This window comes from Methylobacterium nonmethylotrophicum (assembly GCF_004745635.1).
GTDB classification, from domain to species: Bacteria; Pseudomonadota; Alphaproteobacteria; order Rhizobiales; family Beijerinckiaceae; genus Methylobacterium; species Methylobacterium nonmethylotrophicum.
The window spans coordinates 114538-166990 of the sequence record NZ_SRLB01000012.1 but is presented as its reverse complement, the minus strand read 5'-3'; the positions used below and the strand labels follow the sequence as shown (position 1 = coordinate 166990).

60 protein-coding genes (2 of these 60 running past the window's edge) are annotated in these 52453 nt (G+C 72.3%); 32 read left to right on the top strand and 28 right to left on the bottom strand.

Annotated features, from left to right (window positions below; all coding sequences use genetic code 11):
- Window positions 1-674, top strand: the 3' portion of a protein-coding gene (locus tag EU555_RS17810) for a LysR family transcriptional regulator (RefSeq protein WP_135416395.1). Its footprint begins 229 nt before the window's first position; 674 of the gene's 903 nt are visible here — the last part of the coding sequence; its start codon lies beyond the left edge, outside the window; its stop codon occupies window positions 672-674.
- 25 nt (window positions 675-699) lie between these two features.
- Here EU555_RS17810 and EU555_RS17805 read toward each other — a convergent pair whose 3' ends face one another.
- On the bottom strand, window positions 700-1836 hold the full coding sequence (locus tag EU555_RS17805; RefSeq protein WP_135416393.1) for a carboxylate-amine ligase: 1137 nt from the start codon (window positions 1834-1836) through the stop codon (window positions 700-702).
- 60 nt (window positions 1837-1896) lie between these two features.
- Window positions 1897-2325 carry an RNA polymerase sigma factor region1.1 domain-containing protein gene (locus EU555_RS17800; RefSeq protein ID WP_135416391.1) on the bottom strand — a complete coding sequence of 143 codons (429 nt, stop codon included), beginning with the start codon at window positions 2323-2325 and terminating at the stop codon, window positions 1897-1899.
- Window positions 2326-2456: 131 nt separating this feature from the next.
- Here EU555_RS17800 and EU555_RS17795 point away from each other — a divergent pair, with 131 nt between their 5' ends.
- Entirely contained in the window at window positions 2457-3860 is a 1404-nt protein-coding gene (locus EU555_RS17795) for a cytochrome P450 (RefSeq protein ID WP_135416389.1), read from the top strand.
- Here EU555_RS17795 and EU555_RS17790 read toward each other — a convergent pair.
- The 4 genes from EU555_RS17790 to EU555_RS17775 form a co-directional block, all read right to left on the bottom strand.
- Window positions 3847-4284, bottom strand: a complete 438-nt coding sequence (locus tag EU555_RS17790) for a carboxymuconolactone decarboxylase family protein (protein ID WP_135416387.1) — start codon at window positions 4282-4284, stop codon at window positions 3847-3849. The genes EU555_RS17795 and EU555_RS17790 overlap by 14 nt on opposite strands.
- Complete coding sequence (locus EU555_RS17785; RefSeq protein WP_135416385.1) at window positions 4220-4666, bottom strand: MerR family transcriptional regulator; 447 nt, start codon at window positions 4664-4666, stop codon at window positions 4220-4222. The genes EU555_RS17790 and EU555_RS17785 overlap by 65 nt, the downstream gene beginning before the upstream one ends.
- Before the next feature lie 655 nt (window positions 4667-5321).
- Complete coding sequence (locus tag EU555_RS17780; protein WP_135416383.1) at window positions 5322-5693, bottom strand: TfoX/Sxy family protein; 372 nt, start codon at window positions 5691-5693, stop codon at window positions 5322-5324.
- Between the two features lie 66 nt (window positions 5694-5759).
- Complete coding sequence (locus tag EU555_RS17775) at window positions 5760-6233, bottom strand: GNAT family N-acetyltransferase (RefSeq protein ID WP_135416381.1); 474 nt, start codon at window positions 6231-6233, stop codon at window positions 5760-5762.
- A gap of 147 nt (window positions 6234-6380) precedes the next feature.
- On the opposite strand from EU555_RS17775, the gene EU555_RS17770 reads away from it, so the two are divergent.
- The 4 genes from EU555_RS17770 to EU555_RS17755 all read left to right on the top strand — a co-directional run bounded on the left by EU555_RS17770 (window position 6381) and on the right by EU555_RS17755 (window position 10397).
- On the top strand, window positions 6381-7316 hold the full coding sequence (locus EU555_RS17770; RefSeq protein ID WP_167858585.1) for a carbohydrate ABC transporter permease: 936 nt from the start codon (window positions 6381-6383) through the stop codon (window positions 7314-7316).
- Complete coding sequence (locus EU555_RS17765; protein WP_135416379.1) at window positions 7313-8167, top strand: carbohydrate ABC transporter permease; 855 nt, start codon at window positions 7313-7315, stop codon at window positions 8165-8167. The genes EU555_RS17770 and EU555_RS17765 overlap by 4 nt, the downstream gene beginning before the upstream one ends.
- An 11-nt stretch (window positions 8168-8178) precedes the next feature.
- A complete protein-coding gene (locus tag EU555_RS17760) occupies window positions 8179-9504 on the top strand; it encodes an ABC transporter substrate-binding protein (RefSeq protein WP_135416377.1) in 1326 nt (441 codons plus the stop codon).
- Window positions 9505-9569: 65 nt separating this feature from the next.
- Window positions 9570-10397 (top strand): phosphodiesterase, encoded by an 828-nt coding sequence (locus EU555_RS17755; RefSeq protein WP_135416375.1) that lies wholly within the window; start codon window positions 9570-9572, stop codon window positions 10395-10397.
- Window positions 10398-10581: 184 nt separating this feature from the next.
- On the opposite strand, the gene EU555_RS17750 is transcribed toward EU555_RS17755, so the two are convergent.
- Together EU555_RS17750 and EU555_RS17745 are read right to left on the bottom strand one after the other, a co-directional pair.
- A complete protein-coding gene (locus tag EU555_RS17750) occupies window positions 10582-11247 on the bottom strand; it encodes a 3-oxoacid CoA-transferase subunit B (protein WP_135416373.1) in 666 nt (221 codons plus the stop codon).
- A 21-nt stretch (window positions 11248-11268) separates the two neighbouring features.
- Complete coding sequence (locus EU555_RS17745) at window positions 11269-12024, bottom strand: CoA transferase subunit A (RefSeq protein ID WP_135416371.1); 756 nt, start codon at window positions 12022-12024, stop codon at window positions 11269-11271.
- 291 nt (window positions 12025-12315) lie between these two features.
- On the opposite strand from EU555_RS17745, the gene EU555_RS17740 reads away from it, so the two are divergent.
- A complete protein-coding gene (locus tag EU555_RS17740) occupies window positions 12316-14139 on the top strand; it encodes an AsmA family protein (protein ID WP_135416369.1) in 1824 nt (607 codons plus the stop codon).
- 146 nt (window positions 14140-14285) lie between these two features.
- On the top strand, window positions 14286-14822 hold the full coding sequence (locus EU555_RS17735) for a hypothetical protein (RefSeq protein ID WP_135416367.1): 537 nt from the start codon (window positions 14286-14288) through the stop codon (window positions 14820-14822).
- On the opposite strand, the gene EU555_RS17730 is transcribed toward EU555_RS17735, so the two are convergent.
- Window positions 14803-15522: an NAD-dependent deacylase gene (locus EU555_RS17730; RefSeq protein WP_135416365.1), complete on the bottom strand. Its 720-nt coding sequence runs from the start codon at window positions 15520-15522 to the stop codon at window positions 14803-14805. The genes EU555_RS17735 and EU555_RS17730 overlap by 20 nt on opposite strands.
- Window positions 15523-15760: 238 nt before the next feature.
- On the opposite strand from EU555_RS17730, the gene EU555_RS17725 reads away from it, so the two are divergent.
- The gene (locus tag EU555_RS17725) at window positions 15761-16540 is read left to right on the top strand and encodes a hypothetical protein (RefSeq protein WP_135416363.1); all 780 of its coding nucleotides are present in this window, start codon (window positions 15761-15763) and stop codon (window positions 16538-16540) included.
- A gap of 98 nt (window positions 16541-16638) precedes the next feature.
- Window positions 16639-17265 carry an HAD hydrolase-like protein gene (locus tag EU555_RS17720; RefSeq protein WP_245524356.1) on the top strand — a complete coding sequence of 209 codons (627 nt, stop codon included), beginning with the start codon at window positions 16639-16641 and terminating at the stop codon, window positions 17263-17265.
- A 6-nt stretch (window positions 17266-17271) separates the two neighbouring features.
- Here the strand turns inward: EU555_RS17720 and EU555_RS17715 are convergent, their stop codons facing one another.
- A complete protein-coding gene (locus EU555_RS17715; protein ID WP_135416361.1) occupies window positions 17272-17955 on the bottom strand; it encodes a gamma-glutamylcyclotransferase in 684 nt (227 codons plus the stop codon).
- 132 nt (window positions 17956-18087) lie between these two features.
- Here EU555_RS17715 and EU555_RS17710 point away from each other — a divergent pair, with 132 nt between their 5' ends.
- Both EU555_RS17710 and EU555_RS17705 read left to right on the top strand, forming a co-directional pair.
- A complete protein-coding gene (locus tag EU555_RS17710; RefSeq protein ID WP_135416359.1) occupies window positions 18088-18402 on the top strand; it encodes a hypothetical protein in 315 nt (104 codons plus the stop codon).
- An 80-nt stretch (window positions 18403-18482) separates the two neighbouring features.
- Window positions 18483-18767, top strand: coding sequence for a hypothetical protein (locus EU555_RS17705; protein WP_135416357.1), 285 nt, complete (start codon window positions 18483-18485; stop codon window positions 18765-18767).
- Window positions 18768-18859: 92 nt separating this feature from the next.
- On the opposite strand, the gene EU555_RS17700 is transcribed toward EU555_RS17705, so the two are convergent.
- Complete coding sequence (locus EU555_RS17700; protein WP_135416355.1) at window positions 18860-19585, bottom strand: alpha/beta fold hydrolase; 726 nt, start codon at window positions 19583-19585, stop codon at window positions 18860-18862.
- A gap of 126 nt (window positions 19586-19711) precedes the next feature.
- Window positions 19712-20188: a hypothetical protein gene (locus EU555_RS17695; RefSeq protein ID WP_205820944.1), complete on the bottom strand. Its 477-nt coding sequence runs from the start codon at window positions 20186-20188 to the stop codon at window positions 19712-19714.
- Between the two features lie 305 nt (window positions 20189-20493).
- Here EU555_RS17695 and EU555_RS17690 point away from each other — a divergent pair, with 305 nt between their 5' ends.
- Entirely contained in the window at window positions 20494-21840 is a 1347-nt protein-coding gene (locus EU555_RS17690) for a GDSL-type esterase/lipase family protein (protein ID WP_135416353.1), read from the top strand.
- Window positions 21841-21871: 31 nt separating this feature from the next.
- Here the strand turns inward: EU555_RS17690 and EU555_RS17685 are convergent, their stop codons facing one another.
- The 7 genes from EU555_RS17685 to EU555_RS17655 form a co-directional block, all read right to left on the bottom strand.
- Complete coding sequence (locus EU555_RS17685) at window positions 21872-22312, bottom strand: type II toxin-antitoxin system HicB family antitoxin (RefSeq protein WP_135416351.1); 441 nt, start codon at window positions 22310-22312, stop codon at window positions 21872-21874.
- Window positions 22313-22343: 31 nt separating this feature from the next.
- Window positions 22344-22553 (bottom strand): type II toxin-antitoxin system HicA family toxin, encoded by a 210-nt coding sequence (locus EU555_RS17680; RefSeq protein WP_135416349.1) that lies wholly within the window; start codon window positions 22551-22553, stop codon window positions 22344-22346.
- Between the two features lie 124 nt (window positions 22554-22677).
- Window positions 22678-23133 carry a type II toxin-antitoxin system RatA family toxin gene (locus EU555_RS17675; protein ID WP_048450163.1) on the bottom strand — a complete coding sequence of 152 codons (456 nt, stop codon included), beginning with the start codon at window positions 23131-23133 and terminating at the stop codon, window positions 22678-22680.
- Window positions 23134-23137: 4 nt separating this feature from the next.
- Window positions 23138-24100 (bottom strand): lipoyl synthase, encoded by a 963-nt coding sequence (gene lipA, locus EU555_RS17670; RefSeq protein ID WP_135416347.1) that lies wholly within the window; start codon window positions 24098-24100, stop codon window positions 23138-23140.
- 177 nt (window positions 24101-24277) lie between these two features.
- Complete coding sequence (locus EU555_RS17665) at window positions 24278-24565, bottom strand: GlsB/YeaQ/YmgE family stress response membrane protein (RefSeq protein WP_135416346.1); 288 nt, start codon at window positions 24563-24565, stop codon at window positions 24278-24280.
- A gap of 130 nt (window positions 24566-24695) precedes the next feature.
- Window positions 24696-25736 carry a sensor histidine kinase gene (locus EU555_RS17660; protein WP_135416344.1) on the bottom strand — a complete coding sequence of 347 codons (1041 nt, stop codon included), beginning with the start codon at window positions 25734-25736 and terminating at the stop codon, window positions 24696-24698.
- Window positions 25733-27274 (bottom strand): ATPase domain-containing protein, encoded by a 1542-nt coding sequence (locus EU555_RS17655; protein ID WP_167858584.1) that lies wholly within the window; start codon window positions 27272-27274, stop codon window positions 25733-25735. The genes EU555_RS17660 and EU555_RS17655 overlap by 4 nt, the downstream gene beginning before the upstream one ends.
- Window positions 27275-27669: 395 nt before the next feature.
- Between EU555_RS17655 and EU555_RS17650 the strand changes: the two genes are divergently transcribed.
- The gene (locus tag EU555_RS17650) at window positions 27670-27876 is read left to right on the top strand and encodes a hypothetical protein (RefSeq protein ID WP_135416342.1); all 207 of its coding nucleotides are present in this window, start codon (window positions 27670-27672) and stop codon (window positions 27874-27876) included.
- A 7-nt stretch (window positions 27877-27883) separates the two neighbouring features.
- Here the strand turns inward: EU555_RS17650 and EU555_RS17645 are convergent, their stop codons facing one another.
- Window positions 27884-28351: a DMT family transporter gene (locus EU555_RS17645; RefSeq protein WP_167858583.1), complete on the bottom strand. Its 468-nt coding sequence runs from the start codon at window positions 28349-28351 to the stop codon at window positions 27884-27886.
- 301 nt (window positions 28352-28652) lie between these two features.
- On the opposite strand from EU555_RS17645, the gene kdsA reads away from it, so the two are divergent.
- The 3 genes from kdsA (at window position 28653) to EU555_RS17630 (ending at window position 31282) form a co-directional block, all read left to right on the top strand.
- Window positions 28653-29558, top strand: coding sequence for a 3-deoxy-8-phosphooctulonate synthase (gene kdsA, locus EU555_RS17640; protein WP_135416338.1), 906 nt, complete (start codon window positions 28653-28655; stop codon window positions 29556-29558).
- A 13-nt stretch (window positions 29559-29571) separates the two neighbouring features.
- Window positions 29572-30747: an MFS transporter gene (locus tag EU555_RS17635; RefSeq protein WP_135416336.1), complete on the top strand. Its 1176-nt coding sequence runs from the start codon at window positions 29572-29574 to the stop codon at window positions 30745-30747.
- Window positions 30748-30946: 199 nt separating this feature from the next.
- Window positions 30947-31282 carry a hypothetical protein gene (locus EU555_RS17630; RefSeq protein ID WP_135416334.1) on the top strand — a complete coding sequence of 112 codons (336 nt, stop codon included), beginning with the start codon at window positions 30947-30949 and terminating at the stop codon, window positions 31280-31282.
- Window positions 31283-31358: 76 nt separating this feature from the next.
- Here EU555_RS17630 and queF read toward each other — a convergent pair whose 3' ends face one another.
- A complete protein-coding gene (gene queF, locus EU555_RS17625) occupies window positions 31359-31823 on the bottom strand; it encodes a preQ(1) synthase (protein WP_135416332.1) in 465 nt (154 codons plus the stop codon).
- A 153-nt stretch (window positions 31824-31976) separates the two neighbouring features.
- Here queF and eno point away from each other — a divergent pair, with 153 nt between their 5' ends.
- The 11 genes from eno (at window position 31977) to lpdA (ending at window position 42271) form a co-directional block, all read left to right on the top strand.
- Window positions 31977-33257 (top strand): phosphopyruvate hydratase, encoded by a 1281-nt coding sequence (gene eno / locus EU555_RS17620; protein WP_135416330.1) that lies wholly within the window; start codon window positions 31977-31979, stop codon window positions 33255-33257.
- Window positions 33258-33503: 246 nt separating this feature from the next.
- Entirely contained in the window at window positions 33504-34628 is a 1125-nt protein-coding gene (locus EU555_RS17615) for a metallophosphoesterase (RefSeq protein WP_135416562.1), read from the top strand.
- 80 nt (window positions 34629-34708) lie between these two features.
- Window positions 34709-35020 (top strand): FtsB family cell division protein, encoded by a 312-nt coding sequence (locus EU555_RS17610; protein WP_135416328.1) that lies wholly within the window; start codon window positions 34709-34711, stop codon window positions 35018-35020.
- Window positions 35021-35141: 121 nt separating this feature from the next.
- On the top strand, window positions 35142-36197 hold the full coding sequence (gene pdhA, locus EU555_RS17605) for a pyruvate dehydrogenase (acetyl-transferring) E1 component subunit alpha (protein WP_135416326.1): 1056 nt from the start codon (window positions 35142-35144) through the stop codon (window positions 36195-36197).
- The gene (locus EU555_RS17600) at window positions 36194-36433 is read left to right on the top strand and encodes a hypothetical protein (protein ID WP_135416325.1); all 240 of its coding nucleotides are present in this window, start codon (window positions 36194-36196) and stop codon (window positions 36431-36433) included. The genes pdhA and EU555_RS17600 overlap by 4 nt, the downstream gene beginning before the upstream one ends.
- A 9-nt stretch (window positions 36434-36442) precedes the next feature.
- Window positions 36443-37897: a pyruvate dehydrogenase complex E1 component subunit beta gene (locus EU555_RS17595; protein WP_135416324.1), complete on the top strand. Its 1455-nt coding sequence runs from the start codon at window positions 36443-36445 to the stop codon at window positions 37895-37897.
- Between the two features lie 20 nt (window positions 37898-37917).
- Window positions 37918-38202 (top strand): DUF5076 domain-containing protein, encoded by a 285-nt coding sequence (locus tag EU555_RS17590; protein ID WP_135416323.1) that lies wholly within the window; start codon window positions 37918-37920, stop codon window positions 38200-38202.
- A gap of 8 nt (window positions 38203-38210) precedes the next feature.
- Entirely contained in the window at window positions 38211-38819 is a 609-nt protein-coding gene (locus EU555_RS17585) for a Uma2 family endonuclease (RefSeq protein ID WP_135416322.1), read from the top strand.
- Between the two features lie 4 nt (window positions 38820-38823).
- Complete coding sequence (locus tag EU555_RS17580) at window positions 38824-40275, top strand: pyruvate dehydrogenase complex dihydrolipoamide acetyltransferase (protein WP_135416321.1); 1452 nt, start codon at window positions 38824-38826, stop codon at window positions 40273-40275.
- A gap of 160 nt (window positions 40276-40435) precedes the next feature.
- Window positions 40436-40831 (top strand): endonuclease domain-containing protein, encoded by a 396-nt coding sequence (locus EU555_RS17570; RefSeq protein WP_135416320.1) that lies wholly within the window; start codon window positions 40436-40438, stop codon window positions 40829-40831.
- Window positions 40832-42271 (top strand): dihydrolipoyl dehydrogenase, encoded by a 1440-nt coding sequence (gene lpdA, locus EU555_RS17565; RefSeq protein ID WP_135416319.1) that lies wholly within the window; start codon window positions 40832-40834, stop codon window positions 42269-42271.
- 372 nt (window positions 42272-42643) lie between these two features.
- On the opposite strand, the gene EU555_RS17560 is transcribed toward lpdA, so the two are convergent.
- From EU555_RS17560 to EU555_RS17540, 5 genes are all read right to left on the bottom strand, one after another.
- Entirely contained in the window at window positions 42644-43210 is a 567-nt protein-coding gene (locus tag EU555_RS17560; protein WP_135416318.1) for a c-type cytochrome, read from the bottom strand.
- Between the two features lie 57 nt (window positions 43211-43267).
- The gene (locus tag EU555_RS17555; RefSeq protein WP_245524345.1) at window positions 43268-44557 is read right to left on the bottom strand and encodes a PQQ-dependent sugar dehydrogenase; all 1290 of its coding nucleotides are present in this window, start codon (window positions 44555-44557) and stop codon (window positions 43268-43270) included.
- A gap of 244 nt (window positions 44558-44801) precedes the next feature.
- Window positions 44802-46190: an MFS transporter gene (locus tag EU555_RS17550; protein ID WP_135416317.1), complete on the bottom strand. Its 1389-nt coding sequence runs from the start codon at window positions 46188-46190 to the stop codon at window positions 44802-44804.
- A gap of 86 nt (window positions 46191-46276) precedes the next feature.
- Window positions 46277-47797 carry an aldehyde dehydrogenase gene (locus tag EU555_RS17545; protein WP_167858582.1) on the bottom strand — a complete coding sequence of 507 codons (1521 nt, stop codon included), beginning with the start codon at window positions 47795-47797 and terminating at the stop codon, window positions 46277-46279.
- A gap of 20 nt (window positions 47798-47817) precedes the next feature.
- On the bottom strand, window positions 47818-48450 hold the full coding sequence (locus tag EU555_RS17540) for a GntR family transcriptional regulator (protein WP_135416313.1): 633 nt from the start codon (window positions 48448-48450) through the stop codon (window positions 47818-47820).
- Window positions 48451-48555: 105 nt separating this feature from the next.
- Here EU555_RS17540 and EU555_RS17535 point away from each other — a divergent pair, with 105 nt between their 5' ends.
- Window positions 48556-49359 carry an alpha/beta fold hydrolase gene (locus EU555_RS17535; protein WP_135416312.1) on the top strand — a complete coding sequence of 268 codons (804 nt, stop codon included), beginning with the start codon at window positions 48556-48558 and terminating at the stop codon, window positions 49357-49359.
- 177 nt (window positions 49360-49536) lie between these two features.
- The gene (locus tag EU555_RS17530; RefSeq protein ID WP_135416310.1) at window positions 49537-49908 is read left to right on the top strand and encodes a VHL beta domain-containing protein; all 372 of its coding nucleotides are present in this window, start codon (window positions 49537-49539) and stop codon (window positions 49906-49908) included.
- A gap of 316 nt (window positions 49909-50224) precedes the next feature.
- Here EU555_RS17530 and EU555_RS17525 read toward each other — a convergent pair whose 3' ends face one another.
- Together EU555_RS17525 and EU555_RS17520 are read right to left on the bottom strand one after the other, a co-directional pair.
- Window positions 50225-50623: a hypothetical protein gene (locus EU555_RS17525; RefSeq protein WP_135416308.1), complete on the bottom strand. Its 399-nt coding sequence runs from the start codon at window positions 50621-50623 to the stop codon at window positions 50225-50227.
- Between the two features lie 260 nt (window positions 50624-50883).
- Window positions 50884-51318 carry a PE family protein gene (locus EU555_RS17520; RefSeq protein WP_135416306.1) on the bottom strand — a complete coding sequence of 145 codons (435 nt, stop codon included), beginning with the start codon at window positions 51316-51318 and terminating at the stop codon, window positions 50884-50886.
- A 250-nt stretch (window positions 51319-51568) separates the two neighbouring features.
- On the opposite strand from EU555_RS17520, the gene EU555_RS17515 reads away from it, so the two are divergent.
- Together EU555_RS17515 and EU555_RS17510 are read left to right on the top strand one after the other, a co-directional pair.
- Window positions 51569-52255, top strand: a complete 687-nt coding sequence (locus tag EU555_RS17515; protein ID WP_135416304.1) for a Crp/Fnr family transcriptional regulator — start codon at window positions 51569-51571, stop codon at window positions 52253-52255.
- Window positions 52252-52453: the 5' end (the start) of a FecR domain-containing protein gene (locus EU555_RS17510; RefSeq protein WP_135416302.1), read on the top strand. It continues 332 nt past the right edge of the window; 202 of the gene's 534 nt are visible here — the first part of the coding sequence; it begins with the start codon at window positions 52252-52254; its stop codon lies off the right edge, out of view. The genes EU555_RS17515 and EU555_RS17510 overlap by 4 nt, the downstream gene beginning before the upstream one ends.

The following is a 52453-nucleotide window of genomic DNA, read 5'->3' as shown; positions in this document are numbered from 1 at the left end:
TCGCGGCGGCCCTCGACGTGGTCAACGGCTTTCGCGACCGGCCGGCCGGGACGCTTCGCCTCAACGTGCCGGTGAGCGCGGTCCGCCTCGTGCTGCCGGGAATCGTCCCGCCCTTCCTCGCCGCCTATCCGGACATCCACCTCGACGTCGTCGCCGAGGACGGGTTCGTCGACGTGCTGGCGGCGGGCTGCGACGCCGGCATCCGCTACGAGGAGCGGCTGGAGCCCGACATGATCGCGGTGCCGATCGGCCCGCGCGCGCAGCGTTACGCCACCGCCGCGGCGCCGGCCTATCTCGACCGGCGCGGGCGCCCGCGTCACCCGCGCGACCTCCTGGACCATGCCTGCCTGCGCGGCCGCTTCGCCAGCGGCGCGATGACCGAGTGGGCGTTCGAGCGCGACGGCGAGACGGTGCGGGTCGAGCCGAATGGCCCGCTCACCGTGCGGGTCGGCACCGCGACGGATCTCGCCGTCGAGGCGGCGCTCGCCGGGGTCGGCATCGTCAGCCTGTTCGAGGACTGGCTGCGGCCGCATCTCGACAGCGGGGCGCTGGAGCCCGTCCTCGAGCCGTGGTGGCCGCGGTTCTCGGGGCCGTTCCTGTACTATCCGGGCCGGCGCTACCTGCCGGCGCCGCTGCGCGCCTTCGTGGATTTCATCGGGGCGAGGCGGGAGTGAGACGACGACCCCCGACCACCCTGCCCTACGCCGCCCGCCCCTCGGTCTCCCGCGCCAGGGCGTCCACCACCGCGGCGATGCCGGCCTGGTCGGCCGCCTCGTCCTCGCCCGCCTCGCCCCGGGCCGCGGCGTAAGCCGCGCGCTGGCGGTCGGCGCTGGTGCCCTCCCGGGCGATGCGGCGGGCCGCGTCGAGGGCGCCCGCGCAGCCCAGGTCCGCCGCGTCCTCGGCCACCAGCGCCAGCAGCCCCTCCAGGGCCTCGCCGAACGGCACCGCGCGGCCGGCCTGCGGGTCGATCGGGGCGGCGCGCACGCCGTCGCGCTGGGCCCGCCACAGGTTCTCGCGCAGCACCGCCCGGGCGACCCCGTCGAGGCCGGCATTCAGGTCCGGCCGGCGCTCGGCGGCGCGCACGAGGCTGCGGTAGAGGCCGGCGATCGCCACCGCGTCGTCGACCCGGGTGCAGCTGTCGGCGATGCGCAGCTCCAGGGTCGGGTAGCGGATCGAGGGGCGCAGGTGCCACCACAGGAAGCTCGCATCGGCGATCGCCCCGGCGGCCGTCATCACCGCGACGTAGCGCTCGAACTCCGCGGTCGAGGAGAACAGGTCGGGCAGGCCGGTGCGCGGCATCTCGCCGAACACGCTGAGGCGATAGCCGCACAGGCCGGTGTCGCGCCCCTGCCAGAACGGCGAGGAGACCGAGAGGGCGAGCAGCACCGGCAGGAACGGCAGCAGCCGGTTCATCAGGTCGACCCGGTCCTCGGGCCGCGCCACCTCGACATGGACGTGCATGCCGCTGACCAGGGTGCGCTGCCCGACCATCCGCACCGCGTCGAGGATGCCGTGGTAGCGCGCCCCGTCGGTCGGGGCTTGCGCGTCCCAGGCCGCGCCCGGATGGGTGCCGGCGCCGAAGACCAGGATCCCGTGCGCCCGCCCGATCTCGGCGAGCCCCCGGCGCAAGGCCCCGAGACCCGCCCTCGCCTCCTCGGGCGTCGTCGCCGGCGGCGTCGCGATCTCGATCTGGCTCTGCAGGAGTTCGCGCTCGGCCGCCGGCAGCAGGGCCTTGGCGGCGGCGTGGAAGCCCTGCACGCCGCGACGCGGCGTCCCGCGGGTCGCGGCATCCGCCAGGAAGAACTCCTCCTCGATGCCGAAGCGGTAGGCGGTCATGGCTGCAGGATTCTCCGGGAGCGCGAGGATATAGGAGCCGGCCGCCGGCCGGCCACGCGGTCAGCCCCGCGCCGCCCAGAGCGAGAGGGCGAGGAGCGCGAGGGCGAGCGCGGCGAGGCCGGCCCACACCACCGCCCGGTGCGCGCCGCCCCGGGGGGCCGGGGGCGCGGCGGGACGGGGGCCCGGGGCCGGGGCCGCCGCGACGGCCGGCGGTGATTCCGGTGCGGGCGCGGCCGGCGCGGAGGCCGGCGGCTCCGGCAGCCGGATCGCGCCGGCGGGGGGCAGCGGGCGGCCGGGCCGCAGCAGGGCCTCGTCGGGATCGACCGGGATCCCGGCCTCCTCCAGCTCGATCAGCACCATCGCGATGTCCTCGGCGCTCATCCGGTCGACCGGGAGCGCCCGGCGCAGGTCGTCCGGGGTCAGCCCGCCCTGGCTGCGCCCGAGGGCGACCAGGCGGTCGAGGGTGGTGCGGTCGAAGGCGGCCTGCATCGCACGGCTCCGTCGTGAAGTCCGTGCCAACGCACGAGGGACCGCCCGCGTTTCCGGTCACGCTCGCGCCCAGATGGGGGCGGACAAGGGACGGGCTCCCGGTCTCCGTCGGGACCGAACCCAGGCGAGCCATGAACGCGCATCCGTCCCATTTCCGTCCGGCCCCCGAGGGGCCGCGGCCGGTCCTCGCCCGGATCACCCCGCCGGCGCAGCCGCTCGGGCCGTGGCGCTTCCTGCGCACCGTGGTGCGCAACCCGCTCGAGGCCTGGCCGGAGACGATCTACCGCGAGCCGCTCTACACCTCCGAGTTCCTCGGCACGTCCAGCCTGTTCGTGATGGCGCCGAACCTGATCCGCCAGGTGATGGTCGACGAGGCCGACGCGTTCGAGAAGTCGGAGGTGCTGCGCCGCTCCCTCTCTCCGGCGCTGGGCGACGCGATCCTGACCGCCGACGGGGCGCGCTGGCGCTGGCAGCGCCGGGCGGCGGCGCCGATTTTCCGGGCCGAGCGCATCCGCAGCTACGTGCCGGCGATGATCGCCGCCGCCGAGCGCACCCGCGACGCCCTCGTGGCCGAGGCGGGCCACGGGGCCGAGATCGACGTCGCCCAGACGATGATGCGCACCACCTTCGAGATCATCGCCGAGACGATGCTCTCGGGGTCCGGCACCATCGACGCCGCCCGGGTCGAGCGCGGCATCACCGACTACCTCGAATCGACCAGCTGGGTCTTCGCGCTGACGCTGCTGCGGGCCCCGGCCTGGGTGCCCTATCCGGGCCGGTCCAAAGCCGAGCGGGCCAAGATGTACCTGCGCGACGAGCTCCTGCGCCTCGCCGCGGAAGGCCGCCGCACCGGCACCGAGGGGCGCAACGACCTCCTGAGCCTGCTGCTCGCCGCCCGCGACCCGGAGACGGGCCAGGCGATGGACGACCGCGACGTCGCCGACAACCTGCTCACCTTCGTGACCGCCGGGCACGAGACCACGGCGCTCGCCCTCACCTGGGCGTTCTACCTGCTCTCGCACCACCCGGAGAGCGAGGCGCGGGTCGCCGCCGAGGTCGAGGCGGTGACGGCGGGCGGTCCCCTGCTGCCCGAGCACGTCGACGCCCTGCCCTACACCCGCCAGGTCGTCCTCGAGGCGATGCGGCTCTATCCCCCGGCACCGGTGGTGGTGCGGGCGGCGATCCGCGACGTCGACCTCGACGGCATCGCGGTGCGTGCCGGCACGCCGGTCACCATCCCGATCTACGCCGTGCACCGCCACGCCGCCCTGTGGGACGAGCCGGAGCGCTTCGACCCCGACCGCTTCGCCCCCGAGGCCGCCAAGGCCCGCGACCGCTACGCCTACCTGCCCTTCGCGGCCGGCCCGCGCATCTGCATCGGCATGGGCTTCGCGCTCTCCGAGGCGGTGGCGATCCTGGCGGTGCTGGTGCGCTCCTTGCGATTCTCGCTGCGCCCCGGCTACCTGCCGGTGCTCAAGCAGCGCATCACCCTGCGCCCCGCCGACGGGATGCCGATGCGGGTCAGCTTGCGCTGAGGGAGCCCTCCGCGCTCCCGCCCTGCGGCGGGAACCGGCGCGCGAAGACCTCCTTGGCCGCGAACAGGCCGTTGAGGGCGGCCGGAAACCCGGCATAGACCGCCATCTGCATGATGGTCTCGGTGATCTCCTGACGGGTGAGGCCGACATTCAGGCCGGCCTCGATATGGACCCGCAGCTGCGGCGCGGCATTGCCCATCGCGGTCAGCGCCGCGATGGTGGCGATCTCGCGGGCGCGCAGGTCCAGGCCGGGCCGGGAATAGATGTCGCCGAAGGGGAACTCGAACAGGTAGGTGGCGAAGTCCGGCGCGATGTCGGCGAGCGCCGCCACCACGGCGTGCCCGGCCTCGCCGTCGATCTCAGCGAGCGCGCGCCTGCCGCGCGCGAGCCGGCTCTCTCCCTCGCCCGGAATGTGCTGCGTCATCGATCCTCTCCTGACAGGTCTGTTGGCTGGTCTCTTGAGGTGCCGCGTAGCCGGCGATCTTCGCGTCGAGGGCGAGGAGGCTGGCCTGCAGCTCCGTGACCTGGGCCCGGACGCGGTCGCGATGCGCCTTCAGCAGGGCGCGCCGCTCGGCCTCCGTGCCGCTGCCGCGCTCCCGCAGGGCCGCGTAGCGAAGCATGTCCCGGATCGGCATGCCGGTCGTCTTGAGCCGCCTCAGGAACGCGATCCAGGACAGGATGGACGCGTCGTAGTCGCGCTGGCTCGACAGGTCCCTGCTGGCATAGGGCAGCAATCCGATCTTCTCGTAGTAGCGGATGGTGTGGACCGACAGTCCGGATTGCCGTGCGAGCTCGCCGATCTTCATGAGGCGACCGCCCCCCGTCCTGGATGATCGCGACGCTACAGGTTCGAGCGCACTCGAAGTCAAGGCCGAAAGCGGGCGAGGCGGCGCAGGGTGCCGGTGCAGGTCGCGAGGCGCCGGGGTGCGGTCCCGCTGCGGGGGCAGGCCGATCTCGCGGGCAGAACTTGCAAGCCGAATTCGCGCACCCGCTCCCACCTCTCAGGGTCATCCCGGGGCCGCGCAGCGGAGCCCGGGGTGCCAGAGGCACGCCCAGAACCGCAGTTCGCTCAGGACGAAGCGGACGATATTCCGCTTTGATCTGCATCACCTGTAGTTCTGGATTCCGGGCTCCGCTTTCGCGGCCCCGGAATGACGATGGAGTGTATCAGAGCCTGTTTGACTGCCGAGAACGATATCGCATGAGCCTGATCTATCCCATCCGAGACCTCATCCTGAGGTGCTGGCGATCGAAGATCGCACGTGAAAGAAGCCTCGAAGGTGGGCTCCAGATACCACAGTGACTGCTGGAGGTCTCCTTCGAGATCAGTCGATATTCAATCGTGCGCGATCTCCGATCGCCGACACCTCAGGATGAGGTTGAGGGTGGGATAATTTTGCAAGGCACGTCAAACAGGCTCTCCGACCCGCCGATCGAATCGCGGGGCCTTTGCGAGCAGCGTCACACCACCCTCGCCTTCCGCCGCCCCGCCGGCTTCACCCGGTCGGCGCCTTCCGCCGCCGCGCAGGCGCGGCGCGCCCATAGCAGAAACTCCTCCGGATCGTCGTTGAGCCGCTCCGGCGCCCGCCAGTAGCTGGCGATGGTCGTCGTCCGGCCGTCCCTGGTCGCGTAGGAGAACGGGGCGCCGCCCTCGGCCGCGAAGGCGGCGGTCTCGTCGGGGGCGGCCTTGAAGTAGAGGACGTCACGCGCGACGAGCCCGAACATCAGGCCATCGCGAAACAGCCCGAGCCCGCCGAACATCCGCCGGAGCGCGACGCCGCCGAGAGGGGCCAGCATCTCCTCCAGGAAGGCGCGGTCTCCGTGCCCGGTCATGGCCCGTCTCCCGTGCCCGTGCGCCAGCCGAGGGATCCGCGGGCACGGCCGGGCGCCCTCACGACGTCAGCCCTGGTCCGATCGCAGGTCCAGGTGCAGGAACTGGCTGAACGCATTCTCCCTGTAATCCGAGAAGGCCTCGCCGTCGGCGAATCCACGCCTGCGGTAGAGAGTCAGGGCCGGCTCGAAGGCCGGGCCGCGTCCCGTCTCGAGGCTCAGCCGCCGCAGGCCGCGCCGCCTCGCCTCGGTGACGACCCTCTCCAGCAGCAGCGCGGCCACGCCGCGGCGCAGGTAGTCGGGGTGGGTCCGCATCGACTTCACCTCGCCGGTTCCGTCGCCCAGGACCTTCAGAGCGCCGATCCCGGCGATGTCGGCCCCGTCCCAGGCCGACCAGACCGTGACCGCCGGGTCCTTCAGCCCCGACAGGTCGAGGGCGAACACGCTGCCGGGCGGGGAGTTGGCGTGCATGCCGGCGAGGTGGAGGGCGAGCAGCTGCCGGGTCGGCTCGCTCGAGAGATCATCCGCGCGAACCTCGAACATGCCCACCTCCGCTGGTCCCGGCGCAGCTTACCCGACACGGTTCGCGGAGGTCCACCGCCGCGCGTCGCGCGGACCGGGCGCGGATTTCATCCACCTGTCACGAAATCGCCCGATGACGCGCAGGTCCCGACACGTCCGGCTGACCCTTTGACCCACGCCCTCCCCACGACGCAAGCCGCCCTCGCGGCCGAGCCTCCCGCCGCGCAGGTGCGCCGGCGGCCCGGCGCCCGCCTCCTGCTGCCGCTCGCGCTGCTTTGCCCCTCCCTCGTCTTCCTCGCCCTGTTCACCTACTGGCCGGTGGTGGAGGTGCTGTGGGACGCCACCCATCAGGTCACGCGCCGGGGCACCCGCTTCGTCGGGCTCGACAACTTCGCAAGCCTCTTCGCCGATCCGACCTTCCGGCGCGCGCTCCTCAACAACGCCCTCTACGCGATCGGGACGGTGGGGCCGAGCCTGGTCCTGGCGCTCGCCTTCGCGCTGGCGCTCAACGGCGCCGGCCGGGTGCGGGCGCTGCTACGGGCGGTGTTCTTCCTGCCGGTGATGATCCCGCTCGTCGCGGCCGCCGCCCTGTTCCTGTTCCTGTTCCTGCCGGGGATCGGCCTCATCGACCACCACCTCGCCCGGCTCGGGCTCTCCGGCGCCAACTGGCTCGGCGATCCCGATCTCGCGCTCGCCGCCATCACGGTGCTGACGGTCTGGAAGAATGCCGGCTACTACATGCTGTTCATCCTGGCCGGGCTCCAGGCGATCCCCGACGAGGCCCGGGAGGCCGCGCTCCTCGACGGCGCCGGCCCGTGGCAGCGCCTGCGCTACGTGACGCTGCCGGCATTGCGCCCGACCTTCGCCTTCGTCGGGGTGATCGCGCTTCTCAACGCGGTGACGCAGGTCGACCACGTCTTCGTGCTGACCAAGGGCGGGCCCTCGGACGCGACGAAGCTCCTGCTATTCTACATCTACGAGCAGGCCGCCGAGCGCTACGATGCCGGCCGGGCGGCCGCCGCGACCGTGGTGACGCTCGGCCTGCTGGCCGCCCTCACCGCGCTCTCGCTCGGCCGCAGCCAGGGCCCGGAGGCGGCCCGATGAGCGCGCCGACGAGCCCCCTTGCCGGTCCCGTCACCCGGGAGGTCACGCCCCGCCTCGCCCGTCTGCTCGTCGCCGGCCTGGCGCTGGTCTGGGCGGTGCCGTTCTGGTGGATGCTGGTGGCGGCGTTCCGGCCGGCGGGCTCCGGCGCGGATGCCTCGCTGCTGCCCTCGCTGGCGCCCAGCCTCGCCAACTTCGCAGAGGCCTGGGCCTCGGCCGACTTCCCGCTCTACTTCGTCAATTCGCTCGTGATCTGCGCCGGCATCCTGGCGGTGCAGCTCGTCACCGCCTCGCTCGCCGGCTACGTCTTCGCCCGGCTGGAGTTTCCCGGCCGCGGGTTCCTGTTCGGCCTGTTCCTGGTCCAGCTGATGCTGGTGCCGGTGGTGCTGCTGGTGCCGAACCTGAAGACGATCGCGGCCCTCGGGCTCTACGACACCCTGCCGGGCGTGATGGCGCCCTATTGCGCTACCGCCTTCGGCACCTTCCTGATGCGCCAGAGCTTTCGCGAGGTGCCGCGCGAGCTCGAGGACGCCGCCTTGATCGACGGCGCCGGCTGGTGGGCGCGCATCCGCCTCATCTACCTGCCGCTGACGAAGCCCGCGCTGGTCGCCTTCTCGATCGTCTCGGTCACCAGCCACTGGAACGAGTTCCTGTGGCCGCTGATGGTCATCAACTCCCCCGACAGGCGGCCCCTGACCCTGGGTCTCGCGAGCTTCACGCTCAGCGCCGAGGGCATGCAGGCCTGGGGTCTGATCGCGGCCGGCACCTTCCTGGTCAGCCTGCCGCTGCTCGCCGCCTTCCTGATCTTCCAGCGCCGGTTCGTGAACAGCTTCCTCGCCTCCGGCATCAAGTAGAGGACGACCACATGATCTCCTGGTGGAAGGGCGCCGCCCTCGCGCTCGCAGCCGTGGCGGGCCTCGCGGCGCCTCCGGCATCCGCGACCGACATCGAGCTGTTCTTCCCCGTGCCGGTGGACGGGGCGCTCGCCCGCAACATGGCCGGGCTGATCAAGGAGTTCAACGACTCCCACCCGGACATCAAGACGACCCCGGTCTTCACCGGCTCCTACGACGACACGCTGCTCAAGACCCGCGCGGCGATCAAGGCCGGCAAGCCGCCGGCCGCGGTCATCATGTCGGCGAACTTCCTCACGGACCTCGCCATCGAGCGCGAGATCACCCCGATGGACGACCTGATCGCCAAGGAGGGCAAGAGCCAGGACGCCTTCATGGGCCGGTTCTTCCCGGCGCTCCTCCCCAACGCCGTGATCGATCGCAAGGTCTACGGCGTGCCGTTCCACAACTCGACGCCGCTGCTCTACATCAACGCCGACCACTTCAAGGAAGCGGGCCTCGATCCCGACAAGCCGCCGCGGAGCTGGGCCGAGCTCCATGACGCCGCCCGCAAGCTGACCAGGCGCGAGGGCGACCGCACCACCCGCTGGGGCCTGATGATGCCCTCGAACTACGATTACGGCGGCTGGATCCTCGAAGCCCTGACGATGTCGAATGGCGGGCGCTACTACAACGAGGAGTATGGCGGCGAGGTCTATTACGACACCCCGACCATGCTCGGCGCCCTCACCTTCTGGTCCGACCTCGTCCACAAGGCCAAGGTGCACCCGGCCGGCGAGCAGAAGGGCCCGGCGGTGACCGGCGCCTTCCTGGCCGGCCAGGCCTCGATGATGATCATCTCGACGGGCTCGCTCACCTTCATCCGCGACACCGCCAAGTTCCCGTTCCGGGTCGCCTTCGTGCCGATGAACGTGCGCCAGGCGGTGCCGATCGGCGGCGCCTCGCTGGTGCAGCCGGCCGGCCTCTCGGAGGAGAAGCGCGCCGCCGGCTGGACCCTGATCCAGTGGCTGACCTCGCCCGAGACGTCGGGCTGGTGGAGCCGCGCCACGGGCTATTTCGCCCCCAACAAGGCGGCCTACGACCTGCCCGAGATGAAGGCCTTCCTGGAGAAGAACCCGGACGCGAAGATCGCGGTCGACCAGCTCGCCAACGCCAAGCCGTGGTTCGCCACCTACCGCACCGTGCCGGTGCGCAAGGCGATCGAGGACGAGCTGCAGGCCGTGCTCGCCGGCAAGCGCCAGCCCAAGGAGGCGCTCGCCGCCGCCCAGAAGGCCGCCGACGCCCTGATGCGCCCCTACGTCGAGGACACCGCCCTGCGCCTGCCCGGCGCGGAATAAGGCTCCCTCAGACCGATGTGCCCGCCGCTCCGGCGGCGGGTGCTTCCCACCATCGGATCCCCGCCATGCTCATCGCCCAGATCACCGACCTGCACGTGCGCCCCCGCGGGCTGCCGGCCTACCGGGTCTCCGAGACCAACAGGATGGTCGCCCGCGCGGTGGCCCACCTCCTCGCCCTCGATCCCCGGCCCGACCTCGTGCTGATCTCCGGCGACCTCACCGATTGCGGCCTCGCGGAAGAATACGAGGAGCTGCGCGGGCTCGTCGCCCGCCTGCCGATGCCGGTCTACGTCGTGCCCGGCAACCACGACCGCCGCGAGACGTTGCGCGAGGTGCTGCCGGCGGCCTGGATGCCCGGCGCGACCGGGAATTTCGTCCAGTACACGGTCGAGGATCATCCCGTCCGCCTGATCGCCCTCGACACGCTCGTGGCGGGCGCAAGCCACGGCGCCCTGTGCACGGAGCGCCTCGGCTTCCTGGAGCGGGCGCTCGCCACGGGCGACGGCCGTCCGACCCTGGTGTTCCTGCACCACCCGCCCTTCGCGTGCGGCCTCATCCACATGGACGAGATCCGGCTCCTCGACGGCGAGGCGGCGTTCCGGCGGCTGATCGCGGGCCAGACCTGCATCGAGCGGATCCTGTGCGGCCATCACCACCGGCCGATCGTGACCCGCTATGCCGGCACGATCGCGCAGATCGCCCCGAGCGTGACCCACCAGGTGGCGTTCGATCTGACGCCGGAGCACGAGGGCGCCCTGGTCTTCGAGCCGCCGGCCTACCTGCTGCACCGCTTCACGCCGGAGACGGGAATCGTGAGCCACATGGTCTATGTCGAGACGTTCGACGGGCCGTACCCGTTCGTGCTGGATGCGGCGTATCCGGGGCAGCACTGATATCGATAAAAAAATCTAGGAATATTGCGCGGGATCCCCTCTCCAGGCGATCCCGGGCTTGCCCGGCATCGCTGCAAGGTGTGGGAGAGGGGTAGGGGCGATCGAAGATCCCCTAACCCCTCTCCCACACGGGAGAGGGGCAGCGTGCCTTATCTTGAGAATTCAGCTCCAGGACACTCCATCCTCAGCTGTTCTTCAGCGCCACCCGATACTGCGCCTGGGTCTTGGCCCGCACCTCGTCCTCGGTGACGCCGTCGGCGAGCTCGACCAGGCTCATGCCGCCGTCGCCCTTCTTGTCGATGGTGAAGACGCCGAGATCGGTGATCACCATGTCGACCACGTGGGTGCCGGTGAGCGGCAGGTCGCAGGCCTCGAGGAGCTTCGGCGATTCCGAGCCGTCCTTGGCCTTGGCGACGTGCTCCATCACCACGACGACCTTCTTGACGCCGGCGACGAGGTCCATCGCGCCGCCCATCCCCTTCACCATCTTGCCGGGGATCATCCAGTTGGCGAGATCACCGTTCTGGGCCACCTGCATGGCGCCGAGGATGGAGAGGTCGATGTGGCCGCCGCGGATCATCCCGAAGGAATCCGCCGACGAGAAGTAGCTCGTGGTCGGCAATTCGGTGATGGTCTGCTTGCCGGCGTTGATCAGGTCGGGATCCTCCTCGCCCTCGTACGGGAACGGGCCCATGCCCAGCATCCCGTTCTCGGACTGGAGCTGCACCGACATGCCGTCGGGGATGTAGTTCGACACCAGCGTCGGGATGCCGATGCCGAGATTGACGTAGAAGCCGTCCTCGAGCTCGCGGGCGGCGCGGGCCGCCATCTGGTCGCGGGTCCAGGCCATGGTCGTCTCCTCTCTCGCTCGTCAGATGGCGCCGCCGCCCGTCGGGGCGGGCGCGGGCTCGGCGTTCGGGGCGGCTTCCGCCCGCTTGCGGGTGGTGCGCTGCTCGATGCGCTTCTGGGCGTTCGGCACGTGGATCATCCGCTTCACGAACACGCCGGGCGTGATGATGTGGTCCGGGTCGATCTCGCCGGGGCGCACCAGGTGCTCGACCTGCGCGATGGTCATGCGCGAGGCCGAGGCCATCATCGGGTTGAAGTTGCGGGCGGTCTTCCGGTAGACGAGGTTGCCCTCGCTGTCGCCCTTCCAGGCGTGGACCAGCGAGACGTCGGCGAACAGGCCGCGCTCCATCACGTAGGTCTCGCCGTCGAACTCCCGGGTCTCCTTGCCCTCGGCGATCAGGGTGCCGACGCCGGTCTTGGTGAAGAAGGCCGGGACGCCGGCGCCGCCGGCGCGGATGCGCTCGGCCAGCGTGCCCTGCGGGTTGAACTCGATCTCGAGCTCGCCCGCGAGGTACTGCTTGGCGAAGGTCTTGTTCTCGCCGACATAGGACGAGATCATCTTCTTGATCTGGCGCGTCTCGAGCAGCACGCCGAGGCCGACGCCGTCGATGCCGGCATTGTTCGAGATGACCGTGAGGTCCTTGGCGCCGCTCTCGCGCACCGCGTCGATGAGGACGTCGGGAATGCCGCACAGGCCGAAGCCGCCGGCCATGATCGTCATGCCGTCCCGCAGGACGCCCGCCAGGGCGGCCGTGGCGTCGGGGTATACCTTCTTCATCCCTCGTTTCCCCAAATTCCGGTGCCGCCGGGGCTCGTCGCCCTCGTGTCCCGCACGGATGCGGCGCCTCGCCGCCCTGTTTAGCATCGTTGCGGCGCGGCACCACCGGCCCTGGCGGGGAAAATGTCCCGCTGCGGGATGAGCGGCAAAGCCTGCCGGGGAGACAAGGCGGGCGCGAGGGACTATAGGGGAATCTGGGGATGGCGTATGCCTCCGGCGGGCCCGACGAGGCCGGCCGGGCGGCGGCCCGGGGGGGCACCTCGTCTCGTCCATGCCGGCAGCCGGAGAGCGATGTCGCGCCGAACCATCCTGGCCTTGAGCGGCGGTGCGGCCACGGCCCTCGCCCTCACGGCCGCCTCCCTGCCCTGGACGATCGCCGCCCCGCAGGCCGCTTCCTTCGCCGGGCGGGACCTGGCGCGGCGCTACGGCCTCGGCCTCGCGGTCGCGGGGCCCGCCACCCTGACCCTGCTGCCGGCCCCCTCCTTGCGCTTCTCCGGGGTGCGGCTGCACCGTGGCGGCCACGACCTCGTGGCGAGCGAGGGCCTGCAGGTGCAGCTCGGCCTCGCCGGGCTCCTCGCCGGGCGGGCGGAGGTCACCGGCCTCGTCCTCGAGCGGGCCAGGATCACCCTGCCGGAGGGGGGAGAGGCGGACTGGGCCGAGCCGGCGGCGCGGCTGGCCGCCCGCGTCGCCGCCGGACGGGGCCGGCACCTGCGCCGCCTCGTCCTCGTCGACGCGACGCTCACCGCGCGGGATCCCCGCACCGGCCTCCTCGAGCGGGCCACCGGCGTGAACCTGGTGGCGAGCTGGCCGCGCCCGAGCGCCGGCCTCGACCTCTCCGCCGCCTTCACCTGGCGCGGCGTGCCGGCGGCGCTGACGCTGACGGGCCTGCGCCCGCGCGAGCTCGCGGCCGGCGCCGCGACCCCGCTCGCCGCCGCCCTCACCTGGAAGGCCGGCACCGCCGAGGGCAGCGCCGAGATCGACGGCAGCCTGGTCTGGCCCGGCGAGGCCGACGGCCAGACGAACAGCCGATCGGGCGAGCCGGCCGGGGGCCCGCGCCTGTCCGGCCAGGGCCGCTTCGCCACCCCGGCCCTGCCCGGCACCCTGGCCTGGCTCGGGATCGCGCCCGGCCCCGCGACGCCGGCCGGCCCGGTGAGCTTCGAGGGCCGGCTGGTCGCCCGCCCCGGCGCCGTGGAATGGCCCGAGATCCGGGTGCAGGTCGGGGACAACCGGCTCGAGGGCGCCGCCGCCGCGTCGCTCGTGCGGGGGCGGCTCGCCGTCTCCGGGACGCTCGCGGCCGAGCGGCTCGACCTCTCGGGCCTGGTGCCCGGGGCGGAGCCCGGCGGCGGCTGGAGCCGGGCGCCGCTCACCCTCGACGGGCTCACCCGCGGCGACCTCGACCTGCGCCTCTCCGCGGCCTCCGCCCGCCTCGGCCCGGTGGAGGCGCAGGACGTCGCCGCCGGCCTGCTCGTCCGCGAGGGCACCCTGGAGGCGACGCTGGGGCGCGCCACCGTGCAGGGCGGCACCGTCAAGGGGCGGGCGGCCCTCGCGGCTCTGCCGGCCGGCCTCGACGCGAGGCTCCAGGGCAGCGCCGACCGGGTCGATCTCGGCGGCCTGTTCGCCGATCTCGGCTGGCCGCGCTGGATCCTCGGCCGGGCGCAAGGGACGGTCGCCCTCGACAGCGCCGGCTCCAGCCTCGCCGACCTCATGGGCCGCCTCGCCGGGCGGGCCGCCGCCACGGTCGAGGGCGGGGAGATCCTGGGCCTGAGCCTCATCGACCTCGCGCAACGGCCCGAGACCGCCGCCACTGCCCTGCGCCGGGGCGGGCGCACCCATTTCGAGCGCGCCCGGGTCAGCCTCACGGTGAGCGACGGCGTCGCCGAGATCGGCCAGGGCCAGGTCCGCGGCGCCTCCCTGAGCGCGAGCCTCGGCGGCCGGGTCTTCCTGGCCGAGCGGCGCCTCGGCGCCGAGGCCCGGATCGAGCCCCTGTCCGAGGGGCGGGCCGGCGGCGGCTTCGCCATCGAGGGGCCGTGGCTGCGCCCGGTCATCCGGCCTCTCGCGGTCCGCGCGATCACGTCCCCGGCCCTGCCGGCCGCGGCCAGCGCCTACGCGCCCTGACGCCAGCTTGACGCCAGGCCCGGACCTGCCCCGCGCCCCCGTCGTCGGTGCCGCGGCGGTGAGGCACGGACGGCCGCGCGATGGGCTTCGGGACGCTGCGCTCTATGATCGGGACGGTCCGTACGCCCCGACGTCGAGGAGCCGCGATGGAACACCCGATGCGACCGCGCCGCCGCGCCGGCCTGTGGGCCGGGGCAGTCGGCGGCCTTGCCGCCCTGCCCTGCGCCGCTGCACCGGCCCAGATTCCCCCGCCTCAGATCCCCCCGCCCCCGACCCAAAGCCCGCTGCCGCCGGTGCCCACGCCCCCGGCTCAGCCGGAGGCACCGCCGGGCGGGTTCCCGACCCTCAACACGACACCCTACTTCCGGATCGTGCCGATGAACGAGGCCCGGACCATCGGGTTCTTCACCAGCCTGTTTCCGGACTGCGCGTCGCAGGGGCCGGTGGTGGCCCGCCTCCTCGACGCCCCGAAGCACGGCAGCGTGCGCTTCGCGGCCGAGGCCTCCTTCCCCCGCTACGCCCCCGGCTCGCCGCTGGCGTCGTGCAACGCCCGCAAGGTCGAGGGCCTGAAGATGACCTTCGAGGCCGCCGAGGGCTACGAGGGGCTCGACGCCTACCGGGTCCTGGTCATCTATCCCGACGGCTCGGCCACCCAGCTCGACGTCAAGGTCTCGATCCGCTGAATCCCCCCAGGAGGCCCGCCACGAAGTCCGGCACCGCCCGGGTGGCCGGTCCGTAGGTGGCGGCGTCGAACAGGCCGGCGGTGTCGGAGGGCGCGAGGTTGATCTCGTGGGTCGGGATCCCGGCGCCCCGCGCCCGCGCCACGAAGCCCGCCGCCGGGTAGACCGAGCCGGAGGTGCCGATCGCCACGAACAGGTCCGACGCGTCGAGGACCGCCGCGATCGCCTCGAGGTGGAACGGCATCTCGCCGAACCAGACCACGTCCGGGCGCATCCCGCCCCTTCGCGCGCAGGCGGGGCAGGCCGTGTCGACCGAGAGGTCCTCGGCCCAGGCGCGGGACTCGCCGCAGGCGGTGCAGCGCGCCCGCATCAGCTCGCCGTGCATGTGGGTGACCGCCCGCGCGCCGGCGCGCTCGTGCAGGTCGTCGACGTTCTGGGTGCAGAGGAAGAGCCGGTCGCCGCGGGCGGCAAGCCCCGCCTCCAGGCGCGCGAGGGCCGCGTGGGCGGCGTTGGGGGAGGCCTCCCGCACGCCCTGCCGGCGCAGGTTGTAGAAGGCGTGGACCTCCTCGGGCTCGCGGGCGAAGGCCTCCGGGGTGGCGAGCCGCGTCGGGTCGAACCGGTGCCACAGGCCGCCCGGATCCCGGAAGGTGCCGAGCCCGCTCTCGGCCGAGATCCCGGCCCCGGTGAGCACGAAGACGGTCACGCGCGCGCCTCCCGCCGGGCTCGCGACGCGAGCGACGACTGCGACACGATTGGGTCAAAGCTCGCACCCGCATTGTTCTGCCGGGCGCGAGACCATCCGAATGCCGTCACTGTGACCTCCGTTGAGACTTTATCAATTCTTGGCATGGACAATCCCGTCCACGCATCCTAAGTGAGGATCGTGCCCGCGCGCCTGGCCGCGGGCGGCTGATTCCGAACAGATCGCTTCAGGACAATCAATGACGCGCCACCGCGCGAGACCGTCTTTCACGGTCGAGATCAAGCGCAGCCGCACCTCCCCCCTGACCGCCCCGGCCGACAGCGAGCGGCCCCAGAGCGAGCGCCTCACGACCGCGCCCTCGGGGAACGCACCGTCGGCCAAGGCCGCACTCGTCAAGCCCTCCGCGGCGAAGCTGCTGGCGAACAAGCCCGCGCCGGCGGGCAGGCCGGCGGCGATGGACGAGCCCGAGCGCCGGCCCTCCGGCCGCGACCTCTGGGCCGGCACGGGCCTCCTGGAGGAGGCCGCCGCCGCCACCCAGTCCGGCCGCTTCGATCCGCCCGAAGCGTCGGTCTTCGCCAAACCCGCCGCGGCCGATCCTGCCGCCGCGAAGGCGCAGGCCGCCCCCGCCAAGCGCGTGCTGCCGAGCCTGATCGCCCCGCCCGAGCCCGAGCCGGAGCCTGCACCGGCCCCCGAGCCCGAACCCAAGCTGCCCCGCGTGCGGCGCTACCGCGCCGCCGAGCCGGCACCCCGGCGCGCCGGGCCGCGCCCCGCCTTCGTGTGGCCCGAGGACTGGCCCGACGAGGATCCGATCCAGGCCCCCGCCCCGATCGCCCTGCCGGCCGCGCACAAGATCAAGGCCCCCACAATCCAGGTCCCCAAGATCCAGGCGCCACGGGTCGAGGCCGCGCAGGCCCCTGACGCCGGCGAGATCCGCGCGCGGGCCAAGCGCCGCACCGCGGACGAGGACCTGCGCGTCGGCCAGCGCTGGAAGCGCCGACTGCCCCGCGTGTGCTGGTAGGAGGCCCGGCCGGCCTGCAGGCGGGCCAAGTCAACCCGCTCGGCAGCCCGCTCGTCAGCTCGCTCACGGGCCAGGATGGCCCGCCCTACCGGCTCGTCATCCTCGACTTCGACGGCACCCTCGCCGACACCTTCCCGTGGTTCGCCCGCGTGCTGCCCGGCGTCGCCGACCGCTACGGCTTCCGCCGGCCGGCCGCGCACGAGGTCGAGGGCCTGCGGGCGCTGGACGCCCGGGCGGTGCTGCGGCGCCTGGACGTGCCGGGCTGGAAGCTGCCGCTGATCGCCCGCCACATGCGCGTCTTGGCCGCCCGCGACGCCGGGGACCTTGGCCTCTTCCCGGGCATCCCCGCCCTGCTCGCCCGCCTGCGGGTCGGCGGGGTCGCGCTCGCCCTCGTCAGCTCGAACCGCGAGGACGTGGTGCGCCGGGTGCTCGGGCCGGAGAGCGCCGGCCTGATCGACCGCTACGCCTGCGGCGCGGCGGTGTTCGGGAAGGCGCGGCGGTTCCGTGCGGTGGCGCGGGGAAGCGGCCTGCCGCCCGCGCGGGTGCTGTGCCTCGGCGACGAGTTGCGCGACCACGACGCCGCGACGAGGGCCGGCCTCGCCTTCGGGGCGGTCACCTGGGGCTATACCCGGGCCGAGGCCCTGGCGGCCGCGGGTCCGGCCCACCTGTTTCCCACCCCCGAGGCGGTGGCCGCCGCGCTCCTGCCCGCCGCCCGGGCGGCGTGATCCCGGTCACCCGCATTCCGCCAGGCGCTCGGCCACCCGCGCCTGCATCGCCCAGAGGTGACGGTCGCGGATGCCCATCGCCTCGCAGGCCGCCACCGTGTTGAGGAGGTACTCGGCGCTCGGGCCGATGGGGCCGCAGGCCGCCGCGATCCGCTCGGCGATCTCGGCATCCGTGAGCCGGCCGGCGTAGCGCGGGCCGGCCCGGTCGGCCACGAAGGCGAGGGCCGGCACCGGGCCCTCCGCCGTCTCGGCGGTGAGCCAGCGCGCCGCGTAGCCGCGCCCGCGCATCTCCCGCCGCCAGACCGGGCGCAGGGCCGCCCGCAGGTCGTCGCCGGCGAGCCGGTAGGCGAGGCCGCGGCACTGCCCGCCCCGGTCGAGGGCCAGCATCACGCCGGGACAGTCCGGCGTGCCGCGAAACCCCTGCTGCCACAGGCAGAAGCGGCGGTGCCAGCCCCGCACCCGGGCCTCGCGCCGCTCCCCGAACGGGAATTCCGGCCGCCACATCAGGGCGCCGTACGCGAACAGCCACAGGGCGTCCGGGTCGCCGGGCTTCTCCGCCAAGGCCGCGTCGAGGCGCGCGTCGGCCTCCGCCTCGCCCATCAGCGGCATGGCGCGGCCGTCGTCGGTGACCGGGCGCGGATGGGCCCGGGCGATCAGCGCGGCGTTGAGGGCGAGGGAGCGTTTGGGCATCGCAACCGTTAGTCCCTTGGATGCGGCAGCGTGGCGGTAAGCCTTTCGGCTTTCCTCCCAAGCGTGGCCGGTCCATGGTAGTGCCGCGCTTGACCGCGCGGGTCCAGGTTGTCCGGGAATGGAGGGCGCGTCATGGCCATCACGGGTCGCTTCAATTTCCGCAAGACCCTGACCGGTAAGCTCGTCCTCCAGGTCGAGACCCAGCGTCGGTCCTGGTGGCCCTTCGCCCGCGCGGCCTCCCCGGGCCATGTCTGGCGCGACGCCACGCCCAAGGACCTGACCGCGGTGGAGCTGCAGCCGCTCCTCAACCTGCGCCGCAATCCCGGCTACATGCCGCGCAACCCGGTGATCTTCATGATGGGCCAGACCCCGAAGGGCGAGGCGCCCAAAGCCGAGGTCGTGACCCTCGCGGCCCACCGCGCCGCCGGCCAGCAGCAGGCCGGCTGATCCGGGCTACGGCACCGCTCGGCCCCGGCCGCGTTGGTCCTGTTCCAGGGGCATGGCCCCGCCGAACGGGAGAGCGCAGCATGGGCATGACCTCCGTGAACCAGGCCGTGATCGACGCCCTGTCGGAGCAGATCGTCACGGCCTATTGCGACGCCGCTGGTCCCGCCGAGGGCGCGGCGCGCTCGCGGCTGAGGGACGAGATCCGGCACGCCATCGAGGAGCCGGTCGGCAGCCGCACCCTGGCCGAGGACGGGCCGGAGCGGGTCAACGCCGTCCTGGCCGACTGGGAGGCGCAGGAGGGCCGCAGCTTCGGCCTGCGGCTGATCGAGATCGATCCCGGCCGCACCCTGGTGACGATGGCCTGACGCCCTCGTGACGATGACCAAGGCCATCGTGACGATGACCAAGGCCCTCGACGATGGCCTGACCGACCGCCATCCTGAGGACGACCCGAGGCTCAGCCGCCGCCGAGCTCGACCAGGAGGCGGGCGAGCGGGCCGGGGGCGCTCACCATGGCGTCGTGGCCGGTGGCGAGGTCGCGCCAGCCCCAGCCGGGCTGGCGCCGCACCCAGTCCTTGACGCGGTCGAGGGTGGCGTAGGACGGCGCGGTGCAGTCGACATAGGTGCGCGGCAGGCCGTTGCCGACCGGGCCGCGGATCGGCAGCGGGCTCTCGTAGGTGCTCAGGGGATGCGGGGTCAGGCGCCGCGCCACCCAGGCGGCGTCCGCCGGGTCGAGGACCCCGAAGGCCTCGGCCGAGGGCGGCGGCAGGCTCAGGCCCCCGCTCGATTCGGCGGCGGCGCGGCGGCGGGCCGCCACGACCTCGGGCGGCAGCCCGTCGAAGGGCGCGCGGCCGGCTTCCGCGATCAGCGCGTCGAGATAGACGAGGTGGCGCAGCCGCTCCGGCATGCGCTCCGCGACGCCGCTGATCGCCAGGCCCCCGAAGGAATGCCCGACCAGCACGACGTCGGTCAGCTCCTCCGCCGCGATCACCCCGGCGACGTCGTGCACGAAGGTGTCGAGGGTGATATCGCGGGAGAGGAGATGGGCCCGCTCGCCGAGGCCGGTGCAGGTCGGGGCGAAGACCCGGTGGCCCTGCGCCCGAAGGAGCTCGGCGACCCGCACCCAGCACCAGCCGCCATGCCAGGCACCGTGCACCAGCACGAAGGTCAGCCCGTCGCTCATCTCGAAGCCCTTCTCGTCGTCGCCGGCGGAGCCAAGCGCGAACGGCGGCGTGGCGCAAGAGAGTCACGCGGCAAGAGACCTACGCGGCAAGAGACTCACGACGCCCGGGATCGGGCGTCCCGGGCTTCAGCTCCCGCGCTCGTCCCGGTCCTCGCGGTTCGCCTCGAAGCCGGCGATCATCCGCTCGAGGGCCTGGAAGCTGCGGACCGCCTCCTGGGTGCGCCCGGCGGCGCATTTGCCCTCGGCCGCGCGGTACCACAGCAGCATGCTGTTGAAGGCGTGCTGGTGGGGTGACGCGGCGACCCGGGCGCGGCGCGCGGTCTCGGCGTCGAACCAGACCCGCACCGTGTGGCCGGCATTGGTGCAGACGTCGGCGGAAGGCGGCAGCGCGGCGCGGGAGATCGTGGGGTCGCACAGGACGGCGAACCAGACCGCCGCCGCGGCGAGGCCGGACGCGCCGACCATGCCGGCGGCGCCGCGCAGGCGGCGGCGCCAGTCGAGTCTCGGGTGGCCGGAGGCCGGCAGGGCCTCGACCGTCTCGGGCCAGCAATGGGTGTAGTGGACCGAGCCGTCGGTGTGGTGATGGGGCCACGGATGGGTCATTCGAGCACCCCCTTCGGGCAGGGTGGGACTCCGGAGCCTCGCGGAGGCGGCCGAGGGGGGCCGGGTCGCGAAGGGGCGGGTCGTTGGGGAGGGTCGCGGCAGGACGAAAACGCCGCGGCCGATCGCCGGACGATCTGCGGCGGCATCGGGACCTCGCGAGGTGGCCCGACGGTAGGCGCGGGCTGCGGTCTCCGGCGTGCTCCAGCGCACATTGCGCGCGCACGGACTGGCGATTTTCCGGTCGGCATGCTCTCCCTGTCGCCAGGGGCGCGGCAACGGCGCCCGTGAGTCGGGGAGGAGTGTCGATGCGCTGGCGCGATGCGGCCGTGGCCGCGATCTGTCTCGGGATCCTGTGGGCCGCGCCGGCCCGGGCGCAGGAGGTTCGGGCACAGGAGGCTCGCCGCTGGGCGACCGCCTGGACCGGCTCGGTCCAGGGCCCCTATCCGGTCGGCAACCCCTCAGCCCAGCCCGACCAGAGCTTCGCCTTCCCGAACCCGGCCGAGGGCGCCCGCGACCAGACCCTGCGGCTGGTGCTGCGGCCGGACGTGTGGGGCCGCGAGGCGCGCCTCAGGATCTCCAACGCCTTCGGGACGCAACCCCTCACCCTCGACGGCGTCCATGCCGGGCTGCAGCTCGGCGGCGCGGCCCTGGTGCCGGGGACGAACCGGCCGGTGCGGTTCTCCGGCCAGGACAAGGTGACGGTCCCGCCCGGGGGCGAGGCGTGGTCGGACCCGGTCGCCCTGCCCTTCGCGGCCGACCCGGACAATCCGCTGCTCGCCGGGCGCAAGCTCGCGGTCTCGCTCCACGTCGTGGGGCCAAGCGGGCCGATGACCTGGCACGCCAAGGCGCTGCAGACCTCCTACGCCACGGCGCCTGGCGCCGGCGCCCGCGGCAGCGAGGAGGGCGAGGCGGCTTTCCCGTACTCCACCGCCTCGTGGTTCTTCCTCGACGCCGTCGACATGGCGGTGAGCGCGCCAACCCCGGTCGTGGTCGCCTTCGGCGATTCGATCACCGACGGCACCGCCTCGACGATGAACGGCGACGACCGCTGGCCCGACGTGCTGTCGCGCCGCCTGCACGCGACGCTCGGCAACCGGGTCGCGGTGGTCAATGCCGGCATCGGCGGCAACCAGGTGGTCGGCCCGTCGGAGTACGGCCCCCGGAAGCCCTTCCCGGGCGGTCCCTCGGCCTTGTCCCGGCTCGACCGCGACGTGATCGGGCTGTCGGGCATCGCCAGCGTGATCTGGCTCGAAGGCGTCAACGACTTCAGCCGCAACGGCGAGGCCTCGCTCGAAGCGGTGCAGGCCGGGATGCGCGAGGGCGTCGCCCGCCTGCGCGCCCGCATCCCGGGCGTGCGGGTGATCGGCGCCACCCTCACCTCGGCCAAGGGCAGCTCCAGCCCCGCCCACGGCCATCCCGAGCAGGACGAGAAGCGCCGCGGCCTCAACGCCTTCATCCGCGACTCAGGGCTGTTCGACGCCGTGGTCGATTTCGATGCCGCGACCCTCGACCCGGCGACCGGGGGATTGCGCCCCGAGATGGTTCCGGAGAGCACGACCGGCGGCAAGGGCGACCGGCTGCACCCGAACCGGGCGGGCTACGTGGCGATGGGGAGCGGGATCGATCCCGGGGTGGTGCTGCCGGGGCGGTAGAAGGGCTCGCCTTGGATAATCGGGCGGGGCATCAGCGCTTCGCAGCGTGATGCTCCTCGCCCGGAGCCCGGCTCGCTCCGCGAAGCTGGGCGTTGGCCGCTCGGACGAGCCAGCCCGAGCGGGTCTCGTGCGCCGCCGCCGCCGCGCGGTCGATCCGGCGCAGGTCGCTCTCGTTCATCGTCAGATTGACCCGCACGGTCTTTCCCGGGAGGTCGACGTCGAGGATGCCCACCATGCCGTCGGCGGCGTCCTCCCGGAACAGAGGATCGTCCCGCAGGGCATCGAGCGAGCGGACCAGCGGCACCTCGAGACCGTCCTCGATCATCCCGCCGACGTGGAAAGCCAGCATCTCGGCGGCCTTGTCGTAGAGCGTATCGAGGTCGTCGGCGCCGGTCGTTGCGCCGGGGAAGTCCGGAAACGAGGCGCCGTAATTGCCGGGCTCGCCGTGGATCAGCATGACCACCTTCGTCATGACGGCGTCTCCTGTTCGATAGGCGGGTTGCTCACCACGTCCAGCCCGCCTGCCGGTAGATGTTGCGCAGCGTGCCGGTCGGCAGTTCGCGACGGCCGGTATCGACGGAAACGCGTCCCGGTTTCGTCGGATGCTTGAACTGCACGTGATCGCCCGGGCCCGTCCGTGCCTCAACCCACCCATCATCTGCGAGAGCCCTGAGCAGATCCCGCACCCGATGGGAGTGATGGACGCGCGGCATCGTCGAACCTCAGTCGATGCGCATTGATACGCACGAAGGCCGATCTCCGCAAGCGTTTGCAGCGTGGCGCGACCTTCTCACGAAGGCCGCATCGACTTCTCCGCCCGGTTCTGAAAGTTGAGCCTCACGCCCTGGCGTACAACCGGTCCGCCCGGCTCTCGAACGCGTCGGTGAACTTGCGGAACGCCCGGTCGAACATCTTGCCCATGAGGAGCCCCAGCGCCAGGCTCTTGAACTCGTAGGTGATGAAGAACTCGACCGTGCAGCCGCCGTTCGGGGCCTCGCGAAACGTCCAGCGGTTCTCGAGGTGGCGGAACGGGCCGTCGATGTACTCGGCCAGGATCTTCAGGTTCGGGCGGTCGAGGCGGACCCGGGTGGTGAAGTGCTCCGAGATCGCCTTGTAGCCGACGCCCATGTCGGCGACCAGGGTCTCGGTGCCGTCCTCGCCCTCCTGCCGGCGCAGCACCCGGAGCGAGTCGCAGAGCGGCAGGAACTCCGGGTAGCGCTCGACATCGGCGACGAGGTCGAACATCTCCGTCGGGCTGTGGCGGACGGTGCGGGTGGTGCGGAAGCTCGGCATCGGGTCAGACGGTCCCCAGCCGGTCGAGCCGGGCCTGCTTGAGCCGGGCGAAATCCTCGCCGGCATGGTGGGAGGAGCGGGTGAGCGGCGTCGCCGAGACGAGCAGGAAGCCCTTGGCGTAGGCCGTGGTCTCGTAGGCCTTGAACGCGTCCGGCGTCACGAAGGCCAGCACCGGGTGGTGCTTCTTGGTCGGCTGCAGGTACTGGCCGATGGTCAGGAAGTCGACCTCGGCCGAGCGCAGGTCGTCCATCAGCTGGAGCACCTCGTTGCGCTCCTCGCCGAGGCCCACCATGATCCCGGACTTGGTGAAGATGGTCGGATCGAGTTCCTTGACCCGCTGCAGCAGGCGGATCGAGTGGAAGTAGCGGGCGCCCGGGCGCACCGTCAGGTATTTCGACGGCACGGTCTCGAGGTTGTGGTTGAACACGTCGGGGCGCGCCGCCACCACGACCTCCAGGGCGCCGTCCTTGCGCAGGAAGTCGGGGGTCAGGATCTCGACGGTGGTCGCGGGGCTCAGGCGCCGGATCGCCCCGATCACCGCCGCGAAATGGCCTGCGCCCCCGTCCTTGAGGTCGTCGCGGTCGACGGACGTGATGACGACGTGGTGCAGGCCGAGCTTGGCCACGGCCTCGGCCACCCGCTCGGGCTCGGCCGTATCGAGGGCCTCCGGCATCCCGGTGCGCACGTTGCAGAACGCGCAGGCCCGGGTGCAGGTGTCCCCCATGATCATGAAGGTGGCGTGCTTCTTCTCCCAGCACTCGCCGATATTGGGGCAGCCCGCCTCCTCGCACACCGTGACGAGCTTGTTCTCGCGCACGATGGCGTTCGTCTCGGCCCATTTCGGCGAGCCCGGCGCCTTGACGCGGATCCAGTCCGGCTTGCGCAGGATCGGCTGGTCGGGCCGGTGCGCCTTCTCCGGGTGGCGCGGGCGCTGGTCGTTGCGCAGAAGATCGAGGACGACGGCCATGGGATCCGAGGCGGCAGGGGGTCTCGAGACGCGGAGGCGGCCGCGAACCTTCTCGCGGCGCAGAGGTGACTTAAGATGTCCGGGCCGCGGGGGCAAATGGGGCGTGACGCGCCGCCGCGCGGCGCGCCGTGCATGACGCGAGGGCCCGATTCGCCCGGACGTCGCGATCCCGGAGCGTCAGTAGCTCCGCTCGCCCCGGACCGCCCGCACCACCGCGATGATCAGGACCGCCCCGATGGTGGCGGAGAAGAGGTTGCGCCAGAACCCGAAGATCGGGATGTGGAACTGCGCCGCCAGGAAGTTGCCGACCACGCCGCCGATGATCCCGAGCACGATGTTGCCGAGAAGGCCCATGTTGGAGTTCATGAAGCGCTCCGCCAGCCAGCCCGCCAGCGCCCCGATGACGATGGCCATCAGGAAGCCGACGCCCGGCTGCCCGAGCGCTCCGTACACGTGACCGTCCATGTGGTTCCCCTGTGATGGCTGCCGCCGCGGCCGTTGCGCGGCGCATAGCATAGATGGGGAGGCGTCGCCGCGTTGCACCAGGCCGGCGCGGCGCAGCCCCTGACCAAGCGGAAAGCCCGCCGGTACGCTCTCAGTAGTGCGGCACCGTCCGGTGCTCCACCAGCGGCGCCTCCATGCGGAAGTGCAGGCCGGTCGGCTTGAAGTCGAAGCGGATGTCGGCCCCGCACTGCATGGTCAGCACCCGCTGCAGCAGGGTCGAGCCGAAGCCCTTGCGGGTCGGGGTCGTGGTGCGGGGGCCGCCGCGCTCGGTCCAGTCCAGGCGCAGGCGGCGCCCGGTCTCGCCCTGGTCGACGTCCCAGGCCACGGTGATCCGCCCCTCGGGCACCGAGAGGGCGCCGTGCTTGGCGGCGTTGGTGGTCAGTTCGTGGATCGCCATGCCGGTCGGCACCGCGAGGTCGGCGGTGAGCTCGACCGTCGGCCCCTTGAGCGCGATGCGCCGGCCGGCCTCGTCGTTGTAGGGGCCGAGCTCGTTCTCCAGCATCTCCTGGAGCGAGGCCATCTGCCAGTAATCCTCGGTCAGGAGGTTGTGGGTCTTGGCGAGCGAGATCACCCGGGCGGAAAAACCCTGGTAGAACTCGTCGACGCTGGTGGCGCCGCGGGCCGAGGCGCCGAGCAGCGCCTGCACGGTGGCGAGCGTGTTCTTCACCCGGTGGTGCAGCTCGCGGATCAGCAGGGCCTGGCGCTCGGCCGTCTGCTGGCGCTCGTTCAGGAAGGACGCGGCCTCGCGCTGGCGCCGCCGAGCCCGCACGGCGAAGCGGGTGGCGGTGACCAGGGTGGCGGGGTGGAACGGCCGCTCGAGCAGGGTGACGTTGCCGAGGGATTCCATCAGCCGCGGGTCCGGCGGGGTGCCCCGCAGGGTGAGCAGCACGAAGGGATAGTCCGACCACGGCTCCTGCCCGGCGAGATAGGCGGCGAGCCCGTGCCGGTCCGAGGCGCGCAGGGCCTCCTCGGTCAGGACCGCGCAGCTGCCGGCGTCGAGCCGCGCGACGAGGCCCGGCAGGTCGCCGCAGACCTCCGCCCGCAGGCCCGCCTCCGACAGGATGCTGCTCGCCACCGCGGCGTCGCGCCCGGCGGGGGCGAGGATCAGGACCGGGGGATCGCTCTCTCTCATGGCTGTCCCGATTCGGCAGATCCCGCCGGCCCCCCCTCCTCGACCAGCTCGTGGCCGCGGTAGCTCGGCACGCCCGTCAGGATGCCCCGGAACCCGGTGAGCGGCGCGCCGACACGCAAACCGTCGCCGTCGATCCGAAGTTCCCGGATTGTGTCCTCGTGCGGGCCCACCCGCTTCTTCACCACCGACACCGCCCGGCGCAAGTGCCCGTCTGCCTCGAAGAAGCGAAACAGCATCACGGTGTCGCTGAGGTAGGTCAGATCGACCGCCGCCGACATCTGGCCGACCAGCCCGTGCTGGGCCAGGACGAGCAGCGTCGTCACGCCCTGCTGGTTCAGGTAGGTCAGGATTTCGTGCATCTGCAGCAGCAGGTACTGCTCGCCCGGCATGGCGTTGTGGTAGCCGGTGAGCGAGTCGATCAGCACCAGCCGCACATCGTCGTGCTCCACGGCGTGGCGCACCATCGCGGCGAGCTCCCCGGGCGAGACCTCCGCCGGGTCGATCTGCTCGACCCGCAGGCGGCCCTCCGCCATCGCCGCCGCGATGTCCATGCCGAGGCCGGCGGCCCGCCGCGTCAGGATCCCGATCGGCTCGTCGAAGCTCAGGATCAGGCCGCGCTCGCCGCGCGCGAGCGCGGCCGTCACGTAGGCGAGCGCCGTCGAGGACTTGCCGACGCCGGAGGGGCCGAGCAGCATCGTGCTGGTGCCCCGGTCGAGCCCGCCGCCGAGCAGCGCGTCGAGACCGTGGTTGCCGCTGCCGAGCCGGTCGGCGGGATAGGCGTGGCCGTGCTCGGCCGCGATCAGGCGCGGGAAGACCGTGAGGCCGCCGCGGCGGATCACGAAGTCGTGATAGCCGCCGCGGAAGCGCGTGCCGCGCATCTTGATCACCCGCAGGCGCCGGCGCTCGCCGCCGTAGAGGGGGGCCAGCTGCTCGAGCTGGATCACCGCGTGGCAGAGGCTGTGGAGGTTGAGGTCGTCCTGCTCGGCGGTGAGGTCGTCGAGGAGGAGCGCGGTGGTGTCGTGGATGAGCAGGTAGCTGCGGAGCGCCAGCACCTGGCGGCGGTAGCGCAGCGACCCCTGGGACAGGAGGCGGATCTCCGACAGGCTGTCGAACACCACGCGCTGCGGCTTGACCCGGTCGATCTCCGCGATGGCCAGCCGCACCGTCTCGCCGAGCTCGAGGTCGGAGGAGTGGACGAGGCTCTGCTGCTGGCGCGGGTCGAGGCTGAGCTCGGGCGGCACGAGCTCGAAGATCTCGACGCCGTCGAGGGACCAGCCGTGGCGGGCGGCGACCGAAGCGAGCTCGCGCCGGCTCTCCGAGAGGGTGATGTAGAGGCAGCGCTCGCCCAGCCGCGCCCCGTCGAGGAGGAACTGCAGCGCGAGCGTCGTCTTGCCGGAGCCCGGCCGCCCTTCGACCAGGTGGGCGCGGTTGGCGGCGAAGCCCCCCTCCAGGATGTAGTCGAGGCCCGGCACGCCGGTCGGGACCGGGGCGGCGTCGTCGGGGGGCGGAAGCACGGGATCGGGCACGGTGTCGGGCATGTGATCGGACTTCGGAAGCGGACTCGGGCGGCGGGCGGGTCGCGGAGCGGCGGCGCCGGCCCCTCTGGGCCGCCGACGATCCGGCTTGTGGCAAAGAAATGCGTCGAGAACAAAGGGGTAAGGCGCGGGGCAGGGTCGTGTTCCGGCCGCCGCAGCAGGGGAAAAAGCGCGTCGCCATCTTGACGCGGCGGGGGTTCGCGCGCATCTCGCCCTGGTCTGTGCGCGTCCGACGAGTCGGCCGCGCGCGGCATCACCGGAAGCCTTCATCCCCCATGCCCAGCGACAGTAGTCGACGGACCGCGCCGCCTCGGTGCCGCCCCGCGTGACCCGCGCCTGATCGCTGATCGGGCTCGCCCGCGACCGGCGCCGATGCGGCCGGTCGAACGAGGTGAGCCATGACCCTGATGACGACGCGCGCCCGCCGCGCCGCCGCCACCCGCGACCGCAGCGTCGTGATCGTGCTGCTTCTCATGCTGGCCCTGGTCTTCGGACCGGCCATCGGCCTGCACGTGGCCGTGAACCTGCTCGGCCCCGGGCCTGCGCCGGACGGCCTCGCGGCGGCGGCCACCGCCGCCGATGCGCCCCGGGGCGTCCGGGGCTGACGGGGCGCTACGCCGGCCCCCGCCCCCGGAGGATCAGGACCGCGCCGGCGAGCAGCAGCGCGGCCCCGAGCCAGGTTTCCCAGCCGAGGGACGAGTCCGGGTTCACCCCGACCCGCCGGCCGGTCAGCCCGGCCGCGTCGCCGGCGATCCCCGCCGCGAGCTGGCCCGCCACCACCAGCGCCACCGTGACGGTGGCGCCCTGCTGGCGGTAGCCGTAGAGGCTCGCCGCCACGAACAGCGTGCCGAGCAGCCCCGGCAGCAGGAACCACGGCTCCGCCCGCTCGATCAGGCGCAGCGGGAAGCCGGGACCGCTGCGCCAGGCCTCGACGAGGCCGAGCAGCGACAGCCCGACCAGGGAGTTGCACAGGAGCGCCCCCGTCAGGCCGGCCCCCCGCGCCGCCATGGCGCCCATCAGGGCGTTCTGCACCACGAGCGCCGCGCCCGCGACGAGGCAGAGGAGAGCCGCGCCGGTCATCGGGCGGGGCCCGCGAGGCCGGGCGAGCTGTCGGAACGGTCTGGCATGGTGCGGCTCCTGTCGGGCCACGATCATCCCTCATGATGGACGATTGTCAAATATTTGAAACACCGTATCTGTGAAACCAAGCGGAGGTTCTCGGCCATCGTTTCACGCGTGACCGGAAACCCGCTCCGCCGGCATCGTGAGCGGCGAGCCGGGTCGGCGGCGTCCCGGGATGGTCCCCACGGGCGCGGGACAGCGACGGCGCAACCCCCACACCTTCCCGCGCCCGCCGAAACCCGCTACGGCTCGGAGCGCCATGCCGACTCACTCCCCCTCGCCCGCCCCCGTCACCGTCGCGGCCGGCTCCGTCCGCTTCGGCAACCACCTGCCGCTGAGCCTGATCGCCGGCCCCTGCGCCTTGGAGGGCCGCGGCCACGCCCTCGAGGTCGCCGCCGCCCTCAAGGAGATGACGGGCGCACTGGGCCTCGGCCTCGTGTTCAAGTCCTCGTTCGACAAGGCCAACCGCACCTCCGCCGGGTCGAGCCGCGGCATCGGTCTCGCCCAGGCCCTGCCGATCTTCGCGGAGATCCGCGAGAGCCTGGGGCTCCCGGTCGTCACCGACGTGCACGAGGCCGCGCACTGCGCCGAGGCGGCCCAGGCCGTCGACATCCTGCAGATCCCGGCCTTCCTGTGCCGGCAGACCGACCTGCTGCTGGCGGCGGCCGCGACCGGCCGGGTGGTCAACGTCAAGAAGGGGCAGTTCCTCGCCCCCTGGGACATGGCCCACGTGGCCGCCAAGATCACCGGGGCCGGCAACCCCAACGTGCTGCTGACCGAGCGCGGCGCCTCCTTCGGCTACAACACGCTCGTGTCGGACATGCGCGCCCTGCCGATCATGGCGCAGGTGAGCGGCGGCCTGCCGGTGGTGTTCGACGCCACCCACTCGGTGCAGCAGCCCGGCGGCCAGGGCGCCACCTCCGGCGGCCAGCGCGAATTCGTGCCGGTGCTGGCCCGGGCCGCGGTGGCGGTGGGCGTCGCGGGCGTGTTCATCGAGACCCATGAGGATCCCGACCGGGCGCCCTCCGACGGGCCGAACATGGTGCCGTTGCGCCGGATGCCGGCGCTCCTGGCCGAGCTCCAGGCCTTCGACCGGCTGGCCAAGGGGTCGATGGCCAAGGACTCCCTCGCCAAGGCGCGATCATCGGACGAGGCCGGCGGCTGACGGGGCGGCGACGATGCGGGCCGCCAGCGACTCGCCCTCCCGCCTGATCGCCGTCCTGGCCACCGGGGGCTTCGCCAGCACCTTCGCGGGCCGCGTGGTCGAGCCGCTGGTCGGCGTGCTCGCCCGGGACCTGGCGAGCCCGCCCGCCACCGTCGCGCTCCTCTCCACCGCCTTCGCGCTGCCCTACGCGCTGATCCAGCCGGTGCTCGGGCCGGTCGGCGACGCGCTCGGCAAGGAGCGGGTGGTGGTGGCCTGCCTGGTCGTGCTGACCCTGGCGCTCGGGGCCTGCGCGGTCGCCGGCGACATCGGCACCCTGTTCGGCCTGCGCATGCTCGCGGGCGCGGCGGCCGGCGGGGTGATCCCGCTCTCGCTCGCCATGATGGGCGACCGCATCCCGCTGGAGCGGCGGCAGGTGGCGATCGGCCGCTTCCTCGTGGCGGTGATCCTCGGCCAGCTCTCCGGCTCCACCATCGCCGGGCTGATCGAGGGCCTGATCGGCTGGCGCGGGGTGTTCTGCCTCGCCGCGGGGGTCGGGGCGGTGGGCCTCGCCGGCGTCGTCCTGGGCTTCGCCCGGCGCCTGCGCGCCGCCGGCGGCCGCTTCGCCTTCGCGCCGGCGCTGGCGCGCTACCGCACCATCCTGCGCACCCCCCGGGCCCGGGTGCTGTTCTGTGCGGTCTTCGTCGAGGGGATCGCGGTGTTCGGCATCTTCCCGCACCTCGCCCACCTGATCGAGGCCCGCGGCGAAGGGGGCCCCAGGGAGGCGGGGCTCGCGCTCGCGGGCTTCGCCGCCGGGGGGCTCGCCTACTCCCTCGCCGTCGGGCTGCTCCTGCGCTTCCTCGGCCAGACCCGGATGCTGGTGGCGGGCGGCGCCGTCTCTGCGGGCGCCCTCCTGGTCGTCGGCCTGGCGGGGGCCTGGCAGACCGACGCGGCCGCCCTCGCGGCTTTGGGCCTCGGCTTCTACATGCTGCACAACACCTACCAGGTGCAGGTGACCGAGGTCGCGCCGCAGGCCCGGGCCTCGGCGGTGGCGTTGCACGCCTTCTCGTTCTTCTGCGGCCAGGCCCTCGGCGTCGCGGTGCTGGGCGCCGGCCTTGAGGCCCTGGGCCAGCTGCCGGCCCTGGGCGTCTGCGCCGCCGCGACCCTCGCGCTGGGCCTCGTCACCGCCCGGCGCCTCGCCCGTCAGGGCTGACGGCCGGTCTTCCGAAGTTCAGCCGGAGTTCAGGCGCCAGCCGCCAGGAACAGCGCCAGTCACGCCGCGGCGCTCCGGCCGCCGGGGCCCTGCCCCGCGCCGTGCAAGGCGGCGGACCCGGGCGGAACGATTGCGGGAACCTTGACGGCCCGCGCCCGTTGCCTGGGTCACTTGGCTTGACTCAAGCAGGAGATCAACGATGCGCAAGCTCGCCCTCATCCCGGCCCTCGCCGTCGCCCTCGGCACCCTGTCGACCGTCGCCCCCTCCCAGGCCCAGGCCCAGGGCTGGCGCGGCGGCCATTACGGCCACGGCCACGGCCACGGCTATGGCCGCGGCTATGCCGGCCGGCCCTACGCCTACGGCGCCCGCCGCCGCGGCATCTCCCCCGGCGCGGCGGTCGGCCTCGGCATCGCGGGTGCCGCCGTGGGCGCGATCGGCGCTGCGGCGGCGGCCGACGCGGCCCGCCGCAACGGCTACGGCTATGGCTATGGCTATTACGGCGCTCCGGCCCCGGCCTACGGCTACGGCTACTGAGATCGACCGGACCCGGGTTCCGGGAGGGCGGCCGGGGCGACCCGGCCGCCCTTCTCGTATCCGTCAGCCCCTGCCGTCAGCCTCTTGCGCGGTAGGGCGGCACGCCCTGGTCCGGAAGCCAGACCGAGGCCGGCGGCGTCCCGGTCTGCCAGAAGACGTCGATCGGGATGCCGCCGCGCGGGTACCAGTAGCCGCCGATGCGGAGATACCGCGGTTCGAGCAGCGCGGTCAGCCGGCGTCCGATCCCGACGGTGCAGTCCTCGTGGAAGGCGCCGTGATCGCGGAAGCTGTGCAGGTACAGCTTCAGCGACTTCGACTCGACGAGCCACCGGTCCGGCACGTAGTCGATCACCAGGATGGCGAAGTCGGGCTGGCCGGTCACCGGGCAGAGCGAGGTGAATTCCGGCGCGGTGAAGCGGGCGCAGTAATCGGTGTCCGGGTGCGGGTTCGGCACGCGGTCGAGCTGGGCCTCGTCGGGCGAGCGCGGCTGGGCGCTCGGCTGCCCGAGCTGCCGGGCATGCTGGGTCAGGTCCTGAGTCATGGCCGCCCTATAGCCCCGCGCGGGCCCGCGCGAAACCTGCGCAGGGCAACCCGCGGGCGCCTTCCCCGGTACCACCCTCGGGCGGCTTGCCGCAGGCGGCGACTTGGCCGATAAGCCGCGCGACCCTCAAAGCCTGCCCGAGAGATCCCTCTCATGACCGCGATCACCAACATCGCCGCCCGCCAGATCCTCGACAGCCGGGGCAATCCCACCGTCGAGGTCGACGTCCTCCTGGAGGACGGCTCCTTCGGCCGCGCCGCCGTCCCGTCGGGCGCCTCGACCGGCGCGCACGAGGCGGTGGAGCTGCGCGACGGCGACAAGACCCGCTACGGCGGCAAGGGCGTGCTGAAGGCCGTCGAGGCCGTCAACGGCGAGATCCTGGACGCCGTCGGGGGGATGGACGCCGAGGAGCAGGCCGCCATCGACGAGGCGATGATCGAGCTCGACGGCACGCCGAACAAGGCGCGGCTCGGCGCCAACGCGATCCTGGGCGTCTCGCTCGCCGTCGCCAAGGCCGCCGCCGAGGCCTCGGGCCTGCCGCTCTACCGCTACGTCGGCGGCACGCCAGCACGGATCCTGCCGGTGCCGATGATGAACATCATCAACGGCGGGGCGCACGCCGACAACCCGATCGACTTCCAGGAATTCATGATCATGCCGGTGGGCGCCGACTCGCTCGCCGAGGCGGTGCGCTGGGGCGCCGAGGTCTTCCACACCCTTAAGGGCGCCCTGAAGAAGGCCGGCCACAACACCAATGTCGGCGACGAGGGCGGCTTCGCCCCCAACCTCCCCTCGGCCGAGGCGGCGCTCGACTTCGTGATGGACTCGATCCGCGCCGCCGGCTTCGAGCCGGGCCGCGACATCGTGATCGCGCTCGACTGCGCCGCCACCGAGTTCTTCAAGAACGGTGCTTACGTCTACGAGGGCGAGGGCCAGACCCGCGACCCGGAGGCCCAGGCCGCCTACCTCGCCAAGCTCGTCGATTCCTACCCGATCCTGTCGATCGAGGACGGCATGGCCGAGGACGACTGGGCCGGCTGGAAGGCGCTCACCGACACGGTCGGCGACCGCTGCCAGCTCGTCGGCGACGACCTGTTCGTGACCAACGTCGCGCGCCTGTCGGAGGGGATCGCCAAGGGCACGGCGAACTCGATCCTGGTGAAGGTCAACCAGATCGGCTCGCTGACCGAGACCCTGGCCGCCGTCGACATGGCCCACCGCGCCGGCTACACCGCCGTGATGTCGCACCGCTCCGGCGAGACCGAGGACGCCACCATCGCGGACCTCGCCGTCGCGACGAATTGCGGGCAGATCAAGACCGGCTCCCTCGCCCGTTCGGACAGACTGGCGAAGTACAACCAGCTGATCCGCATCGAGGAGGGCCTCGGAAGCCAGGCCCGCTACCTCGGGCGCGGCGCGCTGAAGGTCGGCTGATCCGCCGCCGGTGACCAGCCCGTGCGGGATCGCGCCCGCACGGGCGTGGAGCGGCCTGACCGAGACCGCAGCGACCGATCCTGTCCCGTCGCCCCCTGCCCGATCGGTCCGTCGCAAGGCCGGCCGCGTCGGCGTCGCCCGGCGGGAGAACTCCTGCCCGGGCCGGGAGCCTCGCCGGTCCGCGCGGCGACGACGGGTGCGGGGACGGGTGTTCCCGGCCGGACCTCCGGCGACAGGAGACCGACCATCGTCCACCTCATCTTCGCGACGCCCTGCGCGTACGTGATCCTCCGCTGGCTCGCTCCTCTCGCGCTGCCGCTCTGGGGCAAGGCCGCCCTCGCGGTGCTGCTGCTCGCCGCCTCGCAGTTCCACCTCTGGAACCGGCTCTCCTCCGGCTCGGTCTTCGCGCCCGAGTTCCCGCGCCCGGTCGTCCTCGCGCTCAACGGGGCGTTCGGGGCGATCCTGCTCCTCGCCGCGCTGCAGGCCGCGCTCGACCTCGGCGCCCTGGCCGCCGCCCTGGTCCAGGGCGGCGCGGTCGCGATCCCGGACACCCTGCGCCTCGCGGCGGCCGGGCTCGCGGTGCTGCTCGCCGCGCTCGGCGTCGCCAATGCCGTGCGCGTGCCGCCGGTCCGGGACGTGGAGGTCGCGATCCCGGGCCTGCCGCCGGCCTTCGACGGCTACCGGCTGCTCCAGCTCACCGACCTCCACCTCGGCCGCCTCTTCCCGGCATCCTGGGCCCGGGCCGTGGTCGCGCGCGCCAACGCGGCCGGCGCCGCGCTGATCGTCGTCACCGGCGACTTCATCGACGGCTCGGTGGCGATGCGCCGGGACGACGTCGCGCCGCTGCGCGACCTGCGGGCGCCGGACGGGGTCTGGGCGATCCCCGGCAACCACGAGTACTTCTTCGACTATCGGGCCTGGATGCGCCACCTCGCCGGCCTCGGCCTGCGGATGCTGCCGAACGCCCACGCGGTGATCGCCCGGGCCGAGGCCCGCCTCGTGCTCGCCGGCGTCACCGACGCCTCGGCGCCGGGCGCCGGCGAGGCCGGGCCCGACCTCGCGGCGGCGCTCGCGGGTGCCCCGACCGGCGCGCCGGTCGTGCTCCTCGACCACCAGCCGAGGGCCGCGAAGCGGGCGGCGTCCCGCGGCGTCGCGCTCCAGCTCTCCGGCCACACCCACGGCGGCATGATCCTCGGCCTCGACCGGCTGGTGGCGCGGGGCAACAACGGCTTCGTGTCGGGGCGCTACGAGGTCGGCGGCATGACCCTCTACGTCGGCAACGGGACCGGGATCTGGCCCGGCTTCGCGCTCCGGCTCGGGCGTCCGTCCGAGATGACGCGCTTCACCCTGCGGGCGGCGCCCCGGGCGTGACGCCCGTCCGTCGAGGCGGCGCGGCGCGAGGCCGGCGCGCCTTACGCCTTCCTTAACCCTCCCGCCCCATGCTCCCCCGCATGGTAGTCCGTCGCCGCGCCCGTGCCATCCTGTTGCCGCTCGGCCTTTACGCCGTGTCGATCCTCGTGGTCGGCTACTTCCTGCACGAGGCCGAGAACGGCAGCCGCGGGCTCCAGGCCAAGCGGGCGCTGAAGATCCAGGCCTACACCCTGCAGCAGGAGCTCGACGCCACCAAGGCCGACCGGGTCGAGTGGGAGCGGCGCGTGGCGCTTCTGCGCAGCGACCAGATCGACCGCGACCTCCTGGAGGAGCGGGCCCGGGTCGTGCTCGGCCGCGTCCACCCGAACGACGTCGTCATCATCACCCCCTGACGCCGTCGGTCCCTTGGGGCCAAGCCCGCCGCCGCGGCGGCTTTTGCGCCCAAGGCGCTCGATTTGCACCCCCGCCTGCCCTAAGAACTCTCCCACAAGGGTAGCAGCCGGGAGGGTGCCGATGGATGCCGCGAAAGAGGCGCGCCGCGGGAGCGACAAGGCCCGCGAGAAGGCGGTCCCGCCGCCCTCTGCCTCGAACGTGCCGGCCTTCAGCCGCGACGAGGACCTGCACGCCTACCGCGAGATGCTGCTGATCCGCCGCTTCGAGGAGAAGGCCGGCCAGCTCTACGGCATGGGCCTGATCGGCGGGTTCTGCCACCTCTATATCGGCCAGGAGGCGGTGGTGGTCGGGGTCCAGATGGCCTCGAAGGACGGCGACCAGGTCATCACCGGCTACCGCGACCACGGCCACATGCTGGCCTGCGGCATGGAGCCGAAGGGCGTGATGGCGGAGCTCACCGGCCGCCGGGGGGGCTATTCCCGCGGCAAGGGCGGCTCGATGCACATGTTCTCCCGCGAGAAGAATTTCTATGGCGGCCACGGCATCGTCGGCGCCCAGGTGTCGCTCGGCACCGGCATCGGCTTCGCCAACAAGTACCGCGGCGACGGCGCCGTCAGCCTGACCTACATGGGCGACGGTGCGGCCAACCAGGGCCAGGTCTACGAGAGCTTCAACATGGCGCAGCTGTGGAAGCTGCCCGTGGTCTACGTGATCGAGAACAACCGCTACGCCATGGGCACCTCGGTCTCGCGGGCCTCGGCCCAGACCGACTTCTCGAAGCGCGGCGTCTCCTTCGGCATCCCGGGCGAGCAGGTCGACGGCATGGACGTGCGCGCCGTGCGCGAGGCGGCGCGGCGGGCCATCGCGCATGCCCGCGACGGCGAGGGCCCCTACATCCTCGAGATGCAGACCTACCGCTACCGCGGCCACTCGATGTCGGACCCGGCCAAGTACCGGACGAAGGACGAGGTCGCCCGGATGCGCGAGGAATCCGATCCCATCGAGCAGGTCCGCAAGCGTCTCCTCGGGCCCCACAAGGTGCCGGAGGACGAGATCAAGGCGGTCGACGCCAAGGTGCGGGAGATCGTGAACGAATCGGCCGACTTCGCCACCAGCGACCCCGAGCCGGATCCCTCCGAGCTCTGGACCGACATCCTGCTTGAGCCTTCACGTTGACCCGCGAAGATCTTGTTCCAATCGTTGAGGCCGCCGTGCATCACTACGGCGGCAAGGCCAACCTTATTCAGGTGGCAAAGTTCATCTGGGATAATCACGAGGGAAGTCTTCGATCGGCCGGAGACTTCTTCTATAAATGGCAATATGAAGCTCGGTGGGCAGCTAACGAACTCCGACAGCAAGGAGTTCTGAAGCCGACCACGATATCCGGCCGCGGCATCCTCGAATTGGCGTAGCGACAGATCATGGCGACCGACATCCTGATGCCCGCCCTCTCGCCCACCATGGAGCAGGGCAAGCTCGCGAAGTGGCTCAAGAAGGAGGGCGACCCGGTCAAGGCCGGCGACATCCTGGCCGAGATCGAGACCGACAAGGCGACGATGGAGGTCGAGGCGGTCGACGAGGGCGTGCTCGCCAAGATCCTGGTCGCCGACGGCACCGACAACGTCGCGGTCAACACCCCGATCGCGGTGCTCGCCGAGGAGGGCGAGGATCCGAAGGGCGTCCAGGCCGGGGGGGCGAAGCCCAACGGCAAGGGCGACGGCGAGGCGGGCCAGAAGGCGCCCGCCCCCGACATGCAGGCCGAAGGCCAGGCCGAGCGCCCCGCCCCGGCCGCCAAGACCGGGGACGACCAGCCGGTGGCGACGCCCGCCGCGCCCGCGGTGGTCGCCAGCCGCGGCCAGGATCCGGCGATGGCCGAGATCCCCGAGGGCACCGAGATGGTGACCCAGACCGTCCGCGAGGCCCTGCGCGACGCGATGGCCGAGGAGATGCGCCGGGACGGCAGCGTCTTCGTGATGGGCGAGGAGGTCGCCGAGTACCAGGGCGCCTACAAGATCACGCAAGGCCTGTTGCAGGAATTCGGTGCGAAGCGCGTCGTCGACACCCCGATCACCGAGCATGGATTCGCCGGCGTCGGCGTCGGCGCGGCGTTCACGGGCCTCAAGCCCATCGTCGAGTTCATGACCTTCAACTTCGCCATGCAGGCGATCGACCAGATCATCAACTCGGCGGCCAAGACCCTCTACATGTCGGGCGGCCAGCTCGGCTGCCCGATCGTCTTTCGCGGCCCGAACGGCGCGGCGGCACGCGTCGCCGCCCAGCACAGCCACGACTACGCCGCCTGGTACTCCAACGTGCCGGGCCTGAAGGTCGTGATGCCCTACACCGCCTCCGACGCGAAGGGCCTGCTCAAGAGCGCCATCCGCGACCCGAACCCGGTGGTCTTCCTCGAGAACGAGATCCTGTACGGCCAGTCCTTCCCGGTGCCGAAGCTCGACGACTTCACGGTGCCGATCGGCAAGGCGAAGGTCCACCGCGAGGGGCGTGACGTGACGATCGTGTCGTTCGGCATCGGCATGACCTACGCCCTCAAGGCCGCCCAGGAGCTCGCCGAGGCCGGGATCAGCGCCGAGGTGATCGATTTGCGCACCATCCGGCCGATGGACTCGCAGACCGTGGTGGAGTCGGTGAAGAAGACCGGCCGCTGCGTCACCGTCGAGGAAGGTTTTCCGCAATCGGGCGTCGGCGCCGAGATCGCCGCGCGGCTGATGGTCGACGCCTTCGACTACCTCGACGCGCCGGTCCTGCGCATCACCGGCAAGGACGTGCCGATGCCCTACGCGGCGAACCTGGAGAAGCTCGCGCTGCCGAACGTCGCCGAGGTGATCGAGGCCGCCAAGGCGGTCTGCTACCGGTGAGCGGCAAGCCGGAGGACTCCATGCCGGAGGACGAGACCCGTTTCGAGGCGCTGGGCGTCCCGCCGGACGCCCTGGAGCATGGCGGCATCGAGGTGCTGCGCGCCGCCGTGGTCGACGGCGCGGTGAGCTTCGCGCTGCGCCGCTCCTTCGAGGACCCGGCCACCTGGGGGCGGCTCCTCGTCGACCTCGCCCGCCAGGCGGCGCGGGTCTATGCCCGCGAGACCGAGCTGTCCGAGGAGGAGGCCTTCGCGCGCATCCGCGCCGGGATGGAGGCCGAGAGCCTCGATCCCGACAGCTTCAACTGAGGCCGGCGATGGCCGAGGCGGCGCCGCGTTGGGCCACCTATGCCGACCTCGAGGCGGTGCCGGACCACCTCGTGGCCGAGATCGTCGAGGGCAGGCTGGAGACCCATTCGCATACGCTGCCGCGGCTCGGGGCGGCCCTCGCGTCGTTGGCCGGCGAGCTGGGACCGCCCTTCTCCCGCGGGCGCGGCGGTCCCGGCGGCTGGATCTTCATGCCCCGGACCGAATTCCATTTCGGGCGGCAGGTCCTGGTGCCCGACCTCGCCGGCTGGCGCCGGGCGCGCCTGTCCGTCGATCCGGACGCCGCCTTCATCGAGACCCCGCCGGACTGGGTCTGCGAGATCCTGTCGCCCTCCACGACCCGCATCGACCGCGGGCCGAAGCGGCGGATCTACGCCGAGGCTGGCGTCGGTCATCTCTGGCTGCTCGATCCCACCGACGGCGTGCTGGAAGGCTTCGCGCTTACCGGCGGCCACTGGCTGCTCCTCGGCACCGCGGCGCGCGGCGAGGCTGTGGTGCTGCCGCCCTTCGACGCCGTCCCGTTTCCACTCGACGACCTGTTCCCCATCGAACCTTCGCCTCCTGACGATCCGGCCGCCCCTCCTCCCGCCGAGACCTGAATCCATGCCGATCAACGTCCTGATGCCCGCTCTCTCGCCCACCATGGAGAAGGGCAACCTCGCCAAGTGGCTCAAGAAGGAGGGCGACGCGATCAAGTCGGGCGACGTGCTCGCCGAGATCGAGACCGACAAGGCGACCATGGAGGTCGAGGCGGTCGACGAGGGCGTGCTCGCCAAGATCGTGGTGCCGGAGGGCACCGCCGACGTGCCGGTCAACGACCTGATCGCCCTCATCGCCGAGGAGGGCGAGGACCCGAAGAGCGTGCAGGCCGGCGGCAACGGGCAAGCGAAGGCCGAGGCGCCCGCGAAGCCCGAGGGTGGCAAGGCTGAGGGTGGAAAACCCCAGGCGCCCGCCGGCAACGAGACGCCCGGCGGCGGCACGATGTCGTACGAGCGGGTCGACACCGCGCCGGAGGGCGCCCGGCCTGCGGCCGGCCAGCCGAACGGCGCTGCTCCGCACTCATCCGGCGGGCGCCTGTTCGCCTCGCCCCTCGCCCGCCGCATCGCCAAGCAGGAAGGCCTCGACCTCGCGGCCGTGACCGGCTCGGGCCCGCACGGGCGCATCATCGAGCGCGACGTGCGCGCGGCGCTGGAGGGCGGCGCGGCCAGGCCGGCGGCCCAGCCCGCCAAGGCCGCCCACGCGTCTGGCGCCACCCTCGACACGGCCTCGCCCGCGAAGCCCGCTCCCGCGGCCGGCGCCGCCCTGCCGCCCGGCCTCTCGGCCAAGCAGGTGATGGGGATGTTCGAGCCGGGCTCCTACGAGGAGGTGCCCCTCGACGGCATGCGCAAGACCATCGCCAAGCGCCTGGTCGAGTCGAAGCAGACCGTCCCGCACTTCTACCTCTCCCTCGACGTCGAGCTCGACGCGCTGCTCAGCCTTCGCGAGCAGGTCAATGCGGGGGCCACGAAGGGCAAGGACGGCAAGCCGGCCTTCAAGCTCTCGGTCAACGACTTCGTCATCAAGGCGCTGGCGCTCGCCCTGCAGCGGGTCCCGGCGGCGAATGCCGTCTGGGCCGAGGACCGGATCCTGCGCTTCCGCCACTCGGATGTCGGCGTCGCGGTGGCGATCGAGGGCGGGCTGTTCACCCCGGTGATCCGCAAGGCGGAGCAGAAGACCCTCTCGACCATCTCGGCCGAGATGAAGGATCTGGCCGCCCGCGCCCGGACGAAGAAGCTCAAGCCCGAGGAATACCAGGGCGGCACCACGGCGGTGTCGAATCTCGGCATGTTCGGCATCAAGTCGTTCGGCGCCGTCATCAACCCGCCCCACGGCACCATCCTGGCGGTCGGCGCCGGCGAGGCCCGGGTGGTGGCGAAGAACGGCGCCCCCGCGGTGGTCCAGGCGATGACGGTGACCCTCTCCTGCGACCACCGGGTGGTCGACGGGGCCCTCGGCGCCGAGCTGCTCGCGGCCTTCAAGGGCCTGATCGAGAGCCCGATGGGCATGCTGGTGTAAGTATGGCTCTTCCCCTCCCCCTTGTGGGGAGGGCTAGGGGTGGGGGTGGTGCCGCGTAGAGCGCGAGCTTCGTTCGGCACCACCCCCACCCCTGACCCCTCCCCACAAGGGGGAGGGGAAGGTGCCCTGCTTTCGTGCCGGTCGACGGAAGGGATCGCGGATGCCCTGGAATGGATCGCCCGAGCAGTCGGCATCACCGCGAGCCAGGGCGCACGCCAAGGTCATGCGGCACGCCCTTACCCCGGCGGAGAAGCGCCTGTGGTGGCACCTGCGCCGCCGGCTGCCAGTCGAGGGCTCGCATTTCCGCCGGCAGGTCGCGCTCGGCCCCTACGTCGCCGATTTCTGCTGCCTCGGCGCACGATTGATCATCGAGGTCGATGGCGGCCAGCACGGCTTTCCCGATCAGCAAGCTTACGACGCGTCGCGAACTGCCGCTCTCGAAGCGCGAGGCTTCCGTATCCTGCGCTTCTCCAACACCGACGTGATGCACGCGATCGACGGCACGCTCGACACGATCATCGCGGCCCTCGCCGCCCCGCCCTCCCCGGAGACCTGAATGTCCGACACCTACGACGTCCTCATCATCGGCGCCGGCCCCGGCGGCTACGTGGCGGCGATCCGGGCCGCGCAGCTCGGCTTCAAGACGGCGGTGGTGGACCGCGAGCACTTGGGCGGAATCTGCCTCAACTGGGGCTGCATCCCCACCAAGGCGCTGCTGCGCTCGGCCGAGATCTACCAGTACATGCAGCATGCCAAGGATTACGGCCTCTCGGCGGACAATGTCCGGTTCGACGTAGGCGCCATCGTCAAGCGCTCCCGCGGCGTCTCCGGCCGGCTCAACGGCGGCGTCGGCATGCTGCTCAAGAAGAACAAGGTCGACGTGATCTGGGGCGAGGCCGCGATCGAGGCGGCGCCCAAAGGCAACGAGGCCGGCCGGGTCACGGTCCGGGAGACGAAGCGTGCCGAGGCGCCGAAGGGGGCCAAGGGGGCCGGCACCTACGGGGCCAAGCACATCGTCGTGGCGACCGGCGCCCGCCCGCGGGCAATCCCGGGCATCGAGCCCGATAGGAAGCAGATCTGGACCTACTACGAGGCCATGGTCCCGGACAAAATGCCCAGGAGCCTGCTGGTGATGGGCTCGGGCGCGATCGGCATCGAGTTCGCCTCGTTCTACCGCACCATGGGGGCCGAGGTGACGGTGGTGGAGCTCCTGCCGCAGATCCTGCCGGTGGAGGACCCCGAGATCGCCGCGCATGCCCGCAAGCGCTTCGAGAAGCAGGGCATCCGGATCCTCACCGGCGCCAAGGTGACCAGGGTCGCCAAGGGCCAGGACGCGGTGACGGCCACCGTCGAGACCGAAGGCGGCAAGACGCAGGAGATCACGGCGGAGAAGCTGATCTCGGCGGTCGGCGTCGTCGGCAACATCGAGAATCTCGGCCTGGAAAAGCTCGGCGTCACCATCGAGCGCGGCATCGTCGCCACCGACGGGCTCGGGCGCACCAGCGTGCCGGGGATCTACGCCATCGGCGACGTCGCCGGCCCGCCGATGCTCGCCCACAAGGCCGAGCACGAGGGGGTGATCTGCGTCGAGACGATCAAGGGCCTGCACACCCACCCGATGGACAAGGGCAAGATCCCGGGCTGCACCTATTGCCAGCCGCAGGTGGCCTCGGTCGGCCTCACCGAGGCGAAGGCCAAGGAGCAGGGCTTCGACGTGCGGGTCGGCCGCTTCCCCTTCGCGGGCAACGGCAAGGCGATCGCGCTCGGCGAGCCCGACGGGCTCGTGAAGACGGTCTTCGACCGCAGGACCGGCCAGCTCCTCGGCGCCCACATGGTCGGGGCCGAGGTGACCGAGCTGATCCAGGGCTACGTCGTGGCGATGACTCTCGAGACCACCGAGGAAGAGCTGATGCACACGGTCTTCCCGCACCCGACCCTGTCGGAGATGATGCACGAGAGCGTGCTCGACGCCTATGGGCGGGTGATCCACACCTAGGGCCGGACAGAGACCTGAAAGCTCCGGCGGAACAGGCCGTGAGGCGGTTGATGCTGGCCGGGGCTCGACCGTGCGGTCGAGCCCCGGGACGGGCCTGAAGCGTGCCCGCGGTCTCCGTCGGCGCAGCCGAAACGCGTCGACCGTGTGGCCTCGGGCGTCGGCGCCTTCGCCCTGATCCCTCGAACGGCCGCGCCGCTCCGACCTCCGTCGCAGCCGGATCTGACATCCCCGTCTCGATCTCGATCACCGCCCGGGATCATCGGGACGGTCGTCGTCGGCGCGCCTCGACCGTGGTGCCGTCGCCGTTCCCGAACGCGATCTCGCCCCGGTCGGCGTCGACCCGCGCTCCAGACACGGGGGCCCTTCCCGGGCTCACTGGTGCGACAGGAAGGCCGCCAGATCCGCGATGTCCGCCTCGTTCAGGCCCTGGGCGACCTCGTTCATCGCCGGATCGTAGCCCGGCCGCGCATTGGTCCGGTAGCCGGTCAAGGCCGCCGCGAGATACTCCTCGCGCTGGCCGCGCAGGCGCGGGATCGCATCGCGCCCCGCCAGATCCGCCCCGTGGCAGGAATTGCACTGATGCCGGCCGACGAGGGCGCGCGCCCGCGCGACGAGCCCGGGATCGAGCGCATCGCCCCGCGGTGACGGCGCAGGCAGGGCCGAGAGCGCCTCGGCGAAGGCCCGCAGGTCGTCGTCCGACAGGTCCTTCGCCATCGCGTTCATCGGGGGCGCCGTTCGCTGGTCCTCGCGGAACTGGTAGAGCTGCGTGACGAGGTAATCGGCCGGCTGGCCGCCGAGCGAGGGCACGCCCGGCGTCTCGGAGCGCCCGCCCTCGCCGTGGCAGCCAAGGCAGGGCTCCAGGCGCTCTCCCAAGGGGCCAGCGCGTGCCGGGCCAGCGAGGCCCGCCAGCACCATCAGGCCGAACGGAAATCGTCGCATCGTCCCATCCCGGGTCGTCAGGACCGGCGCACGGGTGACGCGGCGCCGGTCCCGGGGTTACGGCTGGTGGCTGATCCGGTAGATCGCCCCGTTGAAGTCGTCCGAGACCAGCAGCGACCCGTCCTTCGCGACCAGCACGTCGACGGGCCGCCCGAGGTAGCGGTTGTCCTCGATGAAGCCGGTCAGGAACGGTTCGACCGACGCGACCTTGCCGTCCGGTCCGAGCTTCACCGCCACGACGTCCCCGCCGAGCTTCTTCGTGCGGTTCCACGACCCGTGCCGGGCGATGAAGATCGCGTTGCGGTAGCTCTCCGGGAACTGCGTGCCGGTGTAGAAGCGCATCCCGAGCGAGGCCGTATGGGCACCGAGCCGCGCGGCGGGCGGCGTGAACTCGGAGCAGGACCGGCCCCAGCCGTATTCGGGATCCGTGAAGGTGCCCTGATGGCAGAACGGGAAGCCGAAATGCTGCTTGCCGGGCTCGGTCAGCACGTTGAGCTCATCCTCGGGAATGTCCTCGGAGACCCAGTCCCGGCCGTTGTCGGTGAACCAGAGCTGCTTGGTCGCCGGGTTCCAGTCGAAGCCGACCGTGTTGCGCACGCCGCGCGCCACGACCTCGGCCCCGCTGCCGTCGAGGTTCATGCGGCGGATCTGCGCGTAGGTGTCGGGCGGCACGAGGATGTTGCCGGGCGAGCCGACCGGCACGTAGAGCTTGTCGTCGGGACCGATGGCGATGAACTTCCAGCCATGCGCCTCGTCCTTCGGCAGGTCGTCATAGACCAGGACCGGCTTCGGCGGATCGTCGAGACGGGCCTCGATGTCGTCGAAGCGCCAGATCTTCGACAGCTCGGCCACGTAGAGCGCGCCCTTGTGGAAGGCGAGGCCGTTCGGCCGGTGCAGCTTGGAGGCGATGACCTTCACCTCCCGGTTCCCGTCCCGCTCGCGGATCGCGTAGACGCGGTCGAGCAGGCGCGTGCCGGCGAAGACGGTGCCCTGGTCGCCCTGCCGGAGGGAGCGCGCATTCGCAACGCCGCTCGCGTAGACCTCGACCTTGAAGCCGGGCGGCACCTTGAGGCGATCGGTGGGCAGCTTCGCCGCCGGGGTCGGCAGCGGCGGACCCGCGACGGGCGCGAGCTTCGCGGCCTCGCCCGAGTCCGGGCGCCCGTAGAGGGCCGAGCCGCGATCCTGCGTCGCGGCGGGCCCCACGGTCGCGGCGGGCGCGGCGGGCGCGCTCCCGGGCGTCGGCGCCCCGGTCGGCTGCTGCTGCGCGGACGCGCCCTGCAGCGCGGCGACGATGAGCACGGAGCCCGCGAGCACGGCGCGCCGACGGCGCGATCGATGGGCCGACATCTCTCCTCCCGGATCGTTTCTCATGCCAAATCCTTCTCCTCCCAAGTCTTGCGGCACCGCTGAGACGCGGCTTGCTCGAGGTTGTCGCGCGGAAGCGCGCTGTCAGCGGGAGGCGTGGCGGACGCGCCACGCCCCCCGCTGACGCGGGGACGGCCTGAACCGGAGCCGGGCCCGCCGCGGCACGCGCTGCCTGCGCCGCCCTGCAGAACGAGGGGCTGAGCAGAGGCGCGCCACGCAGGTCTGCTCAGGCAAGACCGCGCCGGATCGTGCGGGCCGGCTCATCGAGCGGTCCGCCGACGTCGCGCGGCTTCATCTCCTCCAGGCTCTGCTGGCGCGGTTCGACGCCGAGCGTGAGCACGGCGACGATCTGCAGGGCGAGAAGGCCGATCATCAGCATCATCACGCCGCTGATCCCGTAATTCTGGAAGAGGGAGACGACGATGAACGGCGTGACGATCGTCGCTCCGCGCCCGAAGGTGTTGCACAGCCCCGAGGCGCGCAGGCGCACCTCGGTCGGGAAGAGTTCGGGAATGTAGATCCCGAACAGCAGGGCGACGAGGACGTAGATCGGCACCGTGAGGCAGAAGCCGGCCAGCGGCAGGAGCACGGGGTCCCTCGTGAGCGGGTAGAGGATCCCGAACAGGATGGCGGTCGCCGAGGCGCCGGCGATGGTCGGCTTCCGGCCCCAGCGGTCGGCGGTGAACGCGCCGATCGCGCTGCCGACCGGGGCGCCGAGCCCCATCAGCAGCGAGTAGCCGAACGACGTCGCGACGCTCAGGCCCTGCTTGATGAAGAAGGTCGGGAGCCAGGTCACGAAGCCGTAGAGCAGGGTGTTGATGACGATCAGGCACAGGCACCCGACGATCACGCGCCCAAGGAGCGGCGCCCGGAACAGCGTCGCGAAGGCGACCTTGGGCAGGGCCGGGCCGACCGGCGCCGGGGGCGGCAGGGTTCCGCCGCGGGCTGCGTCCCGCTCGATCTCGCGCAGGAGCGCTTCGGCCTCCTCGGTCCGCCCCACGGCCTCGAGCCAGCGGGGCGATTCCGGCAGGCCCTTGCGGAGATGCCAGACGCCCAGGGCGCCGATCCCGCCGAGGACGAACATGGCCCGCCAGCCGAACAGCGGGATCACCACGTAGCCGACGAGCGAGGCGACCGGCAGCCCGGTCACCACGAAGACCGCCATCAGCCCGAGCCACCGCCCCCGCGAGCGCGCCGGCACGAATTCCGTCATGGTCGAGTAGCCGACGACGTTCTCGGCTCCCAGTCCGACGCCCATGACGAAGCGCAGCGCGATCAGCACGGTCATGGTCGGCGCGAACGCCGCCGCGATGGCGGCGAGGCCGAAGATCAGCAGGTTCGCCTGGTAGGTGAAGCGCCGGCCGTAGCGGTCGCCGAGGAAGCCGGTCAGGAACGAGCCGACCATCATGCCGACGAAGGTCGACGAGACGAAGAGCGCGTTCTCCGGCAAGATCGAGAAGCCGCTCTTCAAGGTCGCGCCGAGCACCGTCCCGGCGATGTAGATGTCGAAACCGTCGAAGAACATCCCGATTCCGATCAGCCACATGATCCGGTAGTGGAACGGGCCGATCGGCAGCCGGTCGAGCCGGCCTCCCGCATTGACGATGGATGTCATGGCGTTTCCTCCGCGTGACGTGCCGTGGCGCGGAGGGATCCCCGTCTGATGCGGGGTGTTGGCGTCCCTCCGGGCGGGTCCTCGGTTCAGTTCAGGCGGCGCTGTCCCGCCGTGTCGCGATACCAGTCGAACGCCGCGTCGTGGGTCGCGACCATGATGCTCTTCACGTTGAAGTGGTCGTCGAAGCTCTCGCTGCCGCACTCGCGGCCGAGCCCGCTGTCGTCGACGCCGCCCCACGGCGAGGCCGGGTCGAGGCGGTGGTGGTCGTTGATCCAGACGATTCCGGCCTTGACGGCGGCGGCGACCCGGTGGGCGCGGGCGATGTCGCGGGTGCGCAAAGCCGCGGCGAGGCCGAAGGGTGAATCGTTGGCGAGCCGCAGCGCGTCGGCCTCGTCCCGGAACGGGGTCACGCTGGTGAACGGGCCGAAGACCTCCTCCTGGAAGATCCGCATCGTCGAACGGACGTCCGCGAACACCGTCGGCTCGACGAAGTAGCCCTCCTCGCCGCCCGGCACGAGCGCCGCACGGCCGCCCGCGACGGCCCGGGCACCCTCGTCGCGGCCGCAGGCCGCGTAGGCGAGCACCCGGTCGCGCTGCCTGGCCGAGATCACCGGCCCGAGCTGCGTCGCCGGATCGAAGGGATCCCCGATGCGGATGCTCTTCGCCTTGGCGGCGAGCTTCTCCACGAACGCGTCGTAGATCGTCTCCTGGACGAGATGCCGGCTGGCGCAGACGCAGGTCTGCCCGGCGCCGATGAACGCCCCGAAGGCCGCGTAGTTGACCGCCTGCTCGAGATCGAAGTCGTCGAAGACCATGACGGGCGTCTTGCCGCCGAGCTCCATGGTCTGGTGGGCGAAGACCCGGGCGGCGGCGCTGCCGGCGATCCGGCCCGCCTCGGTGCCGCCGGTCAGGACGAGCTTGTCGATGTCGGGGTGTTCGGCCAGCGCGCGGCCGGTCGTCGGGCCGAGGCCGAGCACGATGTTGAACACGCCCTTGGGCAGGCCGGCCTGCGTGAAGATCTCGGCGAGCTTCAGCGTCGTGAGCGGGGTGTATTCGGACGGTTTGACGACCGTGGTGCAGCCTGTCGCCAGCACGGCCGCGAGCGACTTGCACAGGATCATCAGCGGGTGGTTGAAGGGCGTGCAGTTCGCCACCACGCCGATCGGCGTGCGCCGGGTGTAGTTGAGGTAGCTGCCCTCGACCGGGATCACCGCGTCGCGGCGCGACAGGGCGAGCCCGGCGAAGTAGCGGAAGAAGTCGGGCAGCCGCGCCAGTTGCGCCCGCGTCTCGTTCACCGGACGGCCGTTGTTGAGCGTCTCCAGCCGGTAGAGGGTGTCGAGATTGGCCTCGAAGGCGTCGGCGAGGCTGTTCACCAGCCTGGCGCGGGCGCGGACGTCCATGCCGCCCCACTCGCGCGACGCGAAGGCCGCGCGGGCGCTCTGCATCGCCCGGTCGACGTCTCCTTGCGTCGAGTTCGGGATCCGGGCGATGACGGCCCCGGTGGCGGGATTGCGCACGTCGATCAGCGTCCCGTCGCCGGCCTCGATCTCGCGGCCATCGACGAAATTGCCCCGCGTCTCGACGGCGAGGTCGGGTCTCGGCACCATGTTCAAGATGCGTCTCTCCCTCAGAGGATGACGGCGCTCCGCTCGAGCGCCGGGATGATGCGCCGCTCCGCCCGGGCGACGTGGTCGCGCACCAGCCGCCGCGCCGCGCGCGCGTCGCGCCGCTGCACGGCGTCGATGATGCCGGCATGCTCGGCGACGAGCCGCGCCGGATCGCGGCCCTTGATGGTGGCGAGGCTCACCCGCACGAGCCGGTCGGCCTGCTCGATCAGGTCGCGGGTCACCGCCGCCATGCGCCGGTTGCCGGACGCCTCGGCCAGCGCGGTGTGGAACGCCCGGTTGTAGACGATGAAGTCGCCGTCCTCCGGCAGGTCCCGGAAGGCGTCGAGGCCCGCCAGCGCGCCGGCGGGCGCGCGCTCGGCCGCCTCCCCCGCGCAGGCCGGCTCGACCACGAGGCGGAACTGCAGCAGATCGCGGGCATCGGCGATCGAAATCGGATTGACCTGATATCCCTGGCGAGGGTGAACGGTGACGAGCCGCTCCCGCTCCAGGCGGAGCAGCGCCTCGCGGACGGGCTGCCGGCTGACCTCGTAGCGCTCCGCCAGCTCCTGCTCTCGCACCTCCGCGCCCGGCGGCATGCGGCAGGCCAGGATCTCGGCCCGGATGGCCTCGTAGATGTTGTCGCGGAGCAGCACGTCTGTGACCTGTTCACGTTGCCTCAGCATCGCATTCGTGAAATATCACGTCAACCGGTTTTGAGCCGTGTTGGACGAGCTGGCGCGGTTACGGGAGGACGGGCGATGCGGATGACGTTGGCGGGCGGCAGGGTCTCGGCGGAGGTTTTCGGGGGCGGACGGCCCCTCGTCCTGTTCCACTCCCTCCTGTCGGATCGGGCGAGCTTCGAGCGCGTGCGCGAGCCGCTCGCCGCCCGGTTCCGGGTCGTCGTTCCCGACCTGCCGGGCTTCGGCGGATCGGAACCGGTGCCCGGCGGCCTTGAGCCTGTGGCCGACCGCATGGCCGAGGCCCTGCGCGACCTCGGCGGTCAGGACAGGCCGGTCGTGCTCGGCAACGGCTACGGCGGCTTCGTCGCCCTGCAGATGGCGATCCGGCACCCGGACCTCGCGGAACGCCTGGTGCTCGCCGATTGCGGCGCCTGCTTCTCCGAACCGGGTCGCCAGGCCTTCCGGACGATGGCGGCCGTCGCGGCCGAGAAGGAGCTCGCCGCGGTCACCGACACGGCGATGCGCCGCCTGTTCGCGCCCACCTTCCAGGCTGCGAACGAGGCCCTGATGGCGGACCGGCGCGCCGCCTTCCTGCGCACGGACCCGGCGGTGTTCCGCGCCGCCTGCGAGGCCCTCGCAGGCCTCGACTTGCGGCCGGACCTGGCGGGCGTGACCGTGCCCACCCTGGTGGTGGTCGGCGAGGAGGACGAGGCGACACCGCCCGCGATGTCGCGCGCGCTCGCCGCGGGGCTGCCGGACGCGCGGCTGGCGCTCCTGCCGGGCTGCGCGCACGTCCCGCAGCTGCAGGACCCCGCGCTCTTCCTGGCGACGGTGATGCCGTTCCTGTCCGAAACCGGCGCGGCGGGGATCCGGGCGGCCTGACGACCGCGCCCTGGGCGCGTGGCGCGCCGGATCCCCGGCGCGCCGGCCCGGTCGTCGACGGGGGTGACCACCGGCGATGTCTTCGCTTTCACCGGAAGCCCCAGGCTGGCATTCTGAAGCTTGAGGACGTGGTCGATCACCTCGCGGCTTCGGAGAGCGACCGCCTTGGAGGCGGACATGGACAGACACATTCGCCGTGCGCCTGCTTGTGCGCTCGTCCTCGGTACGATCTTCGGTCTCAACGGCGTGGCGGCTCACGCCCGCTGCGACAGCGACGGCTTCCGTTCGATTAATTCAGATAGGTCAACAAAAATTAAATTCGTTAATCAATCGAGGTCTTATCGAGCGATCTATTGGATCGACTTTAACGGAAAGACAAAAAGCTATGGAGGTCTTAATTCCGGTGAAAGCAAGACGATCAACACATTCCTGACGCATCCATGGATGATTACGAACGGTCCGGGAGATTGCATTCAGATCGTCATGCCAAAGCCGGCCGGTTCTGTCGTGCGGATCATAGCTGAGGATGCCCGCGGTCGGGGCGAGTGACACTCAATCATCGAATGAGACAATCCCTGGCTTTGCCAGGAGGTATCTGCCGACGTCGCGCAGGCCCATGAGCCTGTCGTGGTCTCCAGGCCCGGAGGCAAGGAACGCGCGCGCCGCGCAGGCAGCCAAGCAGAACGGCATGGCGCAATTCTGCTGAGGCTCTTGGTTTTGCATCATTGTCGCTGGCGCGGTCCTTCGGTTCGCCGCCGAACCGGTGACCGCTTCGGCACTGGCCGTTGGCGGCCGGCGGAACGACGCTCGGGTCAAGGCAGGCTGATGCGGCGCCGGGCGCTCGCCCGTTCTCGGTTCGCGGCGCTCAGCGCACCGAGCTGCCCGGGCCGCCGGCCCCGCCGACGCCGCCGGCGATGCTCGGCCCATCGGGGGCCCGGCCACCCGATCCGGCCGATTCGCGGCGCGGGCTGCCCGAGTCGAGGGCCGCCACGTAGGACATGCACGCCTCCGGATCCGCCGGCCGAGGCGTCGCGCCCGGGTTTCGCAGCAGCCTCGCGCAGGCGCGGGCGATCGTGCGGGTCGGCGCCGCTTCCTCGTCGTCGTCGCGGGACCGCTCCGGCCGGACCGCAGCCGCGAACAGGGCGATGCATCGGGTGGGGCGGAAGGTTGCGGCATCCGGGCGCCCGCCGTCGAGCAGGGCGATGCAGTCGCCGCGCAGGCCCTCGGGCTCCGCCGCTCCCGCCGCCGACCCGGCCGGGCGCACCGGCCCGGCCGCCGGGCGCGCCCGGGAGGCCGGCGTCGTCGCCGGATCCGGAGAGTTCCCCCGCGGACCAGGGGCCGGCGACGGCGACGGTGCCGGCGAGCGCGGCACCAGTCGCGGCAAGCAGCATGGAGACGGTCCTCATGGGATCTGCCTCACGTCCGGTGTCTCGGTCGCCGGTCCTGCGCCGCCCGGACCGCGAGGATCCGGGCGGCAAGCCTTCCGCAGGGCTGCGGCCCTCGTGGCGAAAGGGGCTCGGGGCCTCAGTAGACGTTGCCGCCCTGGCCGCCGGCGCCGCCGACGCCGCCGTAGCTGCCGTTGCCGCCGGCCCCGCCCTTGCCGCCCTTGCTGCCGTAGCCCGCGGCCGAGCCGCCACCCCCACCCTGGCCGCCCTGGCCGCCATACGCGCCCATGCCGCCCTTGCCGCCGCCGCCGCCCTGGCCGCCATAGGCACCCGAGCCGCCACCACCGCCGCCGCCGCCGGCGCCGCCGTAGTAGCCGCTGCCGCCCTTGCCGCCCTTGCCGCCGCGCCCGCCCTTCCAGGCGTCGCCGCCGCCGCCGCCCTGGCCGCCATAGCCGCCGTAATGGCCTCCGCCGCCCATTCCGCCGCCGCCGGCGATGCCCTGCGCGAAGGCCTGGGGCGCGGCCGCCGTCAGGGCGACGGCCGCCACGATTGCGACGAGGGTCTTCTTGAGCATGGCACGATCTCCTGTCTGGGTGAGGAAGGCGGTGCTTGTCCGAGCGTCCCGCCGTCTGGTGGCCGGCTCGCTCTCTCGCCGGCCGATGACCAAGGGATACCGGCCACCCGGGACCTCTTCCGTGAGGCGGATCACACAAGCTCGGATACGAAAGCGTGGCGTTCGCCCACGCGGGTGATCTACAGTACGGGTGCAGTCTCCGCCGCGAACCTCGGTCCTCGCCGACGCTCGAAACGTGTCGAGATCCGACTTGTCCGATCCCCAGCAGCTGGCCCGCTTCCTCTCGGCAAACCCGTTCTTCGCCTCCCTCGGCGAGAGCGCCCTCCAGGCGGTCGCACGCCTGTGCGTGACGCGCAGCCTCGCTGCGCGGGAGGTGCTGTTTCAGAAGAACGACCCGGCCGACGCGCTCTACGCCGTGCGCCGCGGCGCCATCAGGATCGCGACCGGCACCGCCGAGGGACGCCAGCTCACACTCAACATGCTCGGACCCGGGGACGTCTTCGGCGAGGTCGCCCTCTTCGATGGCTGCCCGCGCACCGCCGACGCCATCGCAAGCGAACCGACCGAGCTGTTCGTGATCCGGCGCCGCGACATGCTCGGCCTTCTCACGCAGCAACCCTCCATCGCCATCGCGATCATCGAACTCCTGTGCAAGCGCGTGCGCTGGATGAGCGAACGCATGGAGGAGACGACCTTCCTGCCGGTGCCGGCCCGTCTCGGCCGCCGGCTCGTCGCCCTGGCCGACGATTACGGCGACGACATCCAGATCACGCAGGAGGAGCTGGCGGTCTTCGCCAACACGAGCCGCGAGACGATCAACCGGCAGCTCCAGGCCTGGAAACGCGACGGCCTGGTCGCCCTGGGTCGCAGCCGCGTCCGCCTGCTCGACCGGGCGGCGCTCGATGCCATCGCCGGAACGGGAGGAGACGCGGAATGAGCGTGAGGTGGCTGCGCGGCATGCGGATCGGCCTGGCGCTGGCGCCAGGCCTGGTCGGCAGCCTGACCGGGCCGGCGGCCGCGCAAGGAGCCGGGTGCACCCTGGCGCCGCGCACCGATCCGCCTCCGCCGCGGCAGGTCCTGACCTGCGGTGACGGGCTGACGATCGCGGCCGAGACCGGGGCAGCCCTGACGGTGA

What these genes read in the sequence shown, in the direction of transcription:
- EU555_RS17545 (WP_167858582.1), bottom strand. Translation starts at nt 47,797, where the DNA reads ATGGTGCCGAGACCCGACCTCGCCGTCGAGACGCGGGGCAATTTCGTC.
- EU555_RS17795 (WP_135416389.1), top strand. Translation starts at nt 2,457, where the DNA reads ATGAACGCGCATCCGTCCCATTTCCGTCCGGCCCCCGAGGGGCCGCGG.
- EU555_RS17785 (WP_135416385.1), bottom strand. Translation starts at nt 4,666, where the DNA reads ATGAAGATCGGCGAGCTCGCACGGCAATCCGGACTGTCGGTCCACACC.
- EU555_RS17800 (WP_135416391.1), bottom strand. Translation starts at nt 2,325, where the DNA reads ATGCAGGCCGCCTTCGACCGCACCACCCTCGACCGCCTGGTCGCCCTC.
- EU555_RS17780 (WP_135416383.1), bottom strand. Translation starts at nt 5,693, where the DNA reads ATGACCGGGCACGGAGACCGCGCCTTCCTGGAGGAGATGCTGGCCCCT.
- EU555_RS17555 (WP_245524345.1), bottom strand. Translation starts at nt 44,557, where the DNA reads ATGTCGGCCCATCGATCGCGCCGTCGGCGCGCCGTGCTCGCGGGCTCC.
- EU555_RS17725 (WP_135416363.1), top strand. Translation starts at nt 15,761, where the DNA reads ATGACGCGCCACCGCGCGAGACCGTCTTTCACGGTCGAGATCAAGCGC.
- EU555_RS17570 (WP_135416320.1), top strand. Translation starts at nt 40,436, where the DNA reads ATGCCCTGGAATGGATCGCCCGAGCAGTCGGCATCACCGCGAGCCAGG.
- EU555_RS17560 (WP_135416318.1), bottom strand. Translation starts at nt 43,210, where the DNA reads ATGCGACGATTTCCGTTCGGCCTGATGGTGCTGGCGGGCCTCGCTGGC.
- EU555_RS17580 (WP_135416321.1), top strand. Translation starts at nt 38,824, where the DNA reads ATGCCGATCAACGTCCTGATGCCCGCTCTCTCGCCCACCATGGAGAAG.
- EU555_RS17595 (WP_135416324.1), top strand. Translation starts at nt 36,443, where the DNA reads ATGGCGACCGACATCCTGATGCCCGCCCTCTCGCCCACCATGGAGCAG.
- lipA (WP_135416347.1), bottom strand. Translation starts at nt 24,100, where the DNA reads ATGGCCGTCGTCCTCGATCTTCTGCGCAACGACCAGCGCCCGCGCCAC.
- EU555_RS17535 (WP_135416312.1), top strand. Translation starts at nt 48,556, where the DNA reads ATGCGGATGACGTTGGCGGGCGGCAGGGTCTCGGCGGAGGTTTTCGGG.
- EU555_RS17760 (WP_135416377.1), top strand. Translation starts at nt 8,179, where the DNA reads ATGATCTCCTGGTGGAAGGGCGCCGCCCTCGCGCTCGCAGCCGTGGCG.
- EU555_RS17590 (WP_135416323.1), top strand. Translation starts at nt 37,918, where the DNA reads ATGCCGGAGGACGAGACCCGTTTCGAGGCGCTGGGCGTCCCGCCGGAC.
- EU555_RS17630 (WP_135416334.1), top strand. Translation starts at nt 30,947, where the DNA reads ATGCGCAAGCTCGCCCTCATCCCGGCCCTCGCCGTCGCCCTCGGCACC.
- EU555_RS17610 (WP_135416328.1), top strand. Translation starts at nt 34,709, where the DNA reads ATGGTAGTCCGTCGCCGCGCCCGTGCCATCCTGTTGCCGCTCGGCCTT.
- EU555_RS17740 (WP_135416369.1), top strand. Translation starts at nt 12,316, where the DNA reads ATGTCGCGCCGAACCATCCTGGCCTTGAGCGGCGGTGCGGCCACGGCC.
- EU555_RS17635 (WP_135416336.1), top strand. Translation starts at nt 29,572, where the DNA reads ATGCGGGCCGCCAGCGACTCGCCCTCCCGCCTGATCGCCGTCCTGGCC.
- EU555_RS17695 (WP_205820944.1), bottom strand. Translation starts at nt 20,188, where the DNA reads ATGACCCATCCGTGGCCCCATCACCACACCGACGGCTCGGTCCACTAC.
- EU555_RS17775 (WP_135416381.1), bottom strand. Translation starts at nt 6,233, where the DNA reads ATGTTCGAGGTTCGCGCGGATGATCTCTCGAGCGAGCCGACCCGGCAG.
- EU555_RS17685 (WP_135416351.1), bottom strand. Translation starts at nt 22,312, where the DNA reads ATGACGAAGGTGGTCATGCTGATCCACGGCGAGCCCGGCAATTACGGC.
- EU555_RS17645 (WP_167858583.1), bottom strand. Translation starts at nt 28,351, where the DNA reads ATGACCGGCGCGGCTCTCCTCTGCCTCGTCGCGGGCGCGGCGCTCGTG.
- lpdA (WP_135416319.1), top strand. Translation starts at nt 40,832, where the DNA reads ATGTCCGACACCTACGACGTCCTCATCATCGGCGCCGGCCCCGGCGGC.
- EU555_RS17750 (WP_135416373.1), bottom strand. Translation starts at nt 11,247, where the DNA reads ATGGCCTGGACCCGCGACCAGATGGCGGCCCGCGCCGCCCGCGAGCTC.
- EU555_RS17650 (WP_135416342.1), top strand. Translation starts at nt 27,670, where the DNA reads ATGACCCTGATGACGACGCGCGCCCGCCGCGCCGCCGCCACCCGCGAC.
- kdsA (WP_135416338.1), top strand. Translation starts at nt 28,653, where the DNA reads ATGCCGACTCACTCCCCCTCGCCCGCCCCCGTCACCGTCGCGGCCGGC.
- EU555_RS17520 (WP_135416306.1), bottom strand. Translation starts at nt 51,318, where the DNA reads ATGCTCAAGAAGACCCTCGTCGCAATCGTGGCGGCCGTCGCCCTGACG.
- EU555_RS17690 (WP_135416353.1), top strand. Translation starts at nt 20,494, where the DNA reads ATGCGCTGGCGCGATGCGGCCGTGGCCGCGATCTGTCTCGGGATCCTG.
- EU555_RS17745 (WP_135416371.1), bottom strand. Translation starts at nt 12,024, where the DNA reads ATGAAGAAGGTATACCCCGACGCCACGGCCGCCCTGGCGGGCGTCCTG.
- EU555_RS17755 (WP_135416375.1), top strand. Translation starts at nt 9,570, where the DNA reads ATGCTCATCGCCCAGATCACCGACCTGCACGTGCGCCCCCGCGGGCTG.
- EU555_RS17700 (WP_135416355.1), bottom strand. Translation starts at nt 19,585, where the DNA reads ATGAGCGACGGGCTGACCTTCGTGCTGGTGCACGGTGCCTGGCATGGC.
- EU555_RS17665 (WP_135416346.1), bottom strand. Translation starts at nt 24,565, where the DNA reads ATGGACGGTCACGTGTACGGAGCGCTCGGGCAGCCGGGCGTCGGCTTC.
- EU555_RS17530 (WP_135416310.1), top strand. Translation starts at nt 49,537, where the DNA reads ATGGACAGACACATTCGCCGTGCGCCTGCTTGTGCGCTCGTCCTCGGT.
- EU555_RS17805 (WP_135416393.1), bottom strand. Translation starts at nt 1,836, where the DNA reads ATGACCGCCTACCGCTTCGGCATCGAGGAGGAGTTCTTCCTGGCGGAT.
- pdhA (WP_135416326.1), top strand. Translation starts at nt 35,142, where the DNA reads ATGGATGCCGCGAAAGAGGCGCGCCGCGGGAGCGACAAGGCCCGCGAG.
- EU555_RS17675 (WP_048450163.1), bottom strand. Translation starts at nt 23,133, where the DNA reads ATGCCGAGCTTCCGCACCACCCGCACCGTCCGCCACAGCCCGACGGAG.
- EU555_RS17735 (WP_135416367.1), top strand. Translation starts at nt 14,286, where the DNA reads ATGGAACACCCGATGCGACCGCGCCGCCGCGCCGGCCTGTGGGCCGGG.
- EU555_RS17655 (WP_167858584.1), bottom strand. Translation starts at nt 27,274, where the DNA reads ATGCCCGACACCGTGCCCGATCCCGTGCTTCCGCCCCCCGACGACGCC.
- EU555_RS17680 (WP_135416349.1), bottom strand. Translation starts at nt 22,553, where the DNA reads ATGCCGCGCGTCCATCACTCCCATCGGGTGCGGGATCTGCTCAGGGCT.
- queF (WP_135416332.1), bottom strand. Translation starts at nt 31,823, where the DNA reads ATGACTCAGGACCTGACCCAGCATGCCCGGCAGCTCGGGCAGCCGAGC.
- EU555_RS17715 (WP_135416361.1), bottom strand. Translation starts at nt 17,955, where the DNA reads ATGCCCAAACGCTCCCTCGCCCTCAACGCCGCGCTGATCGCCCGGGCC.
- EU555_RS17710 (WP_135416359.1), top strand. Translation starts at nt 18,088, where the DNA reads ATGGCCATCACGGGTCGCTTCAATTTCCGCAAGACCCTGACCGGTAAG.
- EU555_RS17550 (WP_135416317.1), bottom strand. Translation starts at nt 46,190, where the DNA reads ATGACATCCATCGTCAATGCGGGAGGCCGGCTCGACCGGCTGCCGATC.
- eno (WP_135416330.1), top strand. Translation starts at nt 31,977, where the DNA reads ATGACCGCGATCACCAACATCGCCGCCCGCCAGATCCTCGACAGCCGG.
- EU555_RS17660 (WP_135416344.1), bottom strand. Translation starts at nt 25,736, where the DNA reads ATGAGAGAGAGCGATCCCCCGGTCCTGATCCTCGCCCCCGCCGGGCGC.
- EU555_RS17705 (WP_135416357.1), top strand. Translation starts at nt 18,483, where the DNA reads ATGGGCATGACCTCCGTGAACCAGGCCGTGATCGACGCCCTGTCGGAG.
- EU555_RS17765 (WP_135416379.1), top strand. Translation starts at nt 7,313, where the DNA reads ATGAGCGCGCCGACGAGCCCCCTTGCCGGTCCCGTCACCCGGGAGGTC.
- EU555_RS17585 (WP_135416322.1), top strand. Translation starts at nt 38,211, where the DNA reads ATGGCCGAGGCGGCGCCGCGTTGGGCCACCTATGCCGACCTCGAGGCG.
- EU555_RS17790 (WP_135416387.1), bottom strand. Translation starts at nt 4,284, where the DNA reads ATGACGCAGCACATTCCGGGCGAGGGAGAGAGCCGGCTCGCGCGCGGC.